Here is a 57,671-nt window from a genome sequence, read left to right on the forward strand (position 1 = left end):
CCGTACTCTTTCAAGGATTTCTTGACTGAATGAATCATCGCATCGCATTGATTGCGGCTGGAAACGAGTTCCAGCGTTTTATGATCCTCTTCGGCATGCGCTTCCGCATCTTTCACCATGCGTTCGATCTCATCATCGGACAACCCTGAACTGGCCTGAATTTTGATCTTATTTTCCTTGCCGGTGGCTTTGTCTTTCGCTGATACATGCAAGATGCCATTCGCATCGATATCAAAGGTCACTTCAATCTGAGGCATTCCGCGAGGTGCAGGTGGAATATCGCTCAAATTGAACTGACCCAGGCTCTTATTTCCGGATGCCATTTCGCGCTCGCCTTGCAGTACGTGAATAGTGACAGCCGTTTGACTATCCTCTGCAGTTGAAAATACCTGCTGAGCTTTGGTTGGAATGGTGGTGTTTTTCTGAATCAATTTCGTCATCACGCCGCCCAATGTCTCGATACCGAGCGACAATGGAGTCACATCCAATAGCAACACATCTTTGACATCGCCCTGCAACACGCCTCCCTGGATTGCCGCGCCCACTGCAACAGCTTCATCCGGATTCACATCCTTGCGTGGTTCTTTGCCAAAAATCTCCTTCACTTTTTCCTGCACTTTGGGCATGCGGGTTTGGCCGCCGACCAAAATAACGTCATCGATATCCGACGCAGTCAGTCCGGCATCTTTGATCGCAGTGCGGCATGGTCCAGCGGTGCGTTCGATGAGTTCCTCGACCAGACTCTCCAATTTGGCACGCGTTATCTTGACTGCCAAGTGTTTTGGTCCTGACGCATCAGCAGTGATGTACGGTAAATTTACTTCGGTTTGCTGGCTGGAAGATAATTCGATCTTGGTTTTTTCTGCGGCATCTTTCAAGCGTTGTAAAGCCAGCATGTCTTTTTTCAGATCAATACCGGATTCTTTTTTGAACTCATCAACCAGATATTCGATGACGCGCGAATCGAAATCCTCGCCGCCGAGGAAAGTATCGCCATTCGTTGCCAACACTTCGAATTGGTGTTCACCTTCAATTTCGGCGATCTCAATGATCGAAATGTCAAATGTACCGCCCCCCAAGTCATACACGGCAATTTTCCGGTCGCCTTCTTTTTTGTCCAAACCAAATGCCAAAGCGGCTGCAGTAGGTTCATTGATGATGCGCTTTACTTCCAAACCGGCAATACGCCCGGCATCCTTGGTTGCTTGACGCTGAGAGTCATTAAAATAGGCAGGCACCGTGATGACCGCTTCGGTGACGGTTTCTCCGAGATAATCCTCGGCGGTTTTTTTCATTTTCATCAGGACTTGCGCAGAAACCTCCGGCGGTGCAATTTTCTTACCGCGCACTTCCACCCAGGCATCATTATTGTCGGCTTTAACGATGCTGTAAGGCACCATTTTGATATCGCGTTGCACCATATCTTCGTCGAAGCGGCGCCCGATCAGTCGCTTAACTGCAAATAAGGTATTTTTAGGATTGGTGATCGCCTGACGCTTGGCCGATGCGCCGACTAAAATTTCATTATCTTCCGTGTAAGCCACGATCGAAGGGGTCGTACGCGCGCCTTCAGCGTTTTCGATAACCTTGGGTGTCCCACTTTCCATCACTGCTACACAGGAATTCGTGGTACCCAAGTCGATACCAATAATTTTTGCCATATTTAGATCCTTTTAAAGATAATCAATTGGTTTGAAGGTAGTGATAGAGAGAAAAAATTCAAGTGCCGGTAGCTTTGGAAACCGATACGAGCGCAGGGCGAATGATGCGATCATGCAATTTATATCCTTTCTGCATCACTTGAATCACCGTGTTGGGAGCAAGCTCCGAGTCTACGGTACACATCGCCTGGTGTTGGTGCGGATCAAATTTTTCTCCCGCAGGATCAATTGCAGTAATACCAAATTTTTCAAAGGCGCTTATCAATTGTTTCTGGGTGAGTTCCATTCCGTTTTTATAGTTTTCCAGGTTCGCATTCTCAACCCCTAGCGCTGCATCCAAACTATCCATCACAGCAAGCAGTGCTGTAGAAAAATTCTCAATGGCGTATTTGTGTGCATTGGCAACATCGGCTTGCGCCCGCTTCCGAATATTCTCGGTTTCTGCTTTTGCGCGTATCCACGCATCGTGGTGCTCCGCCGCTTTTATTTCAGCTTCTTTCAGTAAATGTTCGAGATTGGGTGACGGATCTTTTTTCGCTCCGGTTTGAATAGTGGCATCGTTGCTTATGCCAGTTATTTTATCGTTATCAGCAGCAACCGAAGCCTCTGTGGGATTCAATTCTGATTGATCAGGATGTTCTGAGCTCTGCATTATTTCTCCTCGTAAACTTTTGAAAACTTATATGGTGCTGTATTCCGCAATTTCAAGCTTTTCATCATGAATAAATTACATTAGTAAATTTAATGAGTAGAATCACTGGAATATCAAAATAATTACAGAAAAAATTCAAATTCTCCGAGCCAATACGCTTGCCTTACCAATGTAATTGCGCGGCGTCATCAGCAGCAGACGTTGTTTATCTTCATCAGGAATATGTAATTCAGCAATGAATTGGTGCAGAACTTCTTTCGTGATACCTGCCTTACCGCGCGTCAATGCTTTCAATTGCTCGTAGGGATTGTCTATGCCATGACGCCGCATGACTGTCTGAATCGGCTCGGCAAGCACTTCCCAGGCACTATCCAGGTCATTATGAATTCGCTCCAAATTGACTTCAAGTTTGTTGAGACCTTTGATACAGGAATCATACGCCAGCAATGCATGCCCCAAAGCTACTCCCATATTGCGCAGCACGGTTGAATCGGTCAAATCTCGTTGCCAGCGGGATACCGGTAATTTTTCGCTCAAATGATGGAGTAACGCATTGGCAATTCCCAAATTACCTTCTGAATTTTCAAAATCGATGGGGTTGACTTTATGCGGCATCGTAGAAGACCCCACTTCATTGGCTTTAGTTTTCTGCTTGAAATATCCCAGTGAAATGTATCCCCAGACGTCGCGATTCAAGTCCAGCAAAATGGTATTGATTCGAGCATAGGCATTGAATAACTCGGCAATCGTATCGTGAGGTTCAATCTGAGTAGTATAAGGATTGAAGGTCAGGCCCAGTTGCTCGACAAAATTCTGTGCAAATTTTTCCCAGTCGACATGCGGGTAGGTCGCTAAGTGAGCATTGTAATTTCCAACTGCACCATTTATTTTTCCTAGAATCTCAATCTCAACCAATTGTTTTCGCGCTCGTTCCAGGCGATAAACCACATTGGCTATTTCCTTCCCCAACGTAGTCGGCGTCGCGGGTTGCCCATGGGTGCGCGCCAGCATCGGAATATCAGCCAACGAGTGCGCTAACTCGATTAGTATCTGAATAATTCTATCGAGTGCCGGCACCATGATGTCATGCAAGCTCGATTTAAGCATCAAGCCATGGGCTAAGTTGTTAATGTCTTCCGAAGTACAGGCAAAATGAATGAACTCGCTCGCTGAAACGACCTCGGCATTATCACGCAAGGTTTCTTTCAACCAATATTCCACGGCTTTAACATCATGATTGGTTGTGGCTTCGATGGCTTTAACGGCTTCACCGTCCGCAACTGAAAAACCAGCTACCACATCCGTCAATTGAGACTCGGTTACTGCAGAAAAAGGGGCAATCTCAGTAACGTCCGGTTCATGGGCTAAAGCTCTTAGCCAGGCCACTTCGACCTGAACCCGATAGCGGATTAACGCAAATTCGCTGAAATAAAGCCGCAATGGCTCGACTTTTGTATGATAACGCCCATCCAGCGGAGATAATGCCGTGATTGCAGAGAAATTCATTTGACTGATGAGTATTTTGGGGAGGGCATTTTAACATGCCAACGAAAGATTGCACGGATCGTGCCCTTTCATCCATCAGCCAAATTCTGCAAAAGATACGCTCGATGATGAGGTAAGGAAAAACGAGGGAATTAATGCTGATTAGGAATCAATGAGCAGGATGAAGCCGCATGCGAGCTATGTGATGAAGCGCAATCATAATTAAAATTTCCCTCGGCTGGAAGGTAAATGTTGGCCCGCATGAAATGAGTGGTTTATCACCGGACAGCAATCAATACGCATACATCCCTGGTTTTCAGGCTTTCCTGCAATTCAAATCTTCGTGAGAAAATTCAGCTTATAGCCAGTTAGGACCTTTTTGCTTGCTTTTAGCTGGGTGACCGCTGACATTATTAATCGAGTCCCCTTTTGTTCCAGGAAATAATTTTTCATGAATCTGCTGCAACACATGAATTTCCTGTAATACTTCTAGCGGGAATCCATGTCTATTTCTTTCCTTCTCGACCAATAATAATTTATTCAGATAGGAATAAATTTCAGAATATCCCCATTGCAATTGAATACTTTGGGCAATTCTTTGATAGTTTGTATCGAGAACCGAGTCTTTATCCCCCAGATAGGCTTTAAATTCTTTGATCGAGTTTTTGAGTGACATGCTACATCCTTTGCTATGTATAGTTACGTTAGAAGCACGGAATAATTGGCTTTCGCAGCCATTAATGATTGAATTACGGTTTAAATGCTATAAAATTCAGTTATTCTGAAATAATATTTCACTGCTTCTAAGCGCTGTAATTAGTCACCCCGAAAATACCAAGCGCATAAATAACTTAACAACCTAATTCTCTGTATATCACTCCACCAAATGACTATGGATAAAATCAAAAAAATAAAAGTTCTATTTGTCTGCATGGGCAATATTTGTCGCTCCCCCACGGCAGATGCCGTATTTAGGCACTTCGTCAAAGAAGCCCGGGTTGATCACCTGATCGAAGTGGACTCTGCTGGAACGCACGCCTACCACATCGGTAATCCGCCTGATCATCGTACCCAGCACACTGCATCGAAACGCGGATATGCTATGCATGAATTACGCGCGCGCGCCGTTCAAACGAGCGATTTCGAAGAATTTGACTATATTCTCGCGATGGACAAGGAAAATCTTTCGCTGTTACATCAACGCAGCCCGCGGCAACACCTCGACAAAATACAGCTATTCATGCAGTACAGTCAAAATGCCGGCCTGGATACTGAAGTACCTGATCCCTATTTTGGCGGAGATCAAGGATTCGAGTTGGTTCTGGATATGGTTGAAGATGCCAGCCGAGGCTTACTCGCTCATTTATGCACTCACAATTCTTGACAAGGGAAACGAATGAAAACAAGCGCTGCAGTTGCATGGCAAGCCGGTCAGCCTCTGACGATCGAGCAGGTCGATCTGGAAGGGCCTAAATCCGGTGAGGTATTGGTTGAAATCAAGGCCACGGGCATTTGCCACACCGATTACTACACCTTGTCCGGTGCCGATCCTGAAGGCCTATTCCCGGCTATTCTGGGTCATGAAGGCGCAGGCATCGTCGTCGATATCGGCCCCAACGTCAAATCCCTGCGCAAAGGCGATCATGTGATCCCGCTATATACGCCGGAGTGCCGCGAATGCAAGTTCTGCTTGTCTAAAAAGACCAATCTTTGCCAGGCTATCCGATCCACTCAAGGCAGAGGTCTCATGCCAGACAGCACGTCACGGTTTTCGCTCGATGGTAAACCGCTATTTCATTACATGGGGACTTCGACATTCGCGAATTTCACAGTAGTACCGGAAATCGCATTGGCCAAAATCCGTGAAGATGCGCCTTTTGACAAAGTGTGCTACATCGGCTGCGGCGTCACCACCGGCCTGGGTGCGGTCATCTACACCGCCAAAGTCGAGGCCGGGGCGAATGTGGCTGTGTTCGGTCTCGGCGGTATCGGCTTGAATGTCATTCAGGGCGCACGCATGGTTGGCGCCGACAAGATCATCGGCATCGATCTCAATCCGGAACGAGAAGCGATGGCACGCAAATTCGGCATGACCCACTTCATCAATCCCAACGATGTGCCGAATATCGTCGATGCCGTGGTGCAACTGACCGATGGCGGCGCGGATTATAGCTTTGAATGCATCGGCAATACCAAGGTCATGCGACAAGCATTGGAATGCACTCACAAAGGCTGGGGACGAAGCATCATCATCGGTGTGGCCGAGGCTGGCGCAGAAATCAGCACGCGGCCGTTCCAATTGGTGACCGGCCGAAAATGGGAAGGATCTGCTTTTGGCGGAGCCCGCGGCCGAACCGACGTACCCAAGATCGTGGATTGGTACATGGAAGGAAAAATCGACATCGACTCATTGATCACGCACACGTTGACACTGGATAACATCAATGAAGGCTTTCATTTAATGAAAACCGGCGAATCGATTCGTTCAGTAGTGGTTTATTGATCGCGATGACGATGGAAACCCGCAGCCTGCATCATTGCTTTGGCGGCATCCAAGGCTTTTACCAGCATCAATCACAAGTCATCGGATTGCCGATGCGATTTTCGGTCTATCAACCGCCACAGACCCATCATCAGCGTGTGCCTGTGCTGTTTTTTCTGGCTGGCCTGACCTGCACGGAAGAAACTTTCATGATCAAGGCCGGCGCACAGCGCTACGCCGCCGAGTATGGCTTGATGCTGGTGTCGATGGATACCAGTCCGCGTCAAACCGGTATTGCAGGCGAAAGCGATACCTGGGATTTCGGCGCGGGCGCCGGATTTTATCTGGATGCCACGGCCTCTCCCTGGTCGCAATATTTTCGTATGGAAAGCTATATCACACAGGAATTGCGCTCCATCATTCTTGATCATTTCCCTGCCCAGGCTGATCAGGTCGGCATTTCTGGCCACTCCATGGGTGGGCATGGCGCATTGGCACTGGCATTGCGACATTCTGAATTGTTCCGTTCAGTATCCGCATTCGCGCCTATTTGTTCACCGATGCAATGCCCGTGGGGACAAAAGGCATTGGGTAATTACTTGGACGAGAATCGGCAAGACTGGCGTCAGCACGATGCCACCGCATTGATCGAAGATGGCCGCCGCGTACCGGATATATTGATTGACCAGGGCTTGGAAGATCAATTCCTGACGGAACAACTGCACCCTCACCTATTGGAAAATGCCTGCGCAATGAGTAATCAAAAATTGACGTTGCGATACCATCAACACTACGATCACAGTTATTATTTTATCAGTTCATTTATCGGTGAGCATTTGAAGTATCATCGCAATGCGTTGATGTAATCGTAAATGTTCTGCAGATCACATTTTTATTTTTTGATCTGTGTCTGCTTCTATTGAGTTTGAATCCAAACAAACCGGGGTTGTAAAATAAGAAACCCAACTACCACTGATGCGGTGATTGTTGGGTTTGATTAAGTCATAAGTTTCGATGCAAGAAAGTCTGTGTTAAATAAACTCGTACAGTTTCCCATCGCAAAACATTCAATTTTATCCGCACCGGATTAATCAATACAGCTAGAAACCGGCACTGCTTTTGAATTGATTTCCCATTGTGCCCGTAATTTTTAAACTTGACTCATCAAAAAATGCTGAAATGAGCTGGACATTACCCGTAGAAAAATTCATCCAACTATAATTAACTAGGCCGCCAGTTCTGACCGCACTACCGGGATCAAATTTGCAACCAATGACTTGGTTTACCTGGTCGATGGACATACCTACTTGGATCGCATTAAATTTATCAATCGTAAAATTTTCCGTTCCGCAAGTTTCACTGACTCCACCAATGGGTACAGAACTTCCAACACCTAACACAGCGAATTGATCAATACGAACCACTACATTGAAATATTTTTGATCACCGACAATCACGGAATCCATCGTCAGCGTGTTTGTGGCAGGATCAAAGGTATCCGCTTTGGCAATCGCCGTAGAAAACGACAATAGCAATAACAAAAATAGCTGTTTCATTTGTGTTCCTTTGAAAATGTTATAAAGAAATAAAAATTGAAAGCCTGTTTTAAGTTATTTTACATCCTAAGGATGATTTCTAATCAATAATTATCACTAAGAATCTGAAATATAGATAAAAATAACCAAATATACCAAATTCTTACGAAGTATAGTAAGGATCTCTCTTACGGAATGTTCAATTGACCGTTATGGTGTTAAAACCACTAACGCTATTTGCGAAGTCAGGTTATAACTAAGAATTTTTTGAATAATCCCTGATGCAGCAAGTTCTTCGGAAACAGCTTTCAAAACTTCTTTGCACGCAAAATTTCCATCAATTTCAACAGCGCTTGGCCGCGATGACTAATTCGATTTTTCTGCTCAGCGGAAAGCTCGGCCGATGTTTTGCCAAACTCGGGTAGAAAAAAATAGGGATCGTAACCGAAACCGCCCTCACCTCTTGGGTGATCAATAATTTCTCCGTGCCATGAGCCATCCACGATGATCGGCTGTGGATCGTCGGCATGGCGCAGCAACACGATGATGCAATAATAGTAAGCCCGCCGGTCGGTTTCATTTTTCAATGCATTGATCAGTTTCAGATTGTTGCGCTCATCGGATTTCGGTTCCCCAGCGTAGCGCGCTGACAAGACACCGGGAGCACCCTGCAACGCACGAACACAAATTCCTGAATCATCCGAAAGTGCCGGTAATCCTGAGCAGCGGCTGGCATGACGCGCTTTCACCAACGCATTTTCGACAAACGTCCCATGCGGCTCATCAACTTCACCAGTATCAAACTCAGCTTGCGGCACGACCTCAATCGACAAGGATGCCAACAGAGCATTAATTTCACGTAATTTGCCTGCATTATTGCTGGCGATGACCAGCCTGTTTGGCTTATCCATGCCGGGATTCTTGCGATAGAGCATTTTTTTGGAGAGCGATCAATTCCTGAATGCCGTGTTGCGCCATATTCAGCATGTCCTCCAATTCCTTGCGGTCGAACGGACTTCCTTCGGCAGTGCCTTGGACTTCGATGATACCCGAATTACCTGTCATCACGACATTCATGTCGGTATCGCAGGAAGAATCCTCGATGTAATCAAGATCCAATAAAGGCACACCTTGATGAATTCCTACCGAAATAGCAGCCACATGATCGATAATCGGAGAAGTTTCGATGAGCTGTTGATAAATCAGTTTGTCGATAGCGTCGTGTAGCGCGACAAATGCGCCGGTAATGCTGGCAGTACGTGTGCCGCCGTCGGCCTGGATTACATCACAGTCAATCTGAATGGTGCGTTCCCCCAGTTGTTTTAAATTTACTACCGCACGCAATGCCCTACCGATCAAGCGCTGGATTTCCATGGTTCGACCTGATTGCTTTCCTTTGGCCGCTTCGCGTTGCATGCGCGTATGCGTCGAACCCGGAAGCATGCCGTATTCGGCAGTCAACCAGCCCTGCGCCTGCCCTCTCAGAAACGGCGGAACTTGTTCGCTGATACTGGCGGTGCAAATGACCTTGGTATCGCCGCATTCGATCAATACCGATCCATCAGCATGTTTAGTGAAATGACGGATGATTTTTACCGGACGAATCTGCGTGGGAGTACGATGATAACTTCGTGTCATGATGAATAAATGGTTATGTCAGAATGAAAAAATGCTGAAAACCGCATTCTGCCGTGTCGGAGGAAATTAAACCAGCATGCTCGGTTGTCATTGATCAACTGCGCTGATTCGCTTGCTTTGGTCCCTTGATCACCCTTCGTTACACTTGAAGAATTCAGCTAATCAGTGAATCGATAAACCGGCTTCGCAGGAGATCCCGAAGAAACGGTCAGCACTTCATAGCCTGTTTCGGTAACCAGAACGGTATGCTCCCATTGCGCCGACAGACTGCCGTCTTTAGTGGTAATGGTCCAGCCATCCGGCAAATGACGGATGGCTGCTTTCCCGGCATTGATCATGGGTTCGATCGTAAAAATCATGCCCGGTTTGAGTTGCAACCCCGTTCCGCGACGGCCATAATGCAGTACTTGAGGGCTTTCATGGAATCTGGCGCCGATTCCATGGCCGCAAAATTCCCGAACGACGCTATAACCGACACCTTCAGCAAGCCTTTGAATCGCGAACCCGATGTCTCCCAGATGTTTGTCCGGCCTGACTTCATCTATTCCTCGCCACATGGCTTCATAGGTTACTTCGCATAAGCGCTTCGCCTGAATCGATGGCTCTCCGACATAAAACATCCGGCTGGTATCACCATGATATCCTTCATAGATCACAGTAACATCGATATTGACGATATCGCCATTTTTTAATTTCTTGTTTCCGGGTACGCCATGGCAAATTTGATTATTAATGGAAGTGCAGATTGACTTAGGATATGGCGTATGCCCTGAGGGCGCATAATTCAATGGGGCAGGAATGGTATGCTGCACGTCAACCATATAATTATGACATAGCATATCCAATTCTTCGGTCGTGATCCCAGCCACTACGTGGGGAGTAATGAAATCCAGCACTTCTGAAGCTAATTGTCCCGCAATACGCATCGTCTCGATTTCTTGCGGTGTTTTTATCGTTACGGTCATTATTTCCTTATTGAATATCAATGGATGAACCCGCTTCTGGTTCCATTTGGCACAAAGCTGCCATTATAAACGTTCACACTTATTTTGAATGAGCCGTGTATCTTCAAATTGCTCCGCCACTTTCTGGATTTGCTCTTTAATTTCTTCAGTTGTCCCATGAATGACGATTTTCTGAACCGCAACGTTGCGCTCTTCAATCATCAGATTAGTAATCCCTTTCTTTTCGATGTCCTTCAATTGCGCTAATGCGCCATTCTTATCCGTGAACATTCCCAAGGAAATCGCATTCTTTCGATGGCTATCATCTTCCTTGATGCGGAAGCTGATGATGCCGAAATTGCGTAATTTATTAATCATCCGGTTCGCCATGTCCCGGTTCGGCAAAGGAGGAATATGGAGCCAATACTTGAGCGTATTCCCCGCCTCTTCCAAAGTGTACGATTGATCGGGCACTATTTCGGATAGCAAGGATTCGGCTTCATACACTTGCTGTTCATCGAAATTCCCCCATTCCAAACAATTTTCTTCGGTAGGTATCAGTACAATCTTTTCCGAGTGGATCGGTGCCATACCCGGCAGCAGCGCGCTTTCTTTCTCGCTATACCATATCCAGCCTATTGCATATACAACATTAACAATCAATAGCACGACAAAAATTAATCTCATCGAAAAAATAAGGTTCTAATTTTGATATTCATTTAATTTTGTTGTTAACGCTCGTATGCCTTGTTAAAATGCCTCGTTTGAATGTCAACAACTACACACTGATTAACTGGAATGCCCTTACAAATATATGGAATACGAAATATGAAAATGATTAAGACCACGATTGTACTCATCGCGTTGGCATTATCGGCTCCACTTTTAGCTGAAACAGATGATAATAACACCTCTGACACACCTGACACGCCGGTTTCAGCGCCAGCATCTGCTCCGACTCCGCCCCCCGCTCCTGCTACAGTTGAAGAAATCGCTACCGGCGTATGTGCTGGTTGTCACAGTGCAGATGGCAACAGCGTCATTCCGATGAATCCAATCCTGGCGGGACAACATGCAGAGTATATCACTAAGCAATTAATGGATTTTAAAGCAACCGACAACGAAACGCCCAAACGTAACAGTCCGGTCATGTCGTCGATGGTCGCTGCGCTTACACCGGATGAAATGAAAAAATTGGGCGAGTATTACGCTAAGCAAAAAACCACACCGAGCCAAGCCCCGACAGATGAAAAATTGCTGGAATTGGGCAAGATACTTTACCACGGCGGTAATATTGAAGATGGAGTACCTGCTTGTGCAAGTTGCCACGGCCCTAAGGGGTCAGGTATTCCCCCACGCTATCCCGCACTTGCTGGACAACATGCGGAGTACACCATGACTCAGCTCAATTCGTTTAACATGGGTGATCGCAAGAACGATAATTCAGTCATGCAGCAAGTCTTGAGCCGCATGAGCGGCCAGGAAAAGAAAGCCGTTTCAGCGTATATCGCCACCATGCATTAAGACAAACTGGTTGTGCCCATAAAAAAGGCGGAGAAACCGCCTTTTTTATTATTTGAAGATGCTACATAGAAAATTTAATCGCCGCAGCAAATCATTGCCAATTTTTGAAAATTTTCTCCGCGGCTGCAAAAGTTTTATTCAACTCATCATTCCCGTGTCGTGAAGATACAAAGCCTGCTTCGAAAGCCGATGGTGCAAAATAAATACCTTCTTCCAGCATGGCATGAAAGAAACGATTGAAAGCATTTTTGTCGCATTGCATGACTTCTGCGAAGCTGGTCGGTATGTCTTTTCTAAAATAAATCCCAAACATTCCACCAACCGATTGAGCACAAAAATCAATGGCGTGTTTTTTTGCCTCGGCCACGAGCCCATTGACCAATTGTTGCGTCCTATTGGCCAGTTGTTCATAAAAGCCTTGTTCTTGCACGAGCTTCAATGTCGCAAGGCCTGCAGCAACCGCAACCGGATTGCCCGATAGTGTACCCGCTTGATAGACGGGTCCCAAAGGAGCCAAGCATTGCATGATATCCCGACGTCCACCGAATGCAGCCATGGGCATGCCTCCTCCAATCACTTTACCGAGTATGGTCAGATCGGGTTTTATCTGATACAAACCTTGGGCACAGGTCAAACCCACGCGAAATCCTGTCATGACTTCGTCAAATATCAAAACGCTACCTGCCTGAGTGCACAACATACGCAGCTTATTCAGAAAATCGGCTGTAGGTGCGACCAAATTCATATTGCCTGCGACGGGTTCGACGATGACGGCTGCAATGTCTTTTCCCCATTGGTTGAACGCCTCTTCGATTCCGCGGGAATCATTATAATCGAGCACAATCGTATGCCCGGCCGTTTCGGCAGGAACTCCCGCGGAACTGGGGTTTCCGAACGTTAAAGCACCAGACCCAGCCTTAACTAGCAAAGAATCGTCGTGACCGTGATAGCAGCCTTCGAATTTGATGATCTTGCTTCTGCCTGTGAACCCTCGCGCCAGACGAATCGCGCTCATCCCCGCTTCGGTACCTGAACTGACGAGCCGAACCTGCTCTATCGATGGAAGCAACCGGCAAATGAGTTGAGCGATATTCAATTCCGCTTCAGTCGGCGCACCGAACGTCAAACCTTTTTGCGCCGCCGCCTGAACCGCCTGAACCACTTCAGGATGCGCATGCCCCAGAATCAAAGGCCCCCAGGAACCGACATAGTCGATATATGATTTGCCGTCAGCATCCCAGAAATAAGCGCCCTCGCCCCGTTGAAAAAAGACGGGTTCGCCCCCTACTGATCTGAAAGCACGAACAGGTGAATTGACCCCTCCTGGAATAAATTGCTGGGATTGCTCAAATAATTGATGATTGCGTGAAGTCATTGGATTACTCAAAAAAATTAAAAAGTATTAATACGTTCGGAATAGGTTTCGTCAAACATTTGTGCAAATTGGGCTGCGGTGCATGCTATCTCTTTCGCAAAAAAAAGTTCATTGCAAACCGCAATTGCTGCGCATCCGTTCTCAATCAACGGCTTGGCGTTTGTCAATCGAATGCCGCCAATCGCAACCATTGGAATCGAGATGGACTGGCTTGCCTGATCCATTATATCGAGCGTGACAGGCACAGCATCAGGCTTGGTCAACGACGGAAAGCATGCGCCGAATGCGACATAACTTGCTCCCTCTCGCTCAGCCCTGATGGCCAAATCCAAACGGTTATAGCACGAAACACCGATTATCTTATTTTGGCCAAGCAGTTTTTTGGCATCATTGATTTTTGTATCATCCTGACCCAAATGAACGCCGTCCGCATCAATATCCGCAGCCATATCGACGTAATCGTTAATAATCAAGGGGACCTGATAATCTCTGCACAACTGCAATAATAATCGTGCTTGCTCGATCAATACAGACCGATGCGCCAGCTTATTCCGATATTGAACGATTCTTGCTCCACCGACTATCGCTTGTTGCGTTCTGCTCAGCAACGCATCAGTATCCATCAGATCTGGAGTAATGGCATACAATCCTCCGATCTCAGGAGTTTTCAACGGCTATCTCTTCATTTTCGATATCGTCGGTACTTTTGGCCCAGAAAAATCGATCCGGGAGGTATTGCCCCATGCCCGGGCGGAAACCTGCTTGCAATGCATGCCAAGTAAAATCCTGCGCTTCGATGACACTATCGTTCATCGATGATCCATGCGCCAATGACGCAGCAATTGCAGAAGCCAATGTACAACCGGATCCATGATAGGTATGTTCAAGTCTTTCCCATTCATCCGCGCGCACGATGCCTTGAGCTCCGTACAATGTGTTAGTGACTTGCGCGGTATTTTCATGGGTACCGGTGATCAATACATATTCGCAGCCCATTTTCAATAAGCGTTTCGCGCAGAGATCCAGATCCAACTTGATATCGCTAAGGTCACTCTCGCGTTGAGCCAGATGCCGCGCTTCCAGGCTATTCGGCGTTAATAACGTAACTTGCGGTAATAACAGTTCCCGCATGGCATCGATCATTTCTTCATTGGCCAGTTCATCGCCCCGTCCGGACGTCAGTACAGGATCCATGATCAGAGGGATATGAGGATAGTCCGACACGATTTCTGCAACTGCCGCAATGATTTCAATACTGCCCAATAGTCCGATCTTGAAAACCTGTACGGGCATGTCTTCCAGTACGATTCGCGCCTGATCAGTGATCAATTCAGAATCCAGCGGCACGACATCGTTGACTCCGGTCGTATCTTGGATGGTAATGGCAGTGACGATGGATAATGGATGACACCCCATACTGGCGATGGTCAGCATGTCAGCCTGCAGACCCGCTCCACCACTGGGGTCATTAGCTGCAAAAGAAAGTACGATTGGGGGTGGCTGTAACATGCATTAATACCGTAAAATAGTATTTTAACCTAAAAAGGAACTTACTATCTATCATGCCTAACGAAGAGAATCGGGAATACAATCGCTACATGTGTTTAATTTGCGGCTATATCTATGATGAAGCCTTAGGCTCTCCAGATGAAGGCATTGCACCGGGTACGCGCTGGGAAGATGTTCCGATCAACTGGACCTGTCCTGAATGTGGTGCTCGTAAAGAAGATTTCGAAATGGTAAAAATATAATGCGTATTTTGCATACCATGCTTCGGGTGGGTAATCTCGAAAAATCGCTGGCATTCTATACGCAGGTACTTGGTATGAAGCTACTGCGCCGCAAAGATTATCCTGAAGGCAAATTCACCCTTGCTTTTGTAGGCTATCAAGATGAGGCACAAGGCACCGTTTTGGAATTGACTCATAATTGGGATACGCCGTCCTATCATCTCGGCGAAGGATTTGGCCATATCGCTATCGAAGTTGAAGATGCCTACCAGGCATGCGAAAACACCAGACAATCAGGCGGAAAAGTCACACGCGAAGCGGGCCCCATGAAGCATGGCAGCACCATCATTGCTTTTATCGAAGATCCTGACGGATACAAAATCGAATTCATTCAGAAAAAATTACCCGAGTCTCAAAACCCACTGTAGCTCATGAATGTTTCTTTATTGAGCAATAACTCAGCAACAGAAAAATTGTCGGTATTTTGTTGATGTCGGGCAAGCAGTTGCGCCATTCTTTGATCGATTTGGTCGCGATCATCTCTGTCGAGGCCGTTAAATGACTGGCAATACACAAGTCAGTGTCATCGCTGCATGAGCTGACGATCTGTTCAAGCAATTTTTGATTGCGATACGGCGCCTCGATAAAAATTTGTGTCTGCTTAGAAAGGCTGGAAAGCTTTTCCAGCTCAATGATCTTTTTCACTCGTGCTGATGCTTCGATCGGCAGGTAACCATGGAAAGCAAAACATTGTCCGTTGAGACCTGAGGCCATCAATGCCAACAAGATGGATGATGGCCCAACCAGCGGCACGACACGGATATTCTTCCGGTGCGCCAATCTGATCAATTCTGCGCCGGGATCCGCTACCGCCGGGCAACCTGCTTCCGATAGAATGCCAACGTCGTGGCCGGTCAATAATGGGTCCAGTAATTGTTCAAAACCATTCGCCGGTGTGTGCTCATCGAGCGTCAACAATTGCAATTCTTGCAAGGAATATCGCGAGGGGATGTGCTTCAGGAATTGCCGCGCGGTTTTGGGACGCTCAACGATGAAGCAAGCGATCTCGGCGATTTTCTGCTGAACTGTACTGGGAAGCACTGCTGAGATATTTTCCTCGCTGAGCGGCGCAGGTATCAAATATAGCGTACCTGTCACTCAATCACCGCTCGCGGTTAAATACTTCATCACAACCTCAATGCAATGTCCGGGGAACACTGAGAATAAACTCAGGTATGGGTACATCAAAATGCATGCCATCCTCGGCTGCCATCTGATAGCTTCCCTTCATGGATCCTACCGGGGTTGAAATCACGGTACCGCTGGTATATTCAAAACTATCACCTGGCCTAAGCAACGGCTGTTCTCCCACGACGCCCAAGCCGCGCACTTCTTGTACCGTGCCATCACCATTGTCAATAATCCAGTGCCTGCTGATCAACTGAGTCGCCACAGTGCCGGTGTTGGCTATGGTAATTGTGTAAGCGAATACGTGGCGCTCGGCATCCTCATCCGATTGATCAGGTAGATAAGCTGTTCGGATACTGATATTGATTTCGTATTTCTTATTTTCAGACATTTTGATTTCGTATCGTTTTTATTACTGTATCAAGACAATGAAAAACCCTATCCCTTCAAATAATTTACTCATAAATCGCTATCCAGTTACGCGCACTCGGGTATTTACGGTTAAAATACCTGATCTTTGTTATTATTTATTGAGAGGTTTTCATGTATCGCATTGCACCCAGCATTCTTTCCGCCAACTTTGCCAAACTCGGCGATGAAATAACTGCTGTTATCGACTCGGGCGCGGATATTGTTCATTTTGACGTAATGGATAATCATTATGTACCCAATCTGACCATTGGCCCACTCGTATGCGAAGCAATACGACCAGTTACTGATGCTATGATCGACGTTCATCTGATGGTCGAGCCTGTAGATCGTATTATTCCAGATTTTGCCAAAGCAGGCGCTAATATCATTTCCTTCCATCCTGAAGCCTCCAATCACATTGATCGCACCATTGGACTCATCAAGGAACAAGGATGCAAAGCCGGGTTGGTGTTCAATCCGGCAACGCCGCTATCCTATCTGGATCATGTGCTCGACAAGCTCGATTTGATTCTGATCATGTCTGTCAATCCCGGTTTCGGTGGACAAAAATTCATTCCCGAAGCGCTGAATAAATTACGCGCCGTCAGAAAACGCATCGATGCCAGCGGTAAAGATATCATGCTGGAAATCGATGGTGGTGTAAAAGTCGACAATATTGCCGAAATCGCTCGCGCAGGCGCAGATACTTTTGTTGCCGGATCTGCGATTTATCAAGCCGGCAAGGATACCGATCCGCATCGCTATGACACTATCCTGGCAGCCTTCCGCGCCGAACTGGCTACAGTGTAGTCAACCTTTTCCCAGCTTTCTCTATTTTCATATATTCACATGAACCATAGCCTTACTCATATGGCCGAGAACACGGTGAAAAAAATTGAGCCTCCTCTGGCCGTCAAGGTCATCATGATCGATCTGGATGGAACGTTACTCGACACAGCCGATGATCTCGCATTAGCCGCAAACCTGATGTTGAAAGACCTGGGAATGCCTGAACAATCCGCTGCAACCATCTGCTCGTATATCGGCAAGGGCATACAAAAGCTGGTCAAGCGCACCTTAACCGGTCAACTCGATGGCGAGCCTGATCCAGCACTATTCAATAAGGCCTTGCCGATTTATGAGAAACACTATGCCGCTAATCTAAGTATCAACACGCGTCCTTTCCCGGGCGTGGTAGACGGTATCAAAGCAATGCAACAAGCAGGTTTCAAATTGGCCTGCATTACCAATAAAGCCGAAACGTTTACCCTGCCGCTGCTGCGTTCTACCGGACTATATGATCAGTTTGAGATCGTGCTGTCCGGCGATAGTCTGCCGAAGAAAAAACCGGACCCGATGCCGTTGCTGCATATCTGCAAGCATTTCGGCGCACATCCTCATGAGGCATTACTGATCGGCGATTCGCTGAACGATGCAATCGCCGCAAGGGCGGCGGGATGTCATGTATTTTGCGTGCCCTATGGTTATAACGAAGGCCGCAATGTATATGAGCTCGATTGCGATGCGATTGTAAACACACTGGTAGATGCCTCTCGATTGATCAAGTACCTGCCCTAGTAAACGATATGACCGAAACGGAATTCAACGAGCTTGCACAGCAAGGCTATAACCGTATTCCCATCATTCTGGACACCTACGCAGATCTTGACACGCCGTTATCGATTTATTTGAAACTGGCAAATCAACCTTATTCGTATCTATTGGAATCGGTTCAGGGCGGTGAGCGTTTTGGTCGCTATTCATTCATCGGATTGCCAGCGTCAACTCGTCTGGAGGCAAGCGGTGATTGCATCACGATAGTTACCGGAAACCAGATTGAAACTGTTCAGACAGACGATCCACTGGCTTTTATCGAAACCTATCAGCGTCAATTCAAGGCTGCACCCTGTCCCTCAGGAATGTCGCGATTTTGTGGCGGACTCGTCGGTTATTTCGGCTATGATACGGTTCGGTTGATCGAACGCAAGCTGGATGGTGATGCCAAGCCGGATACACTCGGCACGCCGGACATTATGTTGTTATTATCGGAGGAACTGGCAGTCGTTGATAATCTTTCCGGCAAATTGTACTTGATTGTCTACGTCAATCCGGAAAATGAACAGGCTTACCAAACGGGATGCAATCGCCTGCGTGCACTATTGGCAAAACTTCGTCAACCAGTAATTATTCCCACTGAACACGCGGTCATATCCGAAGCTGCAATCTCTGAATTTCCAGAAGAAAGCTTCAAAGCCGCCGTCGAACGCGCCAAACGCTATATCTACGATGGCGATATCATGCAAGTCGTTTTGTCACAGCGCACCAGCAAACCTTTCGGTGCGTCGCCATTAGCACTCTATCGGGCGTTACGAAGCCTCAATCCGTCGCCATACATGTTCTTTTATCATTTTAATGATTTTTACGTCGTCGGCGCCTCTCCGGAGATTCTGGTCCGGCTTGAAGATGATGCTGTCACAGTGCGCCCGATCGCCGGTACTCGACCGCGCGGAAAAACCCCTCAGGAAGACATTACTCTGGCAACCGATCTTTTAGCTGATCCAAAAGAACGAGCCGAGCATGTCATGCTGATGGATTTAGGCCGCAATGATATTGGCCGGGTGGCGCAAACCGGCACAGTCAAGGTAACCGAAAACATGCAAATCGAGCATTATTCGCATGTTATGCACATCGTGTCGAATGTCGAGGGGCAATTAAAACCAGGGCTTACGGCCATTGATGTACTGCGAGCGACTTTTCCCGCCGGCACCGTCAGTGGTGCTCCAAAAGTGCGGGCGATGGAAATCATCGATGAACTGGAAGTCTCCAAGCGCGGCATTTACGCTGGCGCTGTCGGTTATCTGGGTTTCAATGGCGACATGGATCTGGCGATCGCCATCCGCACCGGTGTCATCAAGAATGGCCAGTTACATGTGCAGGCAGGTGCAGGCATTGTGGCCGATTCAGTGGCACAAAATGAATGGATCGAAACTCAGAATAAAGCTAAAGCGCTGTTACGTGCGGCTGAGATTGCCGAACAGGGCCTCGACAGCAAACTGTAGGTCAGTCTCTAACATTCCCGGTACTCACAAAATTCAACAAGCCAGCAGGATCTGATCGAAACAAGCTGGCTTGCGCTTCACTTTCTCTGGTTAAGGTTGCTTTTACTAATGCGCAATCAATGTCGATTCAATTTCAGCAAAACTTTTGGCTACATTCTTGGGGATGATCACCGTATCCAATTGTTTCTCAATTTGCGTCCACGAGAAGATACCGCAAATTCTGGGAGGCCCGATGACATTGTCATCAATAACCAGTGCATGCAACCGACCGCTTTCGCGCAAACTGGCAACGATATTTCCGACCCGGGCATGCCTTACTTCATCGAGTGAAATAGCTTCCAATTTCTCAAGGGGCGTCATCACATCCATAACCAGAATTTCACTATGCTTGATGCCTCTCTCCTGTATGAAGCGCATCGGTTTTTCCCCGAGAATATCGGTCGCAGTGATGATACCGGCTAACGATTCGTTATCATTGATCACCAGCAGAGTTCGTATACCGCGTTGCATCATATAAGTATTTGCAATTTCCATTGGAACATCAGGCGCAATGACAGCAGCACGGATTCTGCGCAGATCCGTCATGACTTCTGATGCAGGAGAGTCGAGAGCTACTTGACCAGGCGGCGCCGGTTGGGAAATTTTTATCGTGCCTGCGAGATATTGCACAGCAAGAGATTTATATTCATTCATCATATTGCGCACTCCTCTTCGATTAATGGGTACCAACTGACTTCAAAATAGATGATCTACCTTGAGAAGGAACTCTACGCCGAAAAGAATTTTGAATCAATAGTCCTATTCTTGATAGGGGAATTCAAGGCCGCTCATAGACCCAATTCACCAGCGCATCCATTGCAGAGCGCATTTGCGCAGCTTTGGCATGATTGACGAAGAAAATGACGACGGTGCGCCGCCCTTTTCGATCGCGCACATAGCCTGCCAAGGCGCGGACATCGGTCAATGCGCCGGTTTTCATATGCGCTTGACCTTTAGTTGGGGTATCGGTAAATCGATTTTTCAATGTGCCATCGACAGCCGCAATAGGTAAGGATGACAAAAACTCCGGCATCACCGCGCTATCAAATGCCATCAGCAAAAGCTTCCCTAGATGACGCGCGCTTATCTGTTCTTTGCGCGATAACCCGGAGCCATTTTCAATGATCAATTCCGGAAAAATCAGTTGCTTGGAATCGAGCCAGCGCCGTATCGCCGAATCGGATTTGGTAAGCGTGGCTGGCGTATTTTGGATGACATTTCCACCCGTGCCCAGCGTCAGATAAAGCTGGCGCGCAGCAATATTATTGCTGAATTTATTGATGCCGCGAATGACCTCAGAGAGAGGTGGTGATTGATAAATTTTCAGAGGCGTCAGACTGGGGGATGCAGTTCCTTCGATGACATTGCCTTGAAACAATCCGCCCTGCTGCGACCATAAATGACTGAACAAATCGCGAGTATACGTAGCGCTATCATGCACACTCAGCATCTGAGACTGGGTGCCGCAGTGTTCAGAAAAACTGCCGTTTAAAGCAACCGTAAGTGGCTTATCCGGAGTATTTTCCGCAATTACCTCGATCGACAGCAGATTCTGCCAATCTCCGCAGGCATTCTGAGTAAGTCGCAAATTATTTTCGATGTTCAATGAGTTCGGCAATGGATCCACAACAGCACGAACCGCATTTTTTTCCGGTAGGGGAATCAAATGAATGGTGGAGGTTCGGTAATTGATCAGCACGGCTTCCGGAAGAGTATTGTAGGTGCGATAAGGTTGGCCGTCGAATTCCCCCGGATCGCCACGCGGAATGTCGTAGTGCAGATGATCCAAAATCAGATTGCCCTTGATTTCCCGCAATCCGGTTTGCCGCAGGCGATGCAGTAATAGCCAGAAATTTTCCAGATCGAGCTTGGGATCGCCATAGCCTTTAATGATCAGATCACCGTGCAGAATGCCATCAATCAGCTTGCCATTCGCATATAGCACGGTTGGCCACGTGAATGCCGGTCCCAATATCTCCAGTCCGGCGTACGTCGTCAGCAATTTCATCACCGACGCGGGATTCATCGCTGCATCGGCATTGACTTCGATCAATGGCCGGCGTGCGCCGATTTCATGGACATATATCCCCAGCGCACTATCAGGAATGGCCAAGTGCTGTGCTTGCCGTTTAACAGGCGCAGGTAAATTCTGTGCACATAACGGAACGGCTAGGGTGATGGATTGCAACACTAGAGAAAAAAACAGGCAGCTCCTGAGCATTAATGGCAGAGTTCAATAACAATCATTTTTTCATCTTGCAAAGCGCAAACCCGTCGTCCCATCCCATTCGATACTGCCCGTCCTTTTCATAGCGATTGAGATCTTTGAACGCCCAACTGGATCTCTTTGCCGTTTCACACCCATCGATATAGCCTTGTTGAGTATTCAGGGGATAGCCCGTCAGATTATATTTAGGCTTGGCGCTTTCCGGCAATGCACCGGTCGGGCGCTCAGGTTTTTGAGATGGAATTTGCTGTTTGCTGGGCACGCTGCTGCATGCCGATACCCACAGAATGATCACGATCACAACAAGTGATAAACGATAATGCATCGATACACCTCGAATTAAGATTGGTTCGTAGCGAAACTTTAAAAATACTGCGCTGGCGCTCGAGAAGCGGCGTTCAAATCAGGTGCAATTGCATTTTTTACTTTGCCTGACCGGCAGCTGCTGTTTTTTTAGGATTTCTCCAGGATCAGATTACAACACTGATTTCAATAATTTTCCCATATCGGCCGGATTCCGGGTCACTTGGATGCCGCAGGATTCCATCACCTCAAGTTTTTCTTGCGCCGTGCCTTTGCCTCCGGAAATAATCGCACCGGCATGACCCATGCGTTTCCCTGGCGGTGCAGTCACGCCGGCAATGAATCCGACCACGGGTTTGCGCATGTGATCCTTCACCCAGCGAGCACATTCTTCTTCATCGGTGCCACCGATTTCCCCTACCATCAATACCGCATCGGTCTCATCGTCATCATTGAATAACTGCAGGACATCCAAGTGCTTCAATCCATTCACCGGATCGCCGCCGATTCCGATACAGGTCGACTGTCCCAATCCAAGCGCCATCAATTGCGCTACCGCTTCATAAGTCAGCGTGCCCGAGCGTGACACCACGCCGATGCGGCCTTTTTTATGGATATAACCAGGCATGATGCCGATCTTGATTTCATCCGGAGTAATGATGCCTGGGCAGTTAGGACCGATCAGGCGCGTTTTCTTACCCTGCATCCTATACCGTGTTCGAATCATATCCCGCACTGGAATTCCTTCTGTGATGCAAATGACCAGATCCAGTTCCGCTTCGACAGCTTCATCGATGGCGGCAGCGGCAAATGGCGGTGGCACATAAATCACCGAAACATTTGCACCTGTCTGCTGCTTGGCTTCCTGCACCGTCGCAAATACCGGAATCCCCTCAAAATCTTCGCCCGGTTTGCGAGGATTCACACCCGCCACAAAACATTCCTTGCCATAAGCATAATCACGGCACATGCGCGTATGAAATTGGCCGGTCTTTCCGGTAATGCCCTGCGTCATGACTCGACTGTCACGATTGATCAAAATCGACATCGCTGATTACTCCTCCAATGAATGTGATTAAGCGTTTGCAGCAATGACGGCTTTTTGAGCCGCGTCGGCCATATTGTCCGCCGAAATGATCGGCAACCCAGATTCTGCAAGTATTCTTTTCCCCAGATCCACGTTCGTGCCTTCCAGGCGCACCACCAGCGGCACGGTCAACTGCACATCCCGCGCTGCTACCACGACCCCTTGGGCGATGACATCGCATTTCATGATACCACCGAAAATATTGACCAGAATCGCTTGCAATTTAGGGTTGCAGAGCATCAATTTAAACGCTTCGGTCACTTTCTCCGCTGTAGCGCCACCGCCCACATCGAGAAAATTGGCAGGGTTGCCGCCATACAGCTTAATGATATCCATCGTTGCCATCGCCAAACCAGCGCCGTTCACCAAACACCCAATGTTGCCATCGAGAGGTATATAGGAAAGCTCATGTTTCGAAGCTTCGACTTCTACCGGATCTTCCTCATCCAGATCGCGCAAGGCGGCAATCTCGGAATGGCGAAACAATGCGTTATCATCAAAATTCATTTTGGCATCGAGAGCAATCACGCGCTGATCCGTCGTCAAGGTCAACGGGTTGATTTCCAGCAGCGACGCGTCGGTATCATCGAATGCACGGTATAAATCTTGCAGCAGCGCAGTAGCCTGAGGCCACGCCGGCGCCGGAATATCGATTTTCTGGAGTATATCTTCGGCTTGTTGCTGGCTGAGACCAGCAATCGGGTCGATGAATACTTTATGAATTTTTTCCGGGGTTTCAGCCGCGACTTTTTCGATATCCATGCCACCCGCAGAACTTGCCATCAAGCAGACGCGCTGACGGCTGCGATCCACTACCAGGCCGACATAGTATTCCTTGACGATCTGCACGCCTTGCTCGATGAACAGCCGATGGACGATTTGTCCTTCCGGACCGGTTTGATGCGTAATCAAGCGCATATTCAAAATTTCATTCGCACGTAGCCGTACCTCATCGAGGGATCGGGCTATTTTTACGCCCCCTCCTTTGCCGCGCCCGCCTGCGTAAATCTGCGCTTTGACTACCCAAATCTTCCCGCCTAACTGCTTAGCCGCGCTCACTGCATCATCCACAGTAAAACAGGCGATGCCTTTAGGAGTAAGCACACCATATTTCTGCAAGATTTCCTTTGCTTGATACTCGTGAATTTTCATCTGTGGGTCTCCAGATAGATATGTCGACATTCAGTATCGCAGTATAACGTAATCGATCCATTTCATTTCATTCGATATTCATTCGCAATTTATCAAACTTCTCAATGGTTCCTTTTAATGCGCAGCTCCATTATATTGTGCACATTTTCCTTCACTCGCCATTATTGAGCATGAATTTAGCGGCAAATTTAACAAAATCTCATTGCACCAACTGCCGATATTACAGGTCTTATAAGGAAATTCTGGATACTGAATACATTTGCTTTATTCAGTATTCATTCAGATTTTTGCCGATATCATGAGTAATACTGTGACACAGATTGAGCCGGAGATGAGATGAACAGATTCCAATTGACATGCATGGCATTAGCGATGTGTGGAGTATTTGCAACTAGTCCAATCAGCGCTGAGGGAGGCGATGGCGGTGGCGATGGTGGGGGATTTGACGGTGGCGGATTCGACGGTGGGGGCTTCGATGGAGGATTTGATGGCGGAGGGTTCGACGGCGGCGGCTTCGATGGAAGCTTCGACGGTGGTGGCTATGAAGGTGGCGGTTTTGACGGAGGTTATGACGCGTCTGACCAATTCGAACAAAGCAACGATTTCAATGGAGGTTTTGAACAAGGCGATTTTGATCAAGGAGATTTCAATCAAAATGACGCATTCGGTGCCGACAGCCCTAATCAACAGGAGTCAATCGATTTTTCGGATGATGTCAATCCAGCAACGGATACCAGTCAAGCCCATGATCCGCAGACAGATCAGGCTATTGATCCCGGAGCTGAGTCTGCACAGCATAAAGAAGTAAGCCCGGAACCAAGTCAAGCAGATGGTTCGGCTGCAAGCGAAACATCTGCCGAAACCAATCCGGCCATTCAAGATAATGTTGCTGATCAACAAGACAATGCTACGGAGCAAAATACAAACGCTTCCGCTGATTCTGCCACTGCAAATGACACAACTGCTCCAACAGACCAAGCCGTCCAGGCCGGTGGAGTGGCGCAGGACGGCACATCAAACCAGAATGTCAATATTCAAAATAATGTGCAGACCGATTCGTTGACCGGCAATCACATTCATGACGGACATCACCACCACGGGCATCATCACCACTTCGATGGATTCGGCTTGGGACTGGGCGTCGGATTGGGATTAGGCTGGGGTTTCGGCCCAAGTTGGGGTTGGGGCTGGGGACCTGGTTGGGGTTGGGGCCCAGGTTGGGGCTGGAGCACCGGTTGGGGTACCGGATGGGGCTGGGGTTCAGGTTGGGGAGGCGCCGGTTTCTACAATAATTACACCTTTGGTCCTTATCGCCGTTTTGGTAGCAATTATTTTTACGGCGGATATCCTGTTGGCGTTGTCAGTGCTCCGGTAATGTCCTCGCCCACACTGCTGGCACCTGCTTCACCGACGTACATTCAGCAAAATGCGGCGCCCCGTCCAGCCCCGGCACCCAAAAACACCTATTGGTATTATTGCCGCAACCCAGAAGGCTATTATCCGCAAGTCAAACAATGCTCGGGTGGATGGATAAAAGTGCCGCCACGGACTTAATTAATCGGAAACTATCGGTCTGCATCAGTTGCAATCCCGGATAAAAAGCATGCTTGCCGGTTCGTCAAGCGTACTTTTTTATTGATTTGATTCTGAATGGATTCTTTAGAACACATACAGCGTCATCAGGAATACTTGCGCCAAGATAAAGAATTTAGAAATCTTCTCTCATCGTGCATTCCAGCGAAAAACGACAATGATGATTCCCGCAATGCCAGAAATCACACACGATCCATGCAATGCATCGAGTGATACGATACCCAGTAAAGGATTGGTTTCGCTGAACGGTGCAAATGGCTGAATGTCGCCATGCATCAGACTATCAAGCGCGATATGCGAATAAGCACCCAACGTAGCGCCGACAAATATTTGCATTACCTCAAGTTGCTTCCAGCCCAGTATGTTCGGAAGGTATGTAATTCGAGATAACTTCCGCACACTAATAAATAATCCAAGAATTAACAACACCACGAGCGATGCGCCAATATAGGTATGGAAAAAGCGATGCAAGGGATATTGCTCCGTCAGCATGAAATATAAAGGCTCCACGTCGATAAGCACATTCGCGGCACAAAAAGCCAACAAGCTCATCCGCTTGGGTGCCATTGCATACATTGCAATTCCGGGCCCAAAATGAAAAGGAGTGAAAGGCATGTAACGAAGACGGTATTGATTATTTACTGTGCAGGGCTAAGAGGCAATCCCATGTACCTCTGTGTAAACCGATCTAAAACCATGGTGACTCAAACCAGTTCATTCTCATACCTCACGAGATCTCACCTTGCTTTTCCAGATGCGCTTCCACATCCTGCTGACTGAATCCGATTGCGCTGGCGACACGATCGGCATGGCTCACTGTCGAGATTCCGGGAATCAAACGATGCGTTGGCGCCTGGGACAGAAATTCGACTTGCAAATAACGGCCAATCCCATCGCTTTGCAAGCGCTCGCAGAGTTCATGGTTGTGAGTGACGAGCAAAGTGCTTGCGCCCAGTTTATGGAATCCCTTGAGTATGTATTCCGAAATAGTCATTTTTTCCTCAAATGTCGTGCCTTCGGATAATTCATCGAGCACGACCAAACTGCGCGGCGTCGAATTGAAGAATATCTCCCTCGTGCGTTGCAGTTCATGGCCGAAACGCCCCATCGCGGCGCTGAGCTGCCCGGGATCGGGCACTTGATAATAAATATGTTCCGCCGGCGCCAATTGGCCATGTTTGGCAGGGATATAACAGCCAATTTGGCCTAATAATTGAATCTGTGCAATCGTTTTGCAATACGCGGTTTTACCGCCGCTATTCGGCCCCGTGATGATCAATACCCGACCGGATTGATCAAGCTCGATGTCATTGGGCACATAATCGGGAATATGCTTGATCAGAAGCGGATTTCTCGCCTGATGAATGAGGAGACGATGCTGTTTCTCATCAAGGACCGCAGGCAGCGTTTTATCGCCATGTATCGATTCTCCATAACGGTGAAACGACAGCAGTTCATCGATCAATCCCAGCGCTTCGATCGCTTTCGCCAATTCAGGGCTTTCCCGGAATAGCCTGCGTAACGGATAAATGATCGAATCCCGGTCGGATACTCCCATCGCCAGCAATATGATCGGAAACACCGGCACGGTCAGCGCCAGAATACCGTAACCGATATAGGACGCATTGAATTGCGGCATGAAGTTCTCAAAGAAGAACAGCATTCCATAGCCGGCCGCAAAGAATATCGCGGCAGGCATGATCTTGAACAACGATGGATGAAAACGTGAATATAGGTGCAGCCGAGGTTTCTCCCGCTTGGTTTTAAATTTGCCGCCCGAGGAATACACTGGGCCTTTCATCAATTCATAGATGCGCGATTGACCCAACCCGCGAATCGCATCCAGCAGGGTTTGCAAATAACCCGATTGCGGTTGAGTCACATCATCCGCCTTTTCAACCAAATCGACGACAAACTGCGTACCGTCCTGAAATTGCCGGTAGCCATAACCGCCAAATTCCAGCTTATCGGTACGGCTGCTCGGTTCATCGGTTGCCAGTCCGCCGCTGAATTCACCATACAGCAGATATTTCAATGACTTCTCGCCCGGCGCAATTTTTCTGATATAAGTGTCGAGCGCTTCATACAGGTGCGGATTAGATTCAATCTCGCGTAACGCTTGCTGTTTTTGCTGCAATTTCTCCGCATCCCATTCAGGGCGCGCCAATGACCGGTACAGTGCCAAACGCCCAATATCGGTCGTAGCGAAATCAACCGCATGAAACAGCGCCTCAGTCTCTATCGCTGTAAATGTCTTGGGATCGAGTGCTGCATGATCCGTTTCAGTAGGTCGAAAATCCTCCATGGTGGTCGGTTGATCGGAGTCAGATAAGAGGTATTTATCGCGCCAAATAGTCGTCATGCGGAGTGTCTCATCAAAGTTATCGTGGTTCAGCAAGGCCATTAAAGTATGAAATGAACGTGTAAAATACGCACATTTACCATGAAACACAACACAATGCCGTTCTACCACACACCGGCACCGTATTGTTAATGATGATACCGAACAAAAAATTTCTGCGATGGATTACTATCGTCCTATTGATAAGCCTGATAGCCTTATTCAGTTGGTATTTCACCCGCCCTCAGCCGGTACCCGTCGATGTTGCGACGATCGAAATCGGCGATGTCGAAGCGACAGTCGTCAATACCCGTGCGGGCACCGTCAAATCGTGCCAGCGCTCCAATCTCGCGCCGGCTTCGGGCGGACAAATCGCTAAAATCTGGATCAAGGAAGGCGACCGTGTGCAGAAAGGACAGACTTTGCTGGAACTCTGGAACGAGGATTTGAGAGCCCAACGTGAGCTGGCGCAACGCCAGTTGCTGACTGCGCAGGAGCGTCGCCGGGAAACCTGCATACTGGCCGAGAATGCACGACGTGAAGCAATTCGCACGCAACAATTGGTCGAAAAAGGGTTCGTCAGTTCGCAGCGGGCGGATGACGCCAACGCCAATGCGCGTTCACGGCACGCGAGTTGCGATGCAGCCATCACGGATATACAACGGGCCGAAGCGCAAGTCCGCGTGGCACAGGCAGGACTTGACCGAACCATCATCGTTGCGCCTTTCTCAGGCGTGGTGGCTCATATCAGCGGCGAGTTAGGCGAATTCACCACCCCTTCCCCCCCGGGCATTCCGACACCGCCAACCATTGATTTGATCGATGATGCCTGCCTCTACGTTACCGCACCGATGGATGAAGTCGACGCGCCAAAAATCAAGGTCGGTCAGAACGCGCGTATCACCTTGGATGCCATGCCAGACAGGATTTTCCCTGGAAAAATCCGCCGCATTGCGCCGTATGTCACTGAAATTGAAAAACAGGCCCGTACCGTCGACATCGAAGTGGATTTTTCAACCATTCCGGCTGATGCTTTATTGGTCGGTTATAGCGCCGACGTTGAAGTGATTCTTGAACGTAAGGAAAATGTCCTACGGATTCCAACGCAGGCTGTCCGGCAAAACAAAATGGTATGGATGGTTGATGATAAGAACCGTTTATCCGAACAATCGATCGAGACCGGCCTCAGCAACTGGAGCTTCACAGAAATCCGCACGGGCTTGGGAAAAAGTGATCGCGTATTGATTTCATTTGACCAGGACATTCTCAAACCCGGCACAGTCGTGCAGCCCAAAGCGAACTAATCATGATTCGCCTGACATCGATAACCCGCACATTTCACATGGGTGATCAGGCAGTGTATGCGCTCAACGACGTCGATCTGTACATACCATCCGGCGAATATGTATCCATCATGGGTCCATCCGGTTCAGGAAAATCGACATTGCTCAATATTATCGGTCTGCTCGACAAACCCGATAGTGGTACCTACGAGCTCGACGGCCGATTGATCACCGATTGGTCTGACATTGAACAGGCACAGATTCGCAGAGAAAAAATCGGCTTTGTTTTTCAATCATTCCATTTGATTCCACGCCTGACCGCTGCGGAAAATATCGAGCTGCCACTGATACTGAGCGGTGTTCCTGTTGCACAGCGACAGAGTCGCGTCAACAATGCGTTACAAGCATTCGAATTGTCGGCGCGCGCGCATCACCGGCCGGCTGAACTTTCCGGCGGCCAGCGCCAACGCGTGGCCATAGCTCGCGCCACGATCATGCAACCCAGCGTCATTCTGGCCGATGAACCGACCGGTAATCTGGATCATCAAATTGGAGCTGAAGTCATGGCGCTGCTGGAAAATTTGCATCATGGCGGCACCACACTCATCGTCGTCACCCATGATCGCGAACTGGGCGCCCGCGCACATCGCCAGATTGGCATGCGCGACGGAAGGATTTTAACGGATCACAGCAATGACGCTCACTGACACGCTGCAAACTTCGCTCAAGACGGTCATCAGCTACCGGATGCGCTCACTGCTGATCATTCTTGCAATGGCGCTCGGCGTCGCTGCTGTCGTGATGCTGACGGCACTGGGAAATGGCGCAAGAAATTACGTGATCAATCAATTTTCATCGATAGGTACCAATCTACTGGTCGTTCTGCCCGGCCGAGCCGAAACCTCAGGGTCTTTTTTGGGTGCGGTATTGGGTCAAACACCACGCGATCTGACACTGAAGGATGCGCAACTCATCGGCCGGTTGCCGCAAGTTCGGCGCTATGCGCCCTTGAATGTCGGCGCTGCCGAGTTGTCAGCCGCCAACCGGTTGCGCGAAGTGACGGTATTGGGGAGCACGGCCCACCTGATCCCGATCCGCCACATGAAGCTGGCGCAGGGAAGCTTTCTCGCTCATGGCACAGAACGCGCTGCACATATTGTGCTGGGCGCGAAAATCGCTCGTGAGTTTTTTCCGCATAGCCAAGCGATCGGTCAGCGGGTTCGATTGGGTGGCAATCGATTTCTAGTATCGGGAGTTCTCGCATCACAAGGCGAATCAATGGGCTTCAACACCGATGAGATTGTCATCATTCCGATCGATTATGCTCAGGCGTTGTTCAATACCACTTCGCTCTTTCGCATTCTGATCGAAGCCAATAGCCATAGCGATATCGAACCGACCAAACAGGCGATTCTCGAAACCTTGCGGCAAAGTCATGAGGGCGAAAACGACACCACCGTGATCACGCAAGACGCGGTGCTTTCCACCTTTGACCGGATTCTACATGCGCTGACCTTGGCGGTTGCGGGCATTGCTGCAATCAGCCTGATTGTCGCGGGTATTCTGGTCATGAATGTGATGCTGGTCGCAGTTACTCAACGCACGGCCGAAATCGGCCTACTCAAGGCTATCGGCGCTACCTCCATGGATATTCGCAAACTTTTCTTTGCCGAAGCATTGTGGTTATCGTTGGTTGGCGCCCTGCTGGGATTCTTGTTGGGACAATTCGGCAGCTTGCTATTGCGCCTGGCCTATCCGCAATTACCGGCCTGGGCGCCAGGCTGGGCTTCATTTGCCGGTGTCGGCGTAGCGCTGATCACCGGAATCCTGGCAAGCCTATTTCCTGCGGCCAAGGCGGCGCGATTAAATGCCGTCCAAGCATTGAGTAAGAAATGAATCTGGCGGATACCCTACGATTTGCATTTCGATCGTTGACTGCACATCGATTGCGCACGATTTTATCGATATCGGCGATCGCAGTAGGCATCGCAGCGGTGATTCTGCTCACCGCGATCGGAGATGGGGTACAACGTTTTGTGCTATCGGAATTCACGCAATTCGGCACGAACATTATTACCATTTCACCCGGGAAAATTAATACGCATGGTGGTTCTCTCGGTGCCATCGGCAGTGCGCGATTGTTGACCATTGAAGATGCCATGGCGCTCAAGCAGAGCCGTTATGCACAATATACCAATGCCAGCGTCGTCGGAAATGCCGAGATTCGTGCGAACGGACGTAGCAGGCGGGTAACAGCCTATGGTCAGGGAGCGGATTTTTCTCGCACCTTCAACATGCAAGTGGCCATCGGTCAGTTTCTTCCGCATGACGATCCCCGTAATCCGCGCGCCTATGTCGTTCTTGGCGCAAAGGTACGCACTGAACTGTTCGGCGATGCCAATCCTCTCGGTGCTCTGCTGCAGGTCGGCGGATCGCGCTTTCGCGTCATCGGCGTCATGGCGTCGAAAGGTCAGGTGCTCGGTTTTGATCTGGATGATACGGTATTCATGCCTACGACACGCGCTCTGGAAGTTTTCAATCGTCAGGGCGTCATGGAAATCAATGTATCTTATTTTCCGGAGGCACCCATTGATGCCGTGGTCGACGATATTCACCGCATTTTAGTGGCCCGGCACGGTCGTGAGGATTTTACCATCACACCCCAGAAACAAATGCTCAGCACCTTATCCACAGTACTGAATGTACTGAAATTTGCTGTCGCTGCGCTGGGAGGCATCTCGTTATTGGTTGGTGCGATCGGCATGATCACATTGATGCATATCGCCGTTTCAGAACGAGTTTCCGAGATCGGTTTGCTGACTGCATTAGGTGCAACGCGGACACGGATTCGGGTGCTCTTCTTGGTGGAATCCATCGCGCTCTCTACTGCTGGCGGATTGGTCGGTCTGGCCGCAGGTTCCGGCATAGCAGGATTACTGAAGCTGCTGATTTCCGGATTGCCCGTGAATGTGCCATGGGACTATGTAGTAGGTGCGTTATGTTTATCGATGCTGATTGGGCTTGCCGCCGGCGTCATTCCGGCAATGCGCGCCGCACAGTTGAATCCGGTGGACGCATTGCGAACGGAATAATCAAGCTTCTGTTTTCTCCGACTCCAACAAAAAATCACTGATGGGTCCGGGCTTGCCAATGTAATACCCCTGCGCATAATCGATATCCATCTTTTCGATCAACGACAAAATTTCCGCGCTTTCGACGAATTCTGCCGTGATTTTTTTGCCGAAGCCGCGGGCCACGCTACAAAGCGCATTGACCAGAATCACGTCGTCGCTCCCCGCTGATAGGGTTCGTATGAAGGAACCATCGATTTTAACGACGTCCACGGGCAGTTCTCTCAGGTAATAGAAGGATGAGAAACCGACACCAAAATCGTCCAGTACAAATCCGCACCCTAGTTCCTTGATTTCCTTCATTAAAGCTCGTGCACCGGGTAAATCTTCCAATGCCGCCGTTTCCGTGATTTCGAACATTAGATTTTCCGGATCGATTTGATACGTCATCAATTGTTCCTTGAGAATGGGGAGTAATTGCGGGTCATTGAACGCATGCGCGGATAAATTGATAGAGAAATTGACCGGATTGCCGCTCTCAATAATCTTGGCGGCATGGGCAATCGATTTCCGCAGCACCATATGATCAATGGCATGAATCAAGCCCGTATGTTCGGCGGCAAGAATGAAATCTGCGGGTGAACGTATCGCGCCATCCGTGTCCCTCATGCGAAGCAGCACTTCGTAATGAGTGATTTCCTTGCTTTTCACGTTCATGATGGGTTGGAGATACAGCATGAAATTATCATGCAAATGAGCATATTCAATCTTCTCTTTCCAATACACCAAAGTATGGATACGCTCACGATTCCGATCATTATCGGAAAATAAATACCAGGTATTGCGTCCTATGGCTTTCGCCTGGTACATGGCAAGATCAGCCGCCGCCAGCAAATCCTGAATATTTGAACCGTGTTCGGGGAATAACGCGATACCGATACTGGCAGAAATTTTATGGGTGCGGTTATTGATCGTGAGATGCGCAGCCTGATCCAATTGATTCAGGACTTTCTTAGCCACTTCGATGGCGCCATCGGCATTGATTTCCGGCAAAATGATCGCAAACTCATCGCCACCGAGACGGCCGGTGATATCATCGGCACGAATGGTTTCATCGAGCATCGTTGCAACAATTTTAAGTAATGCATCGCCTGCTTGATGCCCGCTGGTATCGTTGATGTACTTGAAGCGATCCAAATCGAAGAACAACAGCGCTCCAGGATGCCGGTAGCGCTCCGCGCGACTCAGTACTTGCTCTAGTTCTTCACTGAAACGGCGCCGATTGAACATATTAGTTAATGGGTCATGATCCGCCAGCCACGCCAAATGACCTTCTACCCGTTTATATTCCGTGACATCCAATCCCACGGATAGTATGGAGGGATCTTCCTCCGAATTCCAGCTCAAGTGCGAGTGCAACCAAGCGACATGACGCGTTGATCCATCCTTGCAATGCGTAATCGCCTCATGACGTAATTGCATTTTATGACCGGTATGAATTTCCTTGAAGCGCTCTTTTGAATCCTGTGAATCATATTCCGGAATGAGAATGCTCAGAAAGGATTTACCCTGCAGATCCTTTTCGGAATATCGTGTCAACATCTCTCCATAGGCATTCACTGAAATAATCTTACCTTCATGATTTTGTGTCAGCACAATCGCTTGTGCGGTATCCAATAAGTTTTTGACAAAATCCCTCTCCCGGCTCAATTCGTCCCGTTGCTCAATCAACATTTTGGTTCGGGTGGATACTTTGAGCTCCAGCTTTTCCAATTGCAGCGATAGCGCCACCGCAGCCTCAGCGAGCGTATCGATTTCATCGCTATCTCGATGTGCACGGCCTGATGAAGCCAACGACAGACGGAAATTTTCAAACTGGCCATTGGCCAGTAACGGCAGTGCAATCGCGACATCCCGCAAGCGCGACAATAAGCGTGTAAAGATCAGCAGCAGCAATACTTCGGAAATAATCAAACCGAATATGCCTATTAATGCAATTTTCCAAATAGAATCATGGATATTTTTCACGGCAGCGGTCACATCGGTAATGACGATCAAGTGCGCGTTATCCGGCTCCACCGAATTTAAAGGCAATAGCTTGACTTGCTGATAGTGATGATTCCAGAAAAACTGAATCCCATCATTCAGAACCGCAAGATCTGAATAAAACTGAGAGACATTGCTGAGCATCGCAAAATTCTTTTCTCGTGTAGTCAATGCAGAAATTTGCACTTCCCACGGCGGAATATCTGCATCTTCGAGTTGCGTTGCATTTTTTCTTTTTTTGACGAGCAAACCAATGTCAGCCCCAAATATTCGCTTGAATGCCAGCAAAACATCCGCAAGAGAAATTCCCAGCACGACGGCGCCTACTTTACGTCCTTCCACTAAAAGCGGCGCTACGATGAGCTGCAAACAGCTTTCTCTGCACAATAACGGACTGATTGGCCGTTCGGATCGATTAACCTGGCTTACCCAATCGAGCAACATATTCTGCTCGTAGAACGTCGAGCCGAGATTATCCCAGCTTGCATTCAAATCGTTGGATTGGTTATAAAAATAAATGAATTCAATGCCATTATGCAATTGCAACAACGCCCAGTGCTGATCAAAAGCTTTATCGATGCTTTCTCCATCGTTGACCAGAAGCGCCTTTTTCATACCATCGAGAAATGGAATAATTTCTGCAAGCTGGTACAGATTCTGTGAAGTATTGTTGATTAAATTATCAATTTCTCTGGAATAGCGCCGGTAATCGGTATCACGTTGGCTATCGAAATTGGCCATCAAGCTTAAATAGCTGATGAAACAAAATATTACTACCAGGGCAAGCAACAACAAGCTGCTGCTGAGTGAAATTTTCCAACGCAAACTCCGGAATCGCTTCCTGGGAAAGGGAGCAATGGGGATTTTTTCTAATTGATACTCAGAACTTTTATCCATAAGACATTCCGATCAGAACCGGTAAGAAGCCTGAATGGCGTACAAATCCCAGTGTTGGCTTGTGGGTCCTTCAGCAGGTGTGTTATCAAGTCTCGATAGCCATCCAGTGCCATTAACTCGATGATACTCAGCGCGCAGCATGAATTCCGGTGTGACATTCCAGCGCAAGCCTACCGTGATATCCTTGGCAAAACGCGAGTGCGGGGCTATCTCGAGCTTATGCTGAGCAAGCATTTCTGCTGCAAACTCTTTACCACTTCGATCGGATCTATCCGTATAGAGCACATCATATCGAATAAATGCCTCCCACTTTGGAGTAAAACGATATTCCCCTTGAACATAATAGCTTTCTCCGAAAAAATCTGCTTTATTCAACAGCATGGTATCACCAAATGTATGACCGTATTTAAAATGACGCAAAGCATACTCCGACGTTATGCTCCATCGCTCTGCATTGTATTGAGCAGAAAAATAAATGGGCGTAAATTGTAGCGAACCAGCACGAATTGGATCGATTGCACCTTGAGGATCATAGCTAGTATTCAACCATATTCCACTGATCCCTAGGCGCAATCGCTTATCATTGGTCTCAAAAATCCCACGACCAATATAGGATGCTTCTCTTTTTAAATGACCTGAAGGGCCAGGCGCAATAAGTGAAACTTCTGTATCTCTATCGCTGACAATGGGCCACCACACCCCAAATTGCGTAGAAAAGGTACCCAAGTTTCCAATCGCCGTTTCCCCATATAACTGTACGGAATCCCCTGAAAGCCCCAGGTTGCGGGTACGATCGAAATAAATCGACTGCGGCAATAAGATACTGGGCCGGGTATGCGCCACATCCCGGGTTTCATTATAAAACCCGAAGGGATTCTTCAATCGACCGATCCGAATGCCATATTGATTGGCATCATAGGAATACAATTGATAATCCAGAATGGCGTAATCGAGCCGTGGCATTCCGCTATTTCCCTTACCGGCACGCCGTGATAATACCTGTGCAGATAATTGCAGCTTAGGCAATGGCCGAACAGAAACATTCAGGCCCGCTTCGGTTAACCCGAAACTGCCGCCGTTGTCGCTGTTGCCAAACACATCATTATCCGAGGTTGTAATATAACCTTGACTCGCAAAACCATGAATTTGCAAATCTCCTGGTAATTCCTTGGTGCGGAACCAATTGACTGTCTTATTGAAGAAATTAGGTTTCTGCTTAGCCGTGCTCATACTTGATTCCACGGCTTGCGCTGGCAATTCCGAAGTTGGTAGCAGCGGCATCGATTGTTGCGCTGATTCGATTTTTTTATGAGTCTGATCAATGCCTTGTGCCTGAACAGATAAGCCACCCGTCAGCAATAAAAGTAGCAGCGCCCTGCCCCATGGGCAGGTAACTGTAACTATACGATAGCTACTTAATCTGGAGCACGTTAACTGTATCATTAATTTTTGCTCTCCATAAATAACCTATTGCGCCAGGCGTGCTTGCTACTTTCACAAGCATCTCGTCGATTGAATTTACTTTGATGGGTGCTTGGCCAGTACCTGAGAATACCAACCGGTCCCACATGGATCTCAATTGATAAGGAAATACATTCAGTATTTCCTTGGATACGCTTTGATGCAGTTCATCATCATCCGCTAGTACAAAAACTCTGATCTTGGCTCCATCGGGCCAGGTTTTTTGACGCATACTGAAGATTGAGCGCAGCGAATTGAGAGAAATTTCCTTTTCGCCCACCCCGGGATAAATCACGATATCATATTGATCGCTTGCCCATGTATCCGTATTGATAAATGAAAGCGATGCCGACAATAAACAGCAAATCAATACTTTTATCGAAAATGAGAAGTAACGCAGAAATGTTGGTATCAAGAATTGGAATCCATTCAAAGAATATTTTCTAATTCAATACCTTTTCATCGGAAGAAATAAAGGGATCGTATTTGCCGCAATCTGTCACGACTTCCCAAGCATCATGATGTTGGGTGTACATTCTGGTTAAGACTTCTTCAACCTTGACGAAATAAGGGCGACGCATGCCATGATAATTTACTGGGGGGCCGATCGGATTAAATTCTAATCCGTCATAACTGAGTAATCTGTTCAACGCGGGATCCATGACTGAGAGCCAGTTTCTGATCCCATATTTTTTTGACATACGAACCACACCCGCCATGAGCACCAAGGCAATGTTGAGGGCTGAGCGGCGATCCGTACCTCGCCTTTCGTGCGATACAATTTTATTGATGCTAGCGCTGGAAAGAGCTTTGCGACGTTCTCCCTTGCGCCGCTCTTCTCCTTTACGTCGATCAAATTGACTAACCACTACAAAACGTGAAATCTCTGCAGTTTGTTTTCGTGGCAGAGATTTGATATCACAGAGCTCTGGATCTGAGTGTCCATATAATTCAACAGGGAGCAATTTATCAGGCTCAGATGAGTCTTCTAAGATGAGACGAACAGTGCCTATATAGGCGCCCGTCGGCCGGTATTTTAAGAGCGCATGAGAAGAATGGTGATCATAATCATCAGTCTCAAGCATATCGGGACACTGATCGGCATCAAATCCCGGCAGACGCTTTTCCACACACAACACCTGATAGCGAATTCCATAAACTTTTTCAAGTAACTCTGTCGTATCAGCTATTACGATTTCAAAAAATTTCTGAAAGCTATTGTACAAATCATTCATAGAATCACCCAGTTTAATTATCTCCGGCAATACTTATATTCTGACAATTATGCACACCCATTTCTTGATTCAGAAACTGCCAAATAGTCAATTTATATCTATAAATATAAGCCTGGTTTTCTTTATATCATTTATAAATTAGAGTAAAAACAGCAGCCCTATTTCATGATTTTGAACTGCTCGCGTATTAATCATGGGATTAAGGATTCACTAAGAACTAAACTCCGACTTTTTTAATGGCTCTATTTTCTGTTCACTGTATATTGGTCAATAACTTTCTCGTCTTACACCTGGGATCGTTTACTCCTTCCTAATTAGCACAATAAATTTTGCTTATTTAAGTATATTTAACATTAATATTCAACTGATCCTTATCATTTCCCAAATTAATCCTAACAAAGGTCTCAATTTGTGCATTATACGCAACATACACACTTAAAAAATCTATTTGGTCAATGTCTTATAGGTCAATTAATCTATGAGCTTTGTAGTATTAATCTTATACTAACACTTCAATGGGCAAGGGATGATTCAGAAATGCCTGGGGACTTGCAGTCAAGCCATAAGCTCCAGATTGCAAAATAACCACCAAATCTCCTACAGAAGCTTTGGCCATGGGTAATTGATCGGCCAGGATATCCAGCGGAGTACACAAAGGCCCAACCACTGAAACCACTTCCCGCTCACTGCCGCGAACTTTATTGCCGATGATGACCGGATAATTTTTTCGAATAACCTGGCCAAAATTACCCGAAGCTGCCAAGTTGTGATGCAAGCCACCGTCTGTTATCAAAAATGTTTTCCCTCTTGAGAATTTACGCTCCAGTACCCGGCATACATAGACTCCAGCTTCTCCCACGAAATACCTTCCAAGTTCCAGAGCTATTCTCGTAGAAGGAATATGCCGCTTCAAACGAACGATCAACCTCTGCAGGGTTTCTCCAACGGCTAGTAAATCCAATGGACGCTCACCCGGAAAATACGGAATACCGAACCCTCCACCGATATTGATCAGCTTGATCGGAAAAGATGCATACGCCGCCAGCCGAATCGCCAATTGCATCGTGTTTTCATGAGCCTCTTGTATTGCCGCAGTATTCAGATTTTGTGAACCGCTGAAAATGTGAAATCCAATACATTCCAAACCCATATAGTCGATTTGCTTTAATAAGCCAGGCATACACTCAGCATCAACGCCGAAGGGCGTGGCGCCGCCACCCATTTTCATGCCAGAAGATTTAAGCTCAAAATTCGGATTAATACGTATCGCCACTTGAGGGCGGATGCCTAACGAATCCCCCAATTGGGCAATTAATGCCAGTTCCTGCGAAGACTCGACATTCAAAAGCACTCCAGCGGCAATGGCGCAACGCAGTTCATGTTCCTTTTTTCCTGGCCCGGCAAAACTGACAGAAGCCGGGGGCATGGGAGTATCCAGTGCCACTTTCATTTCCCCTACCGATGCCACATCGATACCGTCAACCAGACTCGCAAGATGTTGTACCACAGCAGGCATCGGATTGGCTTTCATCGCATAATGTAATTGAATCTCAGGTGGTAGAGACTGGCGCAGCAAAACAACTCGATCGGTCATTTGCTGGCGATCATAGGCATAAAAGGGGGTTGTGCCGATGCGTTGCGCCAGCTGCGTCAATGCCATGCCGCCAATGTGCAAGCAGTCATTCTGAACGGGGAATTGGTGCAGTGGTGCATGTTCAGGTAATACGCTACTCACTTTCCGCCTCAGTAAAGAAAAATTGCACTTCCTGGAAAATCGAGGCTCGGTCAATCTTGCCGTTCGGATTACGCGGCAAGGGGCCTACGCGTATTTCGATATGGTGTGGAAGCATATACGCCGGTAATCGCTGCTTGCAGTACTGCAATAATCGCCGGGAATCCAATATCACATTCCTCATGCCACATACCACGGCAATAATGGCCTGTCCTAACAACGGGTGCGGAATCCCCAATATTACAGCTTCCGCAACCTCTCCCGTGGAATACAGAATTTCCTCTATTTCAGTCGGACTGACTCGATAACCGGAGGTCTTGATCATCGCATCGCGCCGCTCGATGAAATACAAAAATCCTTCATCATCCATCCGCACGGTATCACCGGACCATGCTGCTATTTCAGCGATGGACAGACCTTCCCGATGAGTTGTAATCGGCCTGAAGCACTGTGCGGTTTTTTCAGCGTCACCCCAATAGCCCAGAGCGACAAAGGCACCCCGATGCACTAATTCTCCGGCTTCTCCAACTGCGCAACACGATCCATCTTCACGCAAAACAAGTATCTCAGCATTGGGTACAGCTTTACCGATCGAATCCGGTTTCCGATCCAATTCTTCAGGGGCCAGAAACGTCGAACGAAAAGCCTCTGTAAATCCATACATCAAGAAAATTCGCGTTGCGGGCAATGCCCGTCGTAATCGATCGAGTGTTTTGCGCGGCATGACGCCCCCGGAATTGGTAATGTAACGCAATGACGTTATTCTTTCCCAGTTCAAGTCAGCCAATTGAATCCACAGCGGCGGCACGGCAGCGAGGCCGGTAATGCCATAGTGTTTGACAGCATGGATAATGTCATGTGGCAATAAGTAATTCATCAATACAGCAGCAGCGCCAACATGGAAAGCACTCATCAGTTGGTTCAATCCGTAATCGAAACTCAGCGGAAGCACTGTCAAAATCCGATCGTCAGATCGGTTTGCCAAGTATTGGCTGACGGATTTTGCGCCGGCCACGATATTCCGATGCGAAAGCACGACACCTTTCGGCTTGCCAGTACTGCCTGACGTATAAATGATCGCCACCATATCCTGATCAATCGTCGGTGAGGCAACCCGTTTTCTTTGCTCATTGCCCAGGTCTTCCCACGGAATGATCGCACAACCATTCAGCGACGCCGGTTCACCCTCGATATCGATTGCAATGATCAAACACAGATCATGGCAATTCGCTAGAGCTGCCTGCAGTACCCTGAGTCGGGTGTGTGAGGTTACCAAGATTCTCGCAGCACAGTCGTTTAAAATATAACTCACCTGTTCAGGTTTCAAAAGAGGATTAATGGGTACAAATACCCCTCCGGCCGCTGAAACCGCACCTATCGCAATGACGGTTTCCAAACGTTTTTCCAAATAGATCGCGACCCGTTCAGCCCGTAGCAAGCCAAGCGAATGCAAGCCATGGGCTCGCACTTCGATCTCGGTGGCCAAAGCAGCATAGCTCATTGATCGCTCCTGATACAGGATGGCTTCAGCTTGCGGTGAGCGTTGGGCGGATTTAACGATCAGGTCGTGAATCAGATCAGTCATGTATTTCAATAATCTTGTGGATGCACATAAACAATCAGTCAAAGAGCGAATGCTATTATAATCATCTTGTTTTATCAGTGCTTAAATGAAAGAAGCACCACCAGTGCCATTCATAAAATGGCGTAACTATATAATTTTTTTCCACTCGTTCATACAACATGGTACGTACCCGATTTGCTCCCAGCCCTACCGGCTACCTTCACATTGGTGGCGCCCGCACTGCTCTTTTTTCCTGGGCCTACGCTCGCCGTCATGGCGGCAAGTTTATTTTGCGCATCGAAGACACCGATCAAGAACGTTCGACCCAACAATCCACACAAGCCATACTCGATGGCATGGCATGGTTGGCCATCGACTATGATGAAGGCCCTTTTTATCAAATGCAACGATTGCAACGCTATCATGAGGTTGCTGAGCAACTGTTACGAAATAACCAGGCCTACTATTGCTATGCTTCCAAGGAAGAATTGGACGAGATGCGTGAACGGCAGCTCGCTGCAGGACAAAAGCCGCGATATGATGGGCGCTGGCGCGACTCAGAACAAACCCCGCCGGCAGGAATAAAACCGGTCGTCCGGTTTAAAAATCCGTGGCAAGGCCATGTGACTTTTAATGATCATATCAAAGGCCGAATTTCCGTTGCCAATGACGAGCTCGACGATCTTGTGCTATTACGAAGCGATGGCATTCCAACCTATAACTTCAGCGTAGTCATCGATGATCTCGATATGGCCATCAGCCATGTCATTCGCGGCGATGATCATGTCAATAATACGCCCCGCCAGATCAATATCCTCAAAGCTCTGGGCGCACCTTTACCCGAATACGCTCATGTCCCGATGATACTTGGCGCAAATGGCGAACGCTTATCAAAGCGACATGGCGCTGTTTCCGTTATGCAGTATCAAGAAGATGGCTATTTACCGGATGCTCTGCTGAATTATTTGGCGCGGTTGGGATGGTCACATGGCGATGAGGAAATCTTTAGTCGCGAAGAACTCATTGAATGGTTCGATTTATCAGCCATCAGCCGTTCTCCGGCTAAATTCAATCCTGAAAAGCTTCACTGGCTGAATCAGCAATATCTTAAAAAAACCGATAATCAGCATTTGGCTGAATTGGTCAAGCCCTTTCTTGATAAGGACAATTGCCCAGTTTCCGATGGTCCGAATTTAATCCAAATTGTCGATTTATTGAAAGAACGAGTGAACACCATTGAGGAACTGGCGGATGCCGCAGTGTATTTTTATCGTCCGCTTGAGCCAACGGATGAACTGAAATCTCAATTCTTCAATGCTGAGACAAAAGCGTTATTAGCCAATTTGATTGAGAAATTTGAATTTATTGAATGGACGCGGGAGTCCATTCATCATGAAATTAAGACCGCAGCCAAAGATCAGGATGTTAAATTACCCAAGATCGCTATGCCCCTAAGAGTGATGGTCACCGGCGAAACACATACCCCTTCGATTGATGCGGTGCTTGAGCTGTTGGGGCGGAAAGAAACGCTCAATCGCGTCAAGGCTAGTCTCGCTCGATTCCCGAGCTGATCTTTTCTTTACAATGAAACTAGGCGTCAGTATAATCGCTGTTCCTTTGATCAGGGGGTATAGCTCAGCTGGGAGAGCGCTTGCATGGCATGCAAGAGGTCAGCGGTTCGATCCCGCTTATCTCCACCAGTAATTTTAATAGTATAAAGCTATAGAGATATCAAACCTGTCCCCATCGTCTAGAGGCCTAGGACATCGCCCTTTCACGGCGGTAACAGGGGTTCGAATCCCCTTGGGGACGCCATGGACTACATCAACGCCGGTAATGGAAAGTATGTCAAACTGGCAAAATTTGTTTCCTACTTTTCAACATTCTCTGCAGCAACTTCGAAACATCTTCAAATTGATGAGCCTTTACTCATCTTCATTAGAGTCTTAAAGTCACACTGACTCACTGTTTCGTGACAGTCTCGTTCACTTTTAGATCAAGAAGACATCCGCAAAAATTTTCCCTGCCAGTTACTAAAACCAATTGTATTGTTCATTCAACAGTGACAGTATACTCATAGCCAGTAAGTGATTGCGTTCGCTACAGCTGGATGCGATAAGGCTCGCACTCTGATTAGAAACGGATCATGGCGACAGAAAAAACTAACGATGAGGTAGTAATAACAACCACTGATATTCACCTTGCGCGTGGAATCGGTGAAGCCATTCACGATGCGTATAAAGGCGATCTGGAATTTCACTATAATCCGGTGGAGAATTTTCGCCGTGTTCATTGGTTGCGTTAACTGAATGAGAAAATTCGGGTAACCGGTTAATTTTTTATCAGCATAAAGGAAATAATTATGACAGTCGGAGAAATCTGTAATCGCGAAGTAATCGTTATTCAACGAGACGAAACAACATTGGAAGCTGCCAAACTGATGCGGCAATATCATGTCGGCGCAGTAATCGTAGTTGAAGCGCAGAATGGTCGCCAGATTCCCATCGGCATCGTCACCGATCGAGACCTCGTCGTCGAAGTGCTCGCGCCGGAACTGGACAATACCGTCATCACGGTTGGAGACATCATGGCGCCGGAAATCTTCACCATCAAGGAAAATATGACTACGTATGAAGCCATTGAATATATGCGTCGAAAGACCATTCGCAGACTACCCGTCGTGGACGACTCGGGCGAATTGGTAGGCATGTTGACTTTGGATGATGTACTGGAATTACTATCCAGTGAACTTCAAGATTTGGCCAAGCTGGTAAGGTACGAACAAAGAAAGGAAATTCGTCACCGGCCGTAAGCTCACCAGAAATGAATGGCAACCGAAAACTGCACATCAGCCATTCGGTTGTCAAAAACTTCCAAACCAAGACTTGAATTCTGCATTTAAGACGCACATATTGCCAGGAGATATTCAAATCAGCCCTTAAATCCCAGAAGGATATCGCCATGGAGCAACCTACTGCACCCACCTTTGAATTACCCGCCGATATTATTGCGTTGGCGCCCATGCGTAATGTCGTATTATTTCCTCATGTACTGATGCCGATCACCGTCGGCCGGGCTCGCTCCATCGCGACTATACAACATGCATTGCACTCCAAAGCGTCGATAGGCATTGTTTTGCAGAGAGATGCCAGTGTCGACGACCCAAATATGGATGCGCTATGCCGTATGGGCACTATAGCCAATATCGTGCGTCACGTAGTCTCCGACGATGGGACGCACCATGTGATTTGTCAAGGTATCGAGCGGTTCCAAATCGAAGAACTGATCGATGGCTATCCTTTTATTGCAGCTCGGATTAAACGTGTCCAGGAATCAGCGCATATCACTACCCAAACGGAAGCTTTGGCATTGCAACTCCGCGAACGCGCCATTGAAATCCTTTCGTTGTTGCCAGGAGTACCGGCTGAACTCGCGTATGCACTCCAGGCGACCCGCGCCCCTTCTCATCTGGCCGACATAACTGCCAGTTTGCTGGATACTGAAGTCAGTGAGAAGCAGATGCTGCTCGAGAGCATCGATACTGAAGAACGATTACAAAAAGTGCTGCACATTCTGTCTCGCCGCATCGAAGTGCTACGGCTATCGCAGGAAATTGGCGAGCGCACCAAGGAACATATGGAAGATCGTGAACGCAAGTTTCTTCTGCGAGAGCAATTAAAAACAATTCAGAAAGAATTGGGAGAAGATAGCGATAACGATCAAGAAATCATTGAATTGGAAGAAGCGATTTCACGCGCTCATATGCCAGAAGATATCGAAACGCAAACCCGTAAAGAACTCCAGCGCCTGCAGCGCATGCCAAGCGCATCCAGCGAATATTCGATGCTGCACACTTATTTGGATTGGATGACCGAGTTGCCTTGGCAATTGCCTGAAGAAACGTCGATTGATTTGGATGCTGCGCGTCGAATTCTGGAAGCCGATCATTTTGGATTGGAACGAATCAAGCAGCGGATCATCGAATTTCTTGCCGTTCAGAAATTGAAACCGCAAGGTCGCGCGCCTATTCTCTGCTTCGTCGGCCCGCCCGGAGTGGGTAAGACTTCACTGGGTCAGAGTATTGCGCGCGCGCTGCAGCGTCCCTTTGTTCGAGTATCACTTGGAGGTATTCACGATGAAGCGGAAATGCGCGGCCATCGTCGCACCTATGTGGGCGCCATGCCCGGAAACATCATTCAAAGTGTGCGAAAAGCGGAAGCGCGCAATTGCGTCATGATGCTGGACGAAATCGATAAAATGTCCGCCAGCTTGCATGGAGATCCGGCAGCTGCGTTATTGGAAATACTCGATCCAGAACAAAATGCGACTTTCCGCGATAATTATCTCGGCGTTCCTTTTGACTTGAGTCGCATCATTTTCATCGCCACAGCCAATGTCATCGATAATGTTTCCCCTCCCGTGCGCGATCGAATGGAAGTCATTGAGTTGCCTGGGTATACCCAGGAAGAAAAACTCCAGATCGCATTGCGCTATTTGGTTCAACGGCAAAGTGAAGCTAATGGATTGCATGAAGATCAGTGCCAGCTCACCGTTGCGGCGTTGGAAAATATTGTGGCCAACTACACCCGTGAAGCCGGTGTGCGTCAGTTTGAGCGGGAAATCGGTCGGGTGATGCGCCATGCCGCGTTGCATATCGCCGAAGGAAAAGAGCACCAGGTCTCGATTGATGTCAAGGATATAGATACGATTCTCGGGCCGAAAAAATTTGAACATGAACTTGCACTTCATACCGATCTACCCGGCGTCGCTACTGGTTTGGCATGGACGCCCGTGGGCGGTGATATTTTATTTATTGAGGCTACCCGGGTGAATGGTAGCGGACGGTTGATTTTAACCGGCCAACTGGGTGATGTGATGAAAGAGAGCGCACAGGCAGCGCTTACATTAGTTAAAGCGCATGCAAGTGATTTACGGATTCCTGGTTCAATGTTCGAAGGCATCGATGTGCATTTGCATGTACCAGCCGGCGCTATTCCTAAGGATGGCCCAAGCGCGGGAGTGGCGATGTTCATTGCATTAGCATCATTGTTCACCAACCGGCCGGTTCGACATGAAGTAGCCATGACCGGAGAAATCAGTTTGAGAGGATTGGTATTGCCGGTCGGTGGCATCAAGGAAAAGGTGCTTGCAGCGCAACGAGCCGGAATCCGAACCGTATTATTGCCCGCACGCAATGAAAAAGACTTGCGTGAAGTACCTGAGGCAACGCACAAGGCAATGCAGTTCACTTATTTAGAAACCGCCAATGATGCCATTCAAGCCGCTTTGAGTAAGGTTCATGCTCAATCTCCAGAATTTATGCTGAGCTGAGTACCAGTGTCTGAAGGAAAATTCTGAATGAGATGATAAATTTTTATTTTTTTGATGACTGCCCTAGTTCACTGATGAACATTTAGCCATCACATTGATTGGGGTAACGGTTAAATTTTTGCTGCAAAAATACTGTCAGAATTTGCCGCGTGCGGCCATATGCCACATTGACGATGGACTTACTTTGACTCAAAATACGTTTAAACATCAGTCAGTAAGTTGCGGGTGAATTGTCATATTCATGTCATATCAGTTGGCTACTCTAATACGTTATGAACACTGCCATGTTGAGGAGCGCACTCAAATGAAACAATCTGAAACCAAATCAACTCATGACGCGTCCCATCATCTGATTTCTCAGCAAAGTGATACTCATGCATTTCATAACACAGGGCAGTTAAGGCGCGCAAAGCTTCATGCTGCTCATCTGATTGAATCCATTGATGGTAATAAGCTCTTACCTCCTTACTTGCATCAATTGCTGGAAGCCAGCCTTATTCTGGAAACGACCAACTCCAAGATTTTGGCTCTTTACTTGAAAAAATCACCATCAACGATACGTAATGAATTTCTAAAAATCCGTTCGATATTGGGACGTTATGGTGAAATTCAAAAGGTTTCCAATATCAACGCCAAATCAATCGTGAACGAGTTCGCTCTATCAGAGTAAATCTTTTTCGGTAAGATGATATGGTTTTAGCATTGGAAGATTCTAACGAAGAAAATGCATGGCAGAAGTATGCTGAAAGTCCTGGATAATGTTGGGAAATAATAGTTTTGAAAGATTTAAATTGTTTAAAATAACAGCTTGAGTATCCAGAAAGATCATGTTGTTCTGGTCAATGAAGTAACTGATGCATCACAGATAAGTTAAAAACCAATCGACTGCGAGCTTCGCAGCTTTTTCCAACGTACCAGGCTCATCAAATAAATGGGTCGCTCCTGGAATAATTACGAATTCTTTCTTGCATTCCAGCAGAGCATAAGCTTGCTCGTTCAACTCGACTACGCCATGATCATCACCCCCGACAATCAGCAATGTTGGCGCTATCACACGACTCAATGCGTCTGCCCCCGCCAAATCAGGACGGCCACCACGCGAAACCACGGCAGCGATATTCGCCCCTTTCCTAGCCGCCGCTTGTAAAGCTGAAGCTGCCCCAGTACTGGCACCAAAATAACCTATCTTCAGGTTTTCAGTTGATGAATTAATCTGCAACCACGCTGTTGCGGCAAGCAAACGGTCTGTCAACAAAGCAATATCAAATCGTGCTGAGCGATCCTGATCTTCCAGCCGCGACAACAAATCGAACAGCAATGTAGCCACCCCACGCTGCTGCAATATCTGAGCGACAAATCCATTTCGTGGACTGAAGCGGCTGCTACCACTGCCATGCGCAAACACGACAATGCCTGAAGCCATGGGTGGAATGACCATATCCCCCTCTAATTCAATGGAACCGGCTGGAATTTTTACTGTAATTGCATTCATATCGTGGCGGCGATTCTTACAGGAACCCGTTGTCTTCCAAAACAACCTTGAAATTGCTCAAAACGCCCGGCTATCGGCCTATCACAATGCATGCATCGACCACCCCGAGTCAGATGATAGCGGTTGATTTCATACCAATCGCGCAGAATGACCGCACTTTCACAAGCTGGGCAAATCGTCGTGTCGCCCTCGGGATTATGGACATTTCCGGTGTAAACATAGTGCAAACCCGCGTCCTGTGCAATTTTGCGGGCCTGAATCAGCGTTTCTACCGGTGTGGAAGTTCGGTCAGTCAGCTTATAATCCGGATGGAAGGCACTGAAATGCAACGGTACATCAGAACCTAGTTCCCTCATGATCCAATCGCTCATCGCTCGAATTTCCGTAACCGAATCATTCAATCCCGGTATCAGCAATGTCGTCAATTCCAACCACACATCGGTTTCATGCCTGAGATACTGCAATGTTTCCAAGACCGGCTGTAAATGCGACCCTGTTTGCTTGACATAAAATTCATCAGTGAATGCCTTGAGATCGACGTTAGCAGCATCCATTTTGGCAAAAAAATCCCTTCTAGGCCGAGCATGAATATAACCCGCGGTCACAGCAACAGTACGAATGCCTCTCGCATGACATGCATCAGCCACATCCATCGCGTACTCGGCAAAAATCACCGGATCATTGTAGGTAAAGGCCACGCTCCTGCAACCATATGTTTCGGCGCAATGCGCAATATCTTCCGGATGAGCCTGATCGAGCAGCTTATCAAACCGGCGTGATTTTGATATATCCCAGTTTTGACAAAATTTGCACGCAAGATTACACCCTGCCGTGCCGAACGATAAAATACTGCTGCCGGGGTAAAAGTGATACAACGGTTTTTTTTCGATAGGATCGATACAAAATCCGGATGAGCGTCCATAGGTTGTCAAAACCATTTTGCTGTCGATGCGTCCTCTTACAAAGCATGCGCCACGCTGCCCTTCATGCAATTTACAATCTCTGGGACATAGATCGCATTGGATCCGTCCATCTTCCAGCATATGCCAATAATGAGCGGGGAAGCGTTCTGAACTACTGATCGGTTCATCCATGCATAAGCTCCTCGGGACAAGCGGTTTCACTCCATTTGCTGACGGTATAGCGAGACAATTTGATTCCCTTGGTCCAGAAATGCTCAGACAATCGCGCTTTGGATTTCAATTTGGCGAGAAACTGCTGGGGCTGTGGAAAATTTTCCCAAACCTGAGGCAGAAAGGTACTGCGATGAGGGCCATATTCGAGCACCAAGCCATCAATACCAGGATGCAATTGGTTGAAAACATCCTTTTCATTTTTGAAATCTATGGGTTGTAATCTGGAAAGCAAGGATACTTCAATACTGACAGAATTCAGTTCATTTGCTGTCAATGGTGTAAATCGAGGATCGTGCAGGGCTGCTGACACTGCATTGTTGCTGACATCCTTGATTAAAGGATTGTAAGCATATAAAGAGCCGATACAACCACGCAATTCTTGGTTTTCCGTCAACGTGACAAAAGTCGCCGCTGGTTCAGAAAGCCAAAACGTCGTTCCATTCATGACAACCGAACAGCATGGAATGCTTAACGCTCGAGAAATCGCAGTTCGCGCAATGGATAGCAGTATTTTTCCCTGCTCATTCTTTTCGATTGGCGTTATCATTGTTTTCCTCCTTTCAATCAAAGGCAACTGCGGCATAACCCACCACTCGCTCACGCGAACCCGCGGTATCTCCAGAATTGCGTAAATCCAATACCTGCGGAGTCAAATGGCGCTGCTGCGCCGCAACAATCAGACCATTGATGGCAGTGCTTCCGCATGCCCGCTCATGCTCAACCAGTTGTTCCAATTGCATGATGGATTGCATCGTCTCATGATCTGTCCGTTGTGCATCGGAGTAAGGTAAATAATGGGAAAGATCGGAACTGACTATGATCAAAGTTTCTTCTCCACCCCACACATGCGCCAAAACATCGGCCACAGCTTCTGCCGAAGTGAGTCCCACCGCCAGAGGCAATAAGGTAAAGTGACCCAGAACACTTTGCAAAAAAGGTAATTGCACTTCCAATGAATGTTCTAGGACATGCGCTTCCTTACTGATACATATTTGCGGCAACTGTGCAATTTTATTAACCAAATTCTGATCGAGCTCAATATTTCCCAATGGGGTATCAAAAACATCCACACCTGGCAACGCCAGCCCATGAACAGCCACTCGATGCGCTGGACCAAGCAGCACGACACGTTGAATGAGTGCACTGAAATTCCTGAGGCAAGCATAAGCCGAAGCAGCAATCTGGCCCGAGTATTGATAGCCTGCATGAGGCACAATCAAAGCCTTGGGTTTGCGATCGGAAGCTATTGCATTGGCCAATAAGCGAAGCACTTCATGTTTTAACTGTTGCGTATCCGCTGGGTAAAACAAACCTGCAACCGCAGGAGAGCGTACGTTGAATGCCATGCCATTTCCCCCTGTTTCCTCAATTTAGAGAAAAACAAAAAAGATTTAACCAGTCTTACTGTATTTGACTGCAGTTACATGGCTGAGTTTTTACTTGGGCAATTTTTTTGCTGAATCAATTCTTCTCCGATGCAAATATTGATCAATCAGTATTGATTCGGAATCAACTTGATGCAGGGATAAGTTGATTTTGTAATAAAATCATTGGGGTAAGCAATTACAACGGCAATGAAGTTATCGAGACCAAACAGCAATTGCGGCGTGATTGTCCACCAAGCGGCTCACTTTCAGCATCTGTAGAAGATACCGAAAGAAACAGCGGAAATAATAGAATTTAGTTGTGCTTAGGAGTGCAGATAGCACCCATTTGGAGATAAATCGGGAATATATCAGGGAAGGCCGCGATCGACCTTCCCTGATGATTGAACTACTGCGTAGTTAACTACAGAATAATATCCGCTGCAACGACCGGCGGATTACCTGAGAGTTGTATTTGCAGTTCAGGTGCTAATGATCCACCAGTATTAGCTTGCAATAATCCGGTAGCGGCATCATAGCGAACTTGGCCGGGCCCTGTGATCGTCGCAACGAACAAGAAGGCCTGATCGCCCGCAATGGTCGAATTCGCATCAATTCCGCTAAGACTGATCTTATCAGTTCCACTGACAAAATCAGTGATCGTATCCCGATTGACACCAATAGACTGAGCAGCGGCAGTGTACACGAATGTATCGGTTCCAGCACCACCGGTTAAGGTATCCGCACCTGCAGCACCCGTTAATGAATCATTACCATTTCCGCCATTCAGCGTGTCGTTGCCCGCATCACCACTTAAGGTATTATTACCGGTATTGCCGATCATGACATTATTGAACGCATTACCCACCGAAGTAATAGGATTGGCACCTGTCAAAGTAATATTTTCAAGCTGCGTGTTACTCAGATTTCTCGTTACCGAGCTATTCACTGTATCGATACCTTCACCGGCAAGCTCATTAATGATATCCGTGGCTGTGTTTACAACATAGATATCGTCGCCTAAACCACCGGTCATCGTATCAACGCCCGTACCACCATCGAGCGTATCATTGCCGTCACCACCCGTTAAGGTATCGTTGCCCGCCAAACCGGTAAGCACATTATTATTGCTGTTGCCGATGAGCACATTGTTAACCGTGTTGCCGGTACCATTAATTGGGTTCGTACCGGTGAGCGTCAGATTCTCGAATGTAGCGCCAATCGTAAAAGTCACCGAACTCTGAACCGTATCTGTACCGCCTCCGGCCAGTTCAGTCAGTGTGTCGGTTGCGGTATCGACGATATAGGTGTCGTTGCCAGTGCCTCCCACCAATACATCGACTCCACCGGTGCCGTCCAACGTATCATTTCCGGCCAGGCCATAGATCACATCATTGGCCGCAGTACCGACTAAATTGTCATCACCGACAGTCCCGAACATGGCTGTTCTGTCGGTAAATTGCAGGCGTTCGATATTGCGAAGTGTATCGACACCCTCATCAATGACACCTGGAGCTACATTGGCATGATCGACGAAAATTGTACCGGTGGAAGAGCTGACAGTCACTACAAAATTAGCGAATACGTCGTTATATACCGCGGTATCGATACCCGTATTATTGGTTAGAATCTCACGAACGATGGTGAGCTGATCGGGGGTATACGTCCCATTCTGCATGGCTGTACGAAGGGCACTGGTCATATGATCAAACGAGGTGGTACCGTTCGCAACGATGCGCGTATTCAAATAAGCATCCCCATCGATGATGTCATCACCGCCGCGTCCCTGGAGTATATCGCTTCCTCCCCCCCCAAGCAGAATATTGCCTGAATCAAAAACAGTCGCTCCGCCGAGCAATCCACTCAGTCCATTGATCTGCGCAATTCTGTTGGCTGCGCTATGACCGCCACTGGCTGGATTATTGACGTTATCCAACGCATTGTTCTGCCCCGAATTAGGATCGAGCAATGTCAATTCGACACTTGTCCTGTCATCTCCCACGATAAGATCATTCGAATTCCATCCCGAAGCTGCTTCGACAAATTTGAACCGGTCAACCGTCAGTGGTTCACCGGGAAGACCTGCATTAATGATCAGTCTGCCCAGATCGATATTTGAGGACGCATTGAGGCCATCACTGACTACCCAATCGAAACCGACATCGCCATCCATCCTATCGATCCCAGCCATACCATTCATGATGTCATCGCCACCTTCCCCCAGGAAAAGATCAGCACCGCCACCGCCCACGAACACATCATTACCACGAATAGTTGCTGCATTGAGTGGATCGTCATTATCGCCAATAGCGCCACCGGCGGTTCCATTTTGAATCCAATCGTGACCATCATTACCCATCATGGCAAGATTTGCGGTATTACCAAAAACAAAGTCATTCCCAGGCCCGGCAAATACTTCCGACACGTCATTCCCCGTAACCACAAAGTCGTGTCCTTCTCCCGCTAAAATTAGATTCAGGCCGGCACCGGCGTTGATAAAATCATGACCATCACCGCCTTTGATGTTGTCATCTCCAGCCGAATCGGTAATTCGATCGTTACCATCACCCCCATTCAGTGAATCGTTACCAGCGCTACCTTCCAGACGATCATCGCCGCCGTCACCCCATATCGTGTCATCGCCATTGCCTGCGCGAAGTCTGTCCACACCTTCCGTGCCACCCATCACGATGTGTTCGGCACCGTTATAACGAATGGTGTTGGCGCCCAAAGACGTATCTCTTCTCAGTAATGCAGTTTCGTTATAGGGAGTGCCCGGATCATTTAGAATCGGACCCGTAGTGCCTAAATTCCCAGCTTCGAAGGTATAGGTTGGCGTCGAGAACACATCGAATGGCAAGTGCTTGACATCCGGAAGATTGCGCATGATCATCTCGGCGAATGAGTTTTCTTCCAGTTGGGTCAGAAAATCAAGCCCGGCAGTACGTGCAAGGTAATAGAAACGATCACCATTTTGCAGATTTTCCATTTGGGTTTCGAACACGAAATTGAATGTCGAACCCAGCAATCCACCAAACGGCGCTGGTGCTTCGGCCAATCCGCCGATCCAGAAATCAACCGAATCCAAGCCGGTATTTTGAGTACTAGAACCTCCCGTACTATTCATGAAATTCTCAGAATCCGGATGCGAACCATCAATAAGGGATTCAGCTACTGCGCGCTTACCTTCCATCGTCGTTTCAGCGAGAATGTCAGGATGCAAACCATAGGCAGCAATAAAGTTCGTCAGTGATTCTGGATGGCGAAGCGCCGCACCAAAATCCGCCCAGCTTTCATACGGCAGCAAGGCACTTAAACCACTATCGTCATGAAACATGCGACGCGCATCGTTGAGCGATGGAATACCGGTATCACGGCCGCGGGCCAGGTTAAGCGTTGCCAAATCGAGGGGCAGGCCAACCAGATTATTACGCAATGCTTCGGTGGTAAATTCGTCAATTTCGTTACCCACCTGCTTGGTCATGCCTCTTACCACGGCAGCCGCAGCATCGAGATTATTGTCGTAACCATCGGCAAACTCCACCGGATTCAAAAATGCCTGAATCAAGCCAATATCGTTGGAGCTACCATTCGCATTGGTTCGCGCCACTGTTTCGGTCAGCATCGAATGGCCAAATCGGTATACGACGTGCGCAAACTCCGCCATGATCGCCGGATCGATCGTGCTATCGTAATCGACGAAAACATCCACATTCGGTTGCACTTTACGCGCAAATTCTTCGAACACCAGATGCTGATACTGCATCTCAGTGGCGAATTTTGCAGCCTGGAACAAACGCTCGCCATTCCATTCGCCATTCAGCAATTTCCATTGATTGATGAAAGCGGTGTCACCACTGTTGGTAATCAATGTCTTGATTTCTTCAACTTTAGTGTTGTGTTCGGCATGGAATACCGTATGAACGGTAGTCAGGCCTATGTTCTCATTGCCCCGGCCATCGCCGGTAATGAAATGTGCATCGAGCAATTCATCATCATATTCACCCGCAGCAACTGGACCCTGATTGATGATCGCATCAGCATCGGCTTGTTTCATCGCGCCATTTGAATCGCGTGGTGCGGCATTGTGCGCGATGTCATCAAGGAAGGCGTGTCCGGTGCGGACAACATTGCCTGGAATATTCACCGGCGCATTCGGATTGCCCGCCAGTAAGGTATTGTTGGCCAGAACCAGTTGCGCAAAACCGTTGTTGCTGAGTATCAATTGCCCATAGGAATCGGTCGCGAGCAATGGCAAATTGGTGATGTCTGCATCGGATAGATTAAACCCTAGCTTGGTTTGAGCCTGTAATTTGATGTCCTTCCAAGTAGCTAATCCACCTAAGTTTCCTGTGCCATCGAGCAATTTACCTGTTGAAACCGGATCTCCTTGACCGTTGAGCGCATATTCGCGCAAGAACGCCTGATGTGAAGGATGCGATGTATACGTCTGATTTTGGTCGATAAACGGCGTAGTTTGATTGATATGATCATGAATATCGTCCGCTGTACCTATGACGCCGTCATTACCAGGTCGATTCGTTGCCCGGGTCAACACCATGAAGCGCTCTTCGGCAGGTAAATCATCCAGACTTTCGTCTTCTTCCGGCGTATTGGGATCATCACCGATTACGCCGTCGGGACCCGCGATGAGCGGATCATCGCTCGGCAACGGCACAAAAACTGTGCCGCTTTGGCCTTTGTTGACCAAATCCAGTCCATGATCGAAAAACTGACCAAACAGCGTGAACCAGGAATTGAACGGGGCTGACAAGCCTGCGTCCGGCGTCACGTTGGGTATGAACCAGGTATTGAAGGATGAGCCATCCATCCGCTCGCCGGAAACCAAATCTGAACCGGCCGTATTTCCAGCTGCTGCATCAGCTGCAGGATTGCCGGGTGTCTGGTCGGCAATCAAATTGCTGATCAGACGTGGCTGCGTATCAAAGACCAGGCCATTTTTCTGGTTATAGGAGGTTGGGCTGCCTTCAGGCTGGCCGGGTGTGCCAAAACCTGCCGGCACATTCTCTGCATCGATGAATTCCGGAGTCAATAAACGTGGAAATACGCGATCCGCCGATCCGAATGCGCTTTGACCAGGCTCCAGATTATTATAAGTACCATTGACATTCCGCAAACCGAACCATAGAGCCGGATCTCCGACCAGTCCCGGTAATGCGTTGAAATTACCATTGCGTTGCGCTGTGGAATCATTTTCGGCAATGACGATTTGCTGAATTAAAAAATCAAGGTCTGTTCTGCTTAAATTTGCCATTTATTGCCCCTCATTATTAGTTATTAGCATGATGAGTGAGGCGAATGACAAATTCATGATTAACCATAGAGAACCTGGCAGTTACAGCTTTTGCAAGCCAAAAGCGCGTAATAAGTCCTCTACCCCTTGCGGTGTCATCAAAATTCAAACCACATTCGCTCGCTCCGGTTCGATGTTATGAAAATTTGAAGTAAAAATATATTGGCAAATTTCATATTTTTTTCTAAATAATTACTTAGAAAAAAATATGTGGATAGCGCACCGATAACGTTTTGAGATACGAATATTCATTTTAATCATTGAATTAAACGAATTACGATAAGCCTGCTCGCAGTCTGCAAACTGATCGGAATCTGAGTAACTCGCAAGAATTCCACATTGCAGGAGTTTCAATGATATGAAGTGACTTGTAGGAGATAGATGATGCTTCATGAAAGATGATAAGTACTCAGCAGAGAGCTCATCATCCCGTATTTTCCAGCTTGAGAACATCGTTAAAAATGAACCGCAATCCGAAACGCCATATGCGGGTGAAAAAACGCAGTTCAAGTATGATTTCAAGCAAGTTGAGTCTGATTTCAATTACGGCAAGATCAAGCGCAGTAGTTTTTCGGAACTTCTTTATCAAAAGGAAATTGATTGGTTTCTCAACTTTGAATAATATCGTCCTTATGCTCCTCATCATCCATGCGAGATAACTTCTGGATTCAAGTTTCCGATGCATTTGAAACTATGGCTAGTTTGAGTTTGAGAATCTCCGGTTGATTGAGCGTCTCATCCTTCAGCAGCTTTTCTGCAGTTTGATCCAACAATACGCGGTTTTTCTGCAAAATACCGACTGCACAGGCTAACGCCTGATCCACGAGCGAGCGAACGGCAATATCGATCTTATGGGCTGTTTCTTCGCTGTAATTGCGATTTGGCGGTAACGCGATGTTAGGTTGCAAAAAAGTGGATTGTTCGCGATCGTATGCCACATTGCCCAATGCTTCACTCATGCCATACTTCAGAACCATGGCACGGGCAATATCGGTGGCACGCACAAGGTCGTCGGCCGCGCCGGTGGAAGTTTCGCCGAACACCACCTGCTCGGCTGCACGGCCACCCAACAGAATCGCCATTTTGTTGGTGAGCTCGGCGCGAGTCATCAGGTAACGATCCTCAGTCGGGCGTTGAATGGTATAGCCTAGCGCTCCGATGCCGCGAGGAATGATCGAGATTTTATGCACTTCATCAGTGCGCGGCAACGCCAGCGCTACCATGGCGTGCCCCAGTTCGTGGAATGCAACCACGCGCCGCTCTTCGGGATTCAGCAGCCGGTTACGTTTCTCCAGTCCCGCGACAATGCGTTCGATGGC

At 47.8% G+C, this 57,671-nt stretch carries 54 protein-coding genes and 2 tRNA genes (2 of these 56 cut by a window edge); 22 read left to right on the top strand and 34 right to left on the bottom strand.

Going from position 1 to position 57,671, the window contains the following annotated elements:
* From dnaK to ABF87_RS08535, 4 genes are all read right to left on the bottom strand, one after another.
* On the bottom strand, positions 1–1,661 hold the 5' portion of the coding sequence (gene dnaK, locus ABF87_RS08520) for a molecular chaperone DnaK (protein WP_160828703.1). It extends 280 nt beyond the left edge of the window; 1,661 of the gene's 1,941 nt are visible here — the first part of the coding sequence; it begins with the start codon at positions 1,659–1,661; its stop codon lies beyond the left edge, outside the window.
* 58 nt (positions 1,662–1,719) lie between these two features.
* Entirely contained in the window at positions 1,720–2,313 is a 594-nt protein-coding gene (gene grpE / locus ABF87_RS08525) for a nucleotide exchange factor GrpE (protein ID WP_160828704.1), read from the bottom strand.
* A gap of 135 nt (positions 2,314–2,448) precedes the next feature.
* Positions 2,449–3,819 (bottom strand): adenylosuccinate lyase, encoded by a 1,371-nt coding sequence (purB, locus tag ABF87_RS08530; RefSeq protein ID WP_160828705.1) that lies wholly within the window; start codon positions 3,817–3,819, stop codon positions 2,449–2,451.
* A 337-nt stretch (positions 3,820–4,156) separates the two neighbouring features.
* Positions 4,157–4,474 (bottom strand): hypothetical protein, encoded by a 318-nt coding sequence (locus tag ABF87_RS08535; protein ID WP_193568004.1) that lies wholly within the window; start codon positions 4,472–4,474, stop codon positions 4,157–4,159.
* 216 nt (positions 4,475–4,690) lie between these two features.
* On the opposite strand from ABF87_RS08535, the gene ABF87_RS08540 reads away from it, so the two are divergent.
* From ABF87_RS08540 to fghA, 3 genes are read left to right on the top strand one after another with little or no spacing between them, the layout of a single operon-like run.
* Positions 4,691–5,182: a low molecular weight protein-tyrosine-phosphatase gene (locus ABF87_RS08540; protein ID WP_160828706.1), complete on the top strand. Its 492-nt coding sequence runs from the start codon at positions 4,691–4,693 to the stop codon at positions 5,180–5,182.
* Between the two features lie 12 nt (positions 5,183–5,194).
* The gene (locus tag ABF87_RS08545) at positions 5,195–6,301 is read left to right on the top strand and encodes an S-(hydroxymethyl)glutathione dehydrogenase/class III alcohol dehydrogenase (protein ID WP_160828707.1); all 1,107 of its coding nucleotides are present in this window, start codon (positions 5,195–5,197) and stop codon (positions 6,299–6,301) included.
* An 11-nt stretch (positions 6,302–6,312) separates the two neighbouring features.
* Positions 6,313–7,146 (top strand): S-formylglutathione hydrolase, encoded by an 834-nt coding sequence (fghA, locus tag ABF87_RS08550; RefSeq protein WP_205012678.1) that lies wholly within the window; start codon positions 6,313–6,315, stop codon positions 7,144–7,146.
* A 234-nt stretch (positions 7,147–7,380) separates the two neighbouring features.
* Here fghA and ABF87_RS08555 read toward each other — a convergent pair whose 3' ends face one another.
* From ABF87_RS08555 to ABF87_RS08575, 5 genes are all read right to left on the bottom strand, one after another.
* Positions 7,381–7,836: a hypothetical protein gene (locus ABF87_RS08555; protein ID WP_160828709.1), complete on the bottom strand. Its 456-nt coding sequence runs from the start codon at positions 7,834–7,836 to the stop codon at positions 7,381–7,383.
* Between the two features lie 287 nt (positions 7,837–8,123).
* Positions 8,124–8,726 carry an RdgB/HAM1 family non-canonical purine NTP pyrophosphatase gene (gene rdgB, locus ABF87_RS08560; protein WP_160828710.1) on the bottom strand — a complete coding sequence of 201 codons (603 nt, stop codon included), beginning with the start codon at positions 8,724–8,726 and terminating at the stop codon, positions 8,124–8,126.
* Entirely contained in the window at positions 8,719–9,453 is a 735-nt protein-coding gene (gene rph, locus ABF87_RS08565) for a ribonuclease PH (RefSeq protein ID WP_160828711.1), read from the bottom strand. The genes rdgB and rph overlap by 8 nt, the downstream gene beginning before the upstream one ends.
* 158 nt (positions 9,454–9,611) lie before the next feature.
* Positions 9,612–10,418, bottom strand: coding sequence for a type I methionyl aminopeptidase (gene map, locus ABF87_RS08570; protein WP_160828712.1), 807 nt, complete (start codon positions 10,416–10,418; stop codon positions 9,612–9,614).
* A 63-nt stretch (positions 10,419–10,481) separates the two neighbouring features.
* A complete protein-coding gene (locus tag ABF87_RS08575; RefSeq protein ID WP_160828713.1) occupies positions 10,482–11,084 on the bottom strand; it encodes an SPOR domain-containing protein in 603 nt (200 codons plus the stop codon).
* A gap of 141 nt (positions 11,085–11,225) precedes the next feature.
* Here ABF87_RS08575 and ABF87_RS08580 point away from each other — a divergent pair, with 141 nt between their 5' ends.
* Positions 11,226–11,921 (top strand): c-type cytochrome, encoded by a 696-nt coding sequence (locus tag ABF87_RS08580; protein WP_160828714.1) that lies wholly within the window; start codon positions 11,226–11,228, stop codon positions 11,919–11,921.
* Positions 11,922–12,012: 91 nt separating this feature from the next.
* On the opposite strand, the gene hemL is transcribed toward ABF87_RS08580, so the two are convergent.
* From hemL to thiD, 3 genes are read right to left on the bottom strand one after another with little or no spacing between them, the layout of a single operon-like run.
* Positions 12,013–13,296 carry a glutamate-1-semialdehyde 2,1-aminomutase gene (gene hemL / locus ABF87_RS08585; protein ID WP_160828715.1) on the bottom strand — a complete coding sequence of 428 codons (1,284 nt, stop codon included), beginning with the start codon at positions 13,294–13,296 and terminating at the stop codon, positions 12,013–12,015.
* Between the two features lie 17 nt (positions 13,297–13,313).
* The gene (gene thiE, locus ABF87_RS08590) at positions 13,314–13,967 is read right to left on the bottom strand and encodes a thiamine phosphate synthase (RefSeq protein WP_160828716.1); all 654 of its coding nucleotides are present in this window, start codon (positions 13,965–13,967) and stop codon (positions 13,314–13,316) included.
* Positions 13,954–14,805, bottom strand: coding sequence for a bifunctional hydroxymethylpyrimidine kinase/phosphomethylpyrimidine kinase (gene thiD / locus ABF87_RS08595; protein WP_160828717.1), 852 nt, complete (start codon positions 14,803–14,805; stop codon positions 13,954–13,956). Before thiD ends, thiE begins: the two co-directional genes overlap by 14 nt.
* A gap of 53 nt (positions 14,806–14,858) precedes the next feature.
* Here thiD and ABF87_RS08600 point away from each other — a divergent pair, with 53 nt between their 5' ends.
* A complete protein-coding gene (locus ABF87_RS08600) occupies positions 14,859–15,047 on the top strand; it encodes a rubredoxin (RefSeq protein ID WP_160828718.1) in 189 nt (62 codons plus the stop codon).
* Positions 15,047–15,454: a lactoylglutathione lyase gene (gene gloA, locus ABF87_RS08605; protein WP_160828719.1), complete on the top strand. Its 408-nt coding sequence runs from the start codon at positions 15,047–15,049 to the stop codon at positions 15,452–15,454. The genes ABF87_RS08600 and gloA overlap by 1 nt, the downstream gene beginning before the upstream one ends.
* Before the next feature lies 1 nt (position 15,455).
* On the opposite strand, the gene ABF87_RS08610 is transcribed toward gloA, so the two are convergent.
* Both ABF87_RS08610 and apaG read right to left on the bottom strand, forming a co-directional pair.
* A complete protein-coding gene (locus ABF87_RS08610) occupies positions 15,456–16,184 on the bottom strand; it encodes an SAM-dependent methyltransferase (RefSeq protein WP_160828720.1) in 729 nt (242 codons plus the stop codon).
* A gap of 37 nt (positions 16,185–16,221) precedes the next feature.
* On the bottom strand, positions 16,222–16,605 hold the full coding sequence (gene apaG, locus ABF87_RS08615) for a Co2+/Mg2+ efflux protein ApaG (RefSeq protein WP_160828721.1): 384 nt from the start codon (positions 16,603–16,605) through the stop codon (positions 16,222–16,224).
* A gap of 152 nt (positions 16,606–16,757) precedes the next feature.
* On the opposite strand from apaG, the gene rpe reads away from it, so the two are divergent.
* The 3 genes from rpe to trpE are packed head-to-tail and all read left to right on the top strand — an operon-like array spanning position 16,758 to position 19,684.
* Positions 16,758–17,435 carry a ribulose-phosphate 3-epimerase gene (rpe, locus tag ABF87_RS08620; protein ID WP_160828722.1) on the top strand — a complete coding sequence of 226 codons (678 nt, stop codon included), beginning with the start codon at positions 16,758–16,760 and terminating at the stop codon, positions 17,433–17,435.
* 39 nt (positions 17,436–17,474) lie between these two features.
* A complete protein-coding gene (locus tag ABF87_RS08625) occupies positions 17,475–18,203 on the top strand; it encodes a phosphoglycolate phosphatase (protein WP_160828723.1) in 729 nt (242 codons plus the stop codon).
* Positions 18,204–18,211: 8 nt separating this feature from the next.
* A complete protein-coding gene (trpE, locus tag ABF87_RS08630) occupies positions 18,212–19,684 on the top strand; it encodes an anthranilate synthase component I (protein WP_160828724.1) in 1,473 nt (490 codons plus the stop codon).
* A gap of 105 nt (positions 19,685–19,789) precedes the next feature.
* Here trpE and ABF87_RS08635 read toward each other — a convergent pair whose 3' ends face one another.
* The 5 genes from ABF87_RS08635 to sucC form a co-directional block, all read right to left on the bottom strand.
* Positions 19,790–20,380, bottom strand: coding sequence for a CBS domain-containing protein (locus ABF87_RS08635; protein ID WP_160828725.1), 591 nt, complete (start codon positions 20,378–20,380; stop codon positions 19,790–19,792).
* A 121-nt stretch (positions 20,381–20,501) separates the two neighbouring features.
* The gene (gene dacB, locus ABF87_RS08640; RefSeq protein ID WP_160828726.1) at positions 20,502–21,944 is read right to left on the bottom strand and encodes a D-alanyl-D-alanine carboxypeptidase/D-alanyl-D-alanine-endopeptidase; all 1,443 of its coding nucleotides are present in this window, start codon (positions 21,942–21,944) and stop codon (positions 20,502–20,504) included.
* 22 nt (positions 21,945–21,966) lie between these two features.
* Entirely contained in the window at positions 21,967–22,275 is a 309-nt protein-coding gene (locus ABF87_RS08645) for a hypothetical protein (RefSeq protein WP_160828727.1), read from the bottom strand.
* A gap of 150 nt (positions 22,276–22,425) precedes the next feature.
* Positions 22,426–23,301: a succinate--CoA ligase subunit alpha gene (gene sucD, locus ABF87_RS08650; RefSeq protein WP_160828728.1), complete on the bottom strand. Its 876-nt coding sequence runs from the start codon at positions 23,299–23,301 to the stop codon at positions 22,426–22,428.
* 27 nt (positions 23,302–23,328) lie between these two features.
* Positions 23,329–24,492: an ADP-forming succinate--CoA ligase subunit beta gene (sucC, locus tag ABF87_RS08655; protein WP_160828729.1), complete on the bottom strand. Its 1,164-nt coding sequence runs from the start codon at positions 24,490–24,492 to the stop codon at positions 23,329–23,331.
* A gap of 336 nt (positions 24,493–24,828) precedes the next feature.
* On the opposite strand from sucC, the gene ABF87_RS08660 reads away from it, so the two are divergent.
* The gene (locus ABF87_RS08660; RefSeq protein ID WP_160828730.1) at positions 24,829–26,046 is read left to right on the top strand and encodes a hypothetical protein; all 1,218 of its coding nucleotides are present in this window, start codon (positions 24,829–24,831) and stop codon (positions 26,044–26,046) included.
* Positions 26,047–26,214: 168 nt separating this feature from the next.
* Here the strand turns inward: ABF87_RS08660 and ABF87_RS08665 are convergent, their stop codons facing one another.
* Together ABF87_RS08665 and ABF87_RS08670 are read right to left on the bottom strand one after the other, a co-directional pair.
* Positions 26,215–26,700, bottom strand: coding sequence for a DUF4184 family protein (locus ABF87_RS08665; RefSeq protein ID WP_275689459.1), 486 nt, complete (start codon positions 26,698–26,700; stop codon positions 26,215–26,217).
* A gap of 112 nt (positions 26,701–26,812) precedes the next feature.
* Positions 26,813–28,447, bottom strand: coding sequence for a DNA mismatch repair protein MutS (locus tag ABF87_RS08670; protein WP_160828732.1), 1,635 nt, complete (start codon positions 28,445–28,447; stop codon positions 26,813–26,815).
* A gap of 134 nt (positions 28,448–28,581) precedes the next feature.
* Here ABF87_RS08670 and ABF87_RS08675 point away from each other — a divergent pair, with 134 nt between their 5' ends.
* From ABF87_RS08675 to ABF87_RS08690, 4 genes are read left to right on the top strand one after another with little or no spacing between them, the layout of a single operon-like run.
* Complete coding sequence (locus ABF87_RS08675; RefSeq protein ID WP_160828769.1) at positions 28,582–29,730, top strand: efflux RND transporter periplasmic adaptor subunit; 1,149 nt, start codon at positions 28,582–28,584, stop codon at positions 29,728–29,730.
* Between the two features lie 2 nt (positions 29,731–29,732).
* The gene (locus tag ABF87_RS08680; protein WP_160828733.1) at positions 29,733–30,416 is read left to right on the top strand and encodes an ABC transporter ATP-binding protein; all 684 of its coding nucleotides are present in this window, start codon (positions 29,733–29,735) and stop codon (positions 30,414–30,416) included.
* Positions 30,403–31,605 (top strand): ABC transporter permease, encoded by a 1,203-nt coding sequence (locus ABF87_RS08685; protein WP_160828734.1) that lies wholly within the window; start codon positions 30,403–30,405, stop codon positions 31,603–31,605. The genes ABF87_RS08680 and ABF87_RS08685 overlap by 14 nt, the downstream gene beginning before the upstream one ends.
* Positions 31,602–32,801: an ABC transporter permease gene (locus ABF87_RS08690; RefSeq protein ID WP_160828735.1), complete on the top strand. Its 1,200-nt coding sequence runs from the start codon at positions 31,602–31,604 to the stop codon at positions 32,799–32,801. Before ABF87_RS08685 ends, ABF87_RS08690 begins: the two co-directional genes overlap by 4 nt.
* On the opposite strand, the gene ABF87_RS08695 is transcribed toward ABF87_RS08690, so the two are convergent.
* From ABF87_RS08695 to ABF87_RS08720, 6 genes are all read right to left on the bottom strand, one after another.
* The gene (locus tag ABF87_RS08695; RefSeq protein ID WP_160828736.1) at positions 32,802–35,723 is read right to left on the bottom strand and encodes an EAL domain-containing protein; all 2,922 of its coding nucleotides are present in this window, start codon (positions 35,721–35,723) and stop codon (positions 32,802–32,804) included.
* 12 nt (positions 35,724–35,735) lie between these two features.
* On the bottom strand, positions 35,736–37,166 hold the full coding sequence (locus ABF87_RS08700) for a hypothetical protein (protein WP_164503196.1): 1,431 nt from the start codon (positions 37,164–37,166) through the stop codon (positions 35,736–35,738).
* The gene (locus ABF87_RS08705; RefSeq protein WP_240143602.1) at positions 37,135–37,539 is read right to left on the bottom strand and encodes a hypothetical protein; all 405 of its coding nucleotides are present in this window, start codon (positions 37,537–37,539) and stop codon (positions 37,135–37,137) included. Before ABF87_RS08705 ends, ABF87_RS08700 begins: the two co-directional genes overlap by 32 nt.
* 88 nt (positions 37,540–37,627) lie before the next feature.
* The gene (locus ABF87_RS08710) at positions 37,628–38,419 is read right to left on the bottom strand and encodes a PEP-CTERM/exosortase system-associated acyltransferase (RefSeq protein WP_160828737.1); all 792 of its coding nucleotides are present in this window, start codon (positions 38,417–38,419) and stop codon (positions 37,628–37,630) included.
* A 499-nt stretch (positions 38,420–38,918) separates the two neighbouring features.
* The gene (locus ABF87_RS08715) at positions 38,919–40,154 is read right to left on the bottom strand and encodes a pyridoxal-dependent decarboxylase, exosortase A system-associated (RefSeq protein WP_160828738.1); all 1,236 of its coding nucleotides are present in this window, start codon (positions 40,152–40,154) and stop codon (positions 38,919–38,921) included.
* Positions 40,147–41,736 (bottom strand): acyl-CoA ligase (AMP-forming), exosortase A system-associated, encoded by a 1,590-nt coding sequence (locus ABF87_RS08720; protein ID WP_160828739.1) that lies wholly within the window; start codon positions 41,734–41,736, stop codon positions 40,147–40,149. The genes ABF87_RS08715 and ABF87_RS08720 overlap by 8 nt, the downstream gene beginning before the upstream one ends.
* Before the next feature lie 158 nt (positions 41,737–41,894).
* On the opposite strand from ABF87_RS08720, the gene gltX reads away from it, so the two are divergent.
* The 6 genes from gltX (at position 41,895) to lon (ending at position 47,046) form a co-directional block, all read left to right on the top strand.
* Positions 41,895–43,286, top strand: coding sequence for a glutamate--tRNA ligase (gltX, locus tag ABF87_RS08725; RefSeq protein ID WP_160828740.1), 1,392 nt, complete (start codon positions 41,895–41,897; stop codon positions 43,284–43,286).
* A gap of 53 nt (positions 43,287–43,339) precedes the next feature.
* Positions 43,340–43,415: transfer RNA gene (locus tag ABF87_RS08730), tRNA-Ala, on the top strand.
* A gap of 39 nt (positions 43,416–43,454) precedes the next feature.
* Positions 43,455–43,530 (top strand) — tRNA-Glu (locus ABF87_RS08735).
* A gap of 331 nt (positions 43,531–43,861) precedes the next feature.
* On the top strand, positions 43,862–44,020 hold the full coding sequence (locus ABF87_RS08740) for a hypothetical protein (RefSeq protein WP_275689460.1): 159 nt from the start codon (positions 43,862–43,864) through the stop codon (positions 44,018–44,020).
* A 57-nt stretch (positions 44,021–44,077) separates the two neighbouring features.
* Positions 44,078–44,527 (top strand): CBS domain-containing protein, encoded by a 450-nt coding sequence (locus tag ABF87_RS08745; protein ID WP_160828741.1) that lies wholly within the window; start codon positions 44,078–44,080, stop codon positions 44,525–44,527.
* A gap of 149 nt (positions 44,528–44,676) precedes the next feature.
* Positions 44,677–47,046 carry an endopeptidase La gene (gene lon / locus ABF87_RS08750; protein WP_160828742.1) on the top strand — a complete coding sequence of 790 codons (2,370 nt, stop codon included), beginning with the start codon at positions 44,677–44,679 and terminating at the stop codon, positions 47,044–47,046.
* An 82-nt stretch (positions 47,047–47,128) separates the two neighbouring features.
* Here lon and ABF87_RS15285 read toward each other — a convergent pair whose 3' ends face one another.
* Positions 47,129–47,254 (bottom strand): hypothetical protein, encoded by a 126-nt coding sequence (locus tag ABF87_RS15285; RefSeq protein WP_275689461.1) that lies wholly within the window; start codon positions 47,252–47,254, stop codon positions 47,129–47,131.
* Between the two features lie 96 nt (positions 47,255–47,350).
* On the opposite strand from ABF87_RS15285, the gene ABF87_RS08755 reads away from it, so the two are divergent.
* A complete protein-coding gene (locus ABF87_RS08755; protein ID WP_160828743.1) occupies positions 47,351–47,716 on the top strand; it encodes a hypothetical protein in 366 nt (121 codons plus the stop codon).
* Positions 47,717–47,905: 189 nt separating this feature from the next.
* On the opposite strand, the gene ABF87_RS08760 is transcribed toward ABF87_RS08755, so the two are convergent.
* The 5 genes from ABF87_RS08760 to ABF87_RS08780 form a co-directional block, all read right to left on the bottom strand.
* The gene (locus tag ABF87_RS08760) at positions 47,906–48,538 is read right to left on the bottom strand and encodes a dienelactone hydrolase family protein (protein WP_160828744.1); all 633 of its coding nucleotides are present in this window, start codon (positions 48,536–48,538) and stop codon (positions 47,906–47,908) included.
* A complete protein-coding gene (gene amrS / locus ABF87_RS08765) occupies positions 48,535–49,632 on the bottom strand; it encodes an AmmeMemoRadiSam system radical SAM enzyme (RefSeq protein ID WP_160828745.1) in 1,098 nt (365 codons plus the stop codon). Before amrS ends, ABF87_RS08760 begins: the two co-directional genes overlap by 4 nt.
* Positions 49,625–50,221 carry an AmmeMemoRadiSam system protein A gene (gene amrA, locus ABF87_RS08770; RefSeq protein WP_160828746.1) on the bottom strand — a complete coding sequence of 199 codons (597 nt, stop codon included), beginning with the start codon at positions 50,219–50,221 and terminating at the stop codon, positions 49,625–49,627. The genes amrS and amrA overlap by 8 nt, the downstream gene beginning before the upstream one ends.
* Positions 50,222–50,234: 13 nt before the next feature.
* Entirely contained in the window at positions 50,235–51,020 is a 786-nt protein-coding gene (gene amrB / locus ABF87_RS08775) for an AmmeMemoRadiSam system protein B (protein ID WP_160828747.1), read from the bottom strand.
* Between the two features lie 442 nt (positions 51,021–51,462).
* Positions 51,463–56,313, bottom strand: coding sequence for a peroxidase family protein (locus tag ABF87_RS08780; protein WP_160828748.1), 4,851 nt, complete (start codon positions 56,311–56,313; stop codon positions 51,463–51,465).
* A 430-nt stretch (positions 56,314–56,743) separates the two neighbouring features.
* Here ABF87_RS08780 and ABF87_RS08785 point away from each other — a divergent pair, with 430 nt between their 5' ends.
* Positions 56,744–56,974: a hypothetical protein gene (locus ABF87_RS08785; RefSeq protein ID WP_160828749.1), complete on the top strand. Its 231-nt coding sequence runs from the start codon at positions 56,744–56,746 to the stop codon at positions 56,972–56,974.
* Between the two features lie 46 nt (positions 56,975–57,020).
* Here the strand turns inward: ABF87_RS08785 and ftsH are convergent, their stop codons facing one another.
* Positions 57,021–57,671, bottom strand: partial view of an ATP-dependent zinc metalloprotease FtsH gene (ftsH, locus tag ABF87_RS08790; protein WP_160828750.1) — the end only. 1,176 nt of this gene lie beyond the right edge of the window; 651 of the gene's 1,827 nt are visible here — the last part of the coding sequence; its start codon lies off the right edge, out of view; it ends in the stop codon at positions 57,021–57,023.

Source organism: Nitrosomonas sp. JL21, assembly GCF_009833095.1.
Taxonomy (GTDB): domain Bacteria; phylum Pseudomonadota; class Gammaproteobacteria; order Burkholderiales; family Nitrosomonadaceae; genus Nitrosomonas.

What these genes read in the sequence shown, in the direction of transcription:
- ABF87_RS08690 (WP_160828735.1), top strand. Translation starts at nt 31,602, where the DNA reads ATGAATCTGGCGGATACCCTACGATTTGCATTTCGATCGTTGACTGCA.
- ABF87_RS08675 (WP_160828769.1), top strand. Translation starts at nt 28,582, where the DNA reads ATGATACCGAACAAAAAATTTCTGCGATGGATTACTATCGTCCTATTG.
- ABF87_RS08740 (WP_275689460.1), top strand. Translation starts at nt 43,862, where the DNA reads ATGGCGACAGAAAAAACTAACGATGAGGTAGTAATAACAACCACTGAT.
- ABF87_RS08580 (WP_160828714.1), top strand. Translation starts at nt 11,226, where the DNA reads ATGAAAATGATTAAGACCACGATTGTACTCATCGCGTTGGCATTATCG.
- ABF87_RS08545 (WP_160828707.1), top strand. Translation starts at nt 5,195, where the DNA reads ATGAAAACAAGCGCTGCAGTTGCATGGCAAGCCGGTCAGCCTCTGACG.
- trpE (WP_160828724.1), top strand. Translation starts at nt 18,212, where the DNA reads ATGACCGAAACGGAATTCAACGAGCTTGCACAGCAAGGCTATAACCGT.
- ABF87_RS08720 (WP_160828739.1), bottom strand. Translation starts at nt 41,736, where the DNA reads ATGACTGATCTGATTCACGACCTGATCGTTAAATCCGCCCAACGCTCA.
- ABF87_RS08685 (WP_160828734.1), top strand. Translation starts at nt 30,403, where the DNA reads ATGACGCTCACTGACACGCTGCAAACTTCGCTCAAGACGGTCATCAGC.
- fghA (WP_205012678.1), top strand. Translation starts at nt 6,313, where the DNA reads ATGGAAACCCGCAGCCTGCATCATTGCTTTGGCGGCATCCAAGGCTTT.
- ABF87_RS08555 (WP_160828709.1), bottom strand. Translation starts at nt 7,836, where the DNA reads ATGAAACAGCTATTTTTGTTATTGCTATTGTCGTTTTCTACGGCGATT.
- ABF87_RS08785 (WP_160828749.1), top strand. Translation starts at nt 56,744, where the DNA reads ATGAAAGATGATAAGTACTCAGCAGAGAGCTCATCATCCCGTATTTTC.
- ABF87_RS08670 (WP_160828732.1), bottom strand. Translation starts at nt 28,447, where the DNA reads ATGACGACTATTTGGCGCGATAAATACCTCTTATCTGACTCCGATCAA.
- gloA (WP_160828719.1), top strand. Translation starts at nt 15,047, where the DNA reads ATGCGTATTTTGCATACCATGCTTCGGGTGGGTAATCTCGAAAAATCG.
- sucD (WP_160828728.1), bottom strand. Translation starts at nt 23,301, where the DNA reads ATGTCGATTTTGATCAATCGTGACAGTCGAGTCATGACGCAGGGCATT.
- map (WP_160828712.1), bottom strand. Translation starts at nt 10,418, where the DNA reads ATGACCGTAACGATAAAAACACCGCAAGAAATCGAGACGATGCGTATT.
- ABF87_RS08780 (WP_160828748.1), bottom strand. Translation starts at nt 56,313, where the DNA reads ATGGCAAATTTAAGCAGAACAGACCTTGATTTTTTAATTCAGCAAATC.
- amrA (WP_160828746.1), bottom strand. Translation starts at nt 50,221, where the DNA reads ATGATAACGCCAATCGAAAAGAATGAGCAGGGAAAAATACTGCTATCC.
- ABF87_RS08665 (WP_275689459.1), bottom strand. Translation starts at nt 26,700, where the DNA reads ATGCCTTTCACTCCTTTTCATTTTGGGCCCGGAATTGCAATGTATGCA.
- thiD (WP_160828717.1), bottom strand. Translation starts at nt 14,805, where the DNA reads ATGTTACAGCCACCCCCAATCGTACTTTCTTTTGCAGCTAATGACCCC.
- sucC (WP_160828729.1), bottom strand. Translation starts at nt 24,492, where the DNA reads ATGAAAATTCACGAGTATCAAGCAAAGGAAATCTTGCAGAAATATGGT.
- apaG (WP_160828721.1), bottom strand. Translation starts at nt 16,605, where the DNA reads ATGTCTGAAAATAAGAAATACGAAATCAATATCAGTATCCGAACAGCT.
- rpe (WP_160828722.1), top strand. Translation starts at nt 16,758, where the DNA reads ATGTATCGCATTGCACCCAGCATTCTTTCCGCCAACTTTGCCAAACTC.
- purB (WP_160828705.1), bottom strand. Translation starts at nt 3,819, where the DNA reads ATGAATTTCTCTGCAATCACGGCATTATCTCCGCTGGATGGGCGTTAT.
- rph (WP_160828711.1), bottom strand. Translation starts at nt 9,453, where the DNA reads ATGACACGAAGTTATCATCGTACTCCCACGCAGATTCGTCCGGTAAAA.
- ABF87_RS08760 (WP_160828744.1), bottom strand. Translation starts at nt 48,538, where the DNA reads ATGAATGCAATTACAGTAAAAATTCCAGCCGGTTCCATTGAATTAGAG.
- rdgB (WP_160828710.1), bottom strand. Translation starts at nt 8,726, where the DNA reads ATGGATAAGCCAAACAGGCTGGTCATCGCCAGCAATAATGCAGGCAAA.
- ABF87_RS08625 (WP_160828723.1), top strand. Translation starts at nt 17,475, where the DNA reads ATGAACCATAGCCTTACTCATATGGCCGAGAACACGGTGAAAAAAATT.
- grpE (WP_160828704.1), bottom strand. Translation starts at nt 2,313, where the DNA reads ATGCAGAGCTCAGAACATCCTGATCAATCAGAATTGAATCCCACAGAG.
- ABF87_RS08660 (WP_160828730.1), top strand. Translation starts at nt 24,829, where the DNA reads ATGAACAGATTCCAATTGACATGCATGGCATTAGCGATGTGTGGAGTA.
- dacB (WP_160828726.1), bottom strand. Translation starts at nt 21,944, where the DNA reads ATGCTCAGGAGCTGCCTGTTTTTTTCTCTAGTGTTGCAATCCATCACC.
- gltX (WP_160828740.1), top strand. Translation starts at nt 41,895, where the DNA reads ATGGTACGTACCCGATTTGCTCCCAGCCCTACCGGCTACCTTCACATT.
- amrS (WP_160828745.1), bottom strand. Translation starts at nt 49,632, where the DNA reads ATGGATGAACCGATCAGTAGTTCAGAACGCTTCCCCGCTCATTATTGG.
- ABF87_RS08540 (WP_160828706.1), top strand. Translation starts at nt 4,691, where the DNA reads ATGGATAAAATCAAAAAAATAAAAGTTCTATTTGTCTGCATGGGCAAT.
- ABF87_RS15285 (WP_275689461.1), bottom strand. Translation starts at nt 47,254, where the DNA reads ATGTTTAAACGTATTTTGAGTCAAAGTAAGTCCATCGTCAATGTGGCA.
- ABF87_RS08635 (WP_160828725.1), bottom strand. Translation starts at nt 20,380, where the DNA reads ATGATGAATGAATATAAATCTCTTGCTGTGCAATATCTCGCAGGCACG.
- ABF87_RS08695 (WP_160828736.1), bottom strand. Translation starts at nt 35,723, where the DNA reads ATGGATAAAAGTTCTGAGTATCAATTAGAAAAAATCCCCATTGCTCCC.
- hemL (WP_160828715.1), bottom strand. Translation starts at nt 13,296, where the DNA reads ATGACTTCACGCAATCATCAATTATTTGAGCAATCCCAGCAATTTATT.
- ABF87_RS08575 (WP_160828713.1), bottom strand. Translation starts at nt 11,084, where the DNA reads ATGAGATTAATTTTTGTCGTGCTATTGATTGTTAATGTTGTATATGCA.
- ABF87_RS08535 (WP_193568004.1), bottom strand. Translation starts at nt 4,474, where the DNA reads ATGTCACTCAAAAACTCGATCAAAGAATTTAAAGCCTATCTGGGGGAT.
- ABF87_RS08745 (WP_160828741.1), top strand. Translation starts at nt 44,078, where the DNA reads ATGACAGTCGGAGAAATCTGTAATCGCGAAGTAATCGTTATTCAACGA.
- amrB (WP_160828747.1), bottom strand. Translation starts at nt 51,020, where the DNA reads ATGGCATTCAACGTACGCTCTCCTGCGGTTGCAGGTTTGTTTTACCCA.
- ABF87_RS08700 (WP_164503196.1), bottom strand. Translation starts at nt 37,166, where the DNA reads ATGATACAGTTAACGTGCTCCAGATTAAGTAGCTATCGTATAGTTACA.
- lon (WP_160828742.1), top strand. Translation starts at nt 44,677, where the DNA reads ATGGAGCAACCTACTGCACCCACCTTTGAATTACCCGCCGATATTATT.
- ABF87_RS08680 (WP_160828733.1), top strand. Translation starts at nt 29,733, where the DNA reads ATGATTCGCCTGACATCGATAACCCGCACATTTCACATGGGTGATCAG.
- ABF87_RS08755 (WP_160828743.1), top strand. Translation starts at nt 47,351, where the DNA reads ATGAAACAATCTGAAACCAAATCAACTCATGACGCGTCCCATCATCTG.
- ABF87_RS08645 (WP_160828727.1), bottom strand. Translation starts at nt 22,275, where the DNA reads ATGCATTATCGTTTATCACTTGTTGTGATCGTGATCATTCTGTGGGTA.
- ABF87_RS08710 (WP_160828737.1), bottom strand. Translation starts at nt 38,419, where the DNA reads ATGAATGATTTGTACAATAGCTTTCAGAAATTTTTTGAAATCGTAATA.
- ABF87_RS08600 (WP_160828718.1), top strand. Translation starts at nt 14,859, where the DNA reads ATGCCTAACGAAGAGAATCGGGAATACAATCGCTACATGTGTTTAATT.